The following is a 56,983-nucleotide window of genomic DNA, read 5'->3' on the forward strand; positions in this document are numbered from 1 at the left end:
ACTTTGGCGGTGACGCAGATTGCACTGGGTGGTGACCTCGCCGGCGGCGATGTTAAGCGCAGAGAACAAGGTCGCGGTGCCGTTACGAATTTTGATTGCCTAATCTAACGAATAACGGAGGCCGGATGGCCGGGAACCCACAATTCTCTGGATTCCTCTGAACGGACTAACCGTCTCCAGATTGTCGGCAAAGGCTGGTTCATCATGATTGACTATGTGACGTCGCAGGGGGGCGAACGAAAGGAACAGCAATCATGCTGGCAGGCAACCGGAAACAGCGTAGAGAGAACGAGCGAAGCGAGATCCGGACGTCCCGCCGCATGCGAAGAGCGGCCGTCGCCTTGGGTGCCGGCATCGCGATCGGTGTCGGGTCCGGTGGGGCCGCGTACGCCGAGTCGATCAACTCGTACCAGATCTCGCAGAACAGCTATAGCACTGTCGAGAATCTGATCGTCATCGCCGACAATCTCGGGCGCACCCAGATCGCACTACTGGCGCCGATCGGGTCGAGGTTGCCCGAGGGCTGGGTGCCGGTGGTCACGAGTGACTACGCGACAAACACTGAGCAGCTCAACTTCATCGAGGCGCTCACCCAGGGTGGCGCGCTACTGCTCGCCGTGCCCGACAGCAGCCATGTTCCGGGTGCCTCCACCGCACTGTCGGGAATCAGCCCGCTCGCGGCGCAGGTGGTCGCCGGGTTGCCTCTCGCCGGCACCCTCGGCAGCGGGGCAACGGTATACGCGAAGATGTTTGCAACTTGGATCGCGTTGAATGGGATCAACGTCGAAACTGTCGCACAGAACTTCGGAGCCGACCTTCTCGATACGCTTGGCCAGGACAAGGTTACGCAGCATGCGGGCGTACTCGAAGGGATCCCGTCACTCGACCAAGCGTTGGGCTTCTGGACGGGCAACCGAACCACCTCCAACTGGACCGGAAATGCCAGGTGGCTCGGGGCGACCACAACGTCGTGGATCAAGCAGGATCAGGTCACGATGAACGGGATCACGTCCGGACAACTCAAGGCGCTATTCGCTCAGAGTCTGAATACACCCGATGCTCTCGTGGTGGCGAATGGCTCGAACGAACTTGTGCAAACAGGCGTCCAGACCGTCGTCATTATTCCCGCTATCCCACCAAGCCGTGTATGCATCCCGTTCATCGGCTGTGTTAATTACCCAGGAAGCCCGGCCGTAACTGAGGAGCTCCCAATCTTCTCGACTGAATGGATCGGTGAGACCGACGCTGACGGCAATCAGGTTCACACCACCATCTACGATCCGAACGACGCCATCCCGGGCGCTCTGGCTCAGCTCGACGACATCAACGTCGGCGGGTTCTCCATCACCCAGCGCGAGGCCGGTGGTACGTACACAGGACCGCTCGGCGGCAAGGCCGGCTGGCTCGGGGCCGCAACTCAGGTTGTTGTGCCCGGAACGGACGGCAAGCCGGACTACGTCGCGACCGTGCCCATATTCGCTGCTGGCGTGAGTCTCCCCGACAATCTGTTCACCACCGGCATGCAGCTTTCGCCGGGGCTGGTGACCACGACCGGTCAGTCGGTGAACACGACGCTCGGGAGTCGGTCGTCGACGGTGTCGATCCCCGGGCTGGGATTCGCCGCTGAGCGGACATCGCTGCTGGAGTCCAGCCACCTTGGACCGGACGGGTTCTCCTACAACTCCGGATGGACGATCGCGACCATCAAGGTCGGCGATGCGATCGTGCCGCTCGTGTACTCGCTCGGATCCGTGAACTTCGGACCCAACGGAATTGGGCTGAGTGGACCGTCGTTCATGGGCGTGGGGTTGGAAGGCTTCCAATTGGGTACCGCCCCTTCGACCACCGGATCATCCATCCCCGGCGATATCTCGGGGATTCTCAATGGGTTGCCCACCACGGTCATTACCCTCACCCCAAAGCTGCTGTTCCAGCTGGCGCAGATCGAAGACCCGACGAACGGTGTGCTGAGCGACCCGATCGGCACGCTCGAGAAGGTACTCAACCCGCTGTTCACCAAGTACGTAACACCCACTGCGACACAGATTTCGCAGGCCCTCGCCGACGCGGCGACTGAGGCGGTGAACAACGGTTCCGATCGGCTCGCTGCCGCTTCGCGCAAGGCCGCTGAGGTCACCGGAGAGATTGCTCAGAAGGTCGAAGCACAACCCGCCAACACAACCGCTGCGACCCCGCAATTGGCGATGGAACGGACCGCGGATGACACGACGGTGACACCGCCGCCCAGTGGTCGGCACGCTCGGACACAAGGGCAGAACGAGCAGAACGACGGAGCCAACGCGAAGCCGTACGTCGGTCAGCACCGAGCGGAAGACAAGCCGCAGAGGGACAATCCCCAGAAGGAGCCGTCGAGCCAAGAGGGCTCGCAGGACGGCGCCGGTGACAACGGGAACAACGAGACCAGCGATGACGCCAACGGTGGCAACAACGAGTCCGGCAACAACGAGTCCGGCAACACCACCAACAACAACAGCGGCAATCATGACGGTGGCAATCATGACGGTGGCAATGATGACAGTGGCAATGACAGCGGCGGCGACGGGGAATAGTTGTCTGATCGTTAACGGCGCAGTATAGAGCTGTACAGATAGCGGGCGAGTGGTCTCGACGTGCGTCGGTTCGCACGCTCGTACGTCGCGGCTCGACCAGCGTGGGTGCGTGGACCGTCCCACTGCGTAGAGTCGGTCGATCACCAGACGCGGGAAACCGCCGCCGCCGGGTAAGGTCTGCTGCTCAAGGGGGCCACACCGAGCAGAGGCGAAGGCGATGGCGAAAAGACTGGTCGTGTGCTGTGACGGCACTTGGAACACCTTCGGTCAGAAGCACCCGACCAACGTCAGGAAGGTCGTCGACGCGGTCAAGGTCGGCACGTGTGCGAACGGTGTCGAACAGATCGAGCCACTGTATGTGGCCGGCGTCGGGACCCACTGGTGGAACAAGATCACCGGTGGTGCAGTGGGATTCGGGCTGTCAAAGAACGTCAAAGAGGGCTATCGGGACATCGTCGATGCCTTCGACCCGGGTGACGAGATCTTCCTGTTCGGGTTCAGCCGCGGCGCTTACACGGCGCGGAGCATCGCCGGGTTCATCCGCAACTGCGGAATACTCAAGCGGGAGAACAGAGATCGGGTCGACGAAGCGTTTGCGCTCTATCGCGGCGAGGTGAAGCCGAGCGACCCGGAGGCGGTCGCCTTTCGCGAAAGGTATTCGCACGAGAGCCGGATCCGGTTCATCGGAGTGTGGGACACCGTCGGCTCGCTGGGAATGCCTGATCTCGGCGAATCGAAGCTTGCCAACAAGATCAACAAGCGCTGGGAATTCCACGACACCCAGCTGAGCAACTATGTCGACTCCGCCTACCAGGCGCTGGCCATCGACGAGAAACGGAAACCGTTCGAACCGACACTGTGGGTGGCGAAGCCGGACCGGCCGGCCGATCAGGAACTCGAGCAGGTGTGGTTCTCCGGCGTGCACTGCAACGTCGGTGGCGGTTATGCGTCGAGTGAGCTCAGCAACATCCCGCTCGTCTGGATGCTGAAACACGCGAAGGAACACGACCTCGAGCTGAACCAGGAGATCGGCGATGCCGAGCGCGTGGGCTCATCGTCGGTGCCCACGATGACGGCGCTTGACCTGATCACCCGATACCTCACCCGGACGAACGCCTTCGCCAAGCTCGACGAGTCCAGGAAGGGATTTTACAAACTCATCGAGCGGGTGGATCGAACGATCGGAAAGGGTTATCCGGAAAGCGAATTCGTGGCGTCGAGCGCCGAGCAGCGAAAAGACGACGATGAGTCTTATCGTCCACGAGGACTTGTCGAATACCTCGACAATGGTGGCCAGGTGAAGGGCGTGGACTACCGCCCCGGCGGCGAGGAGGACGAACACGCGACTTGCGCTCCCAAGTGGTGACGGTCACCAGGCCTTCGAGGCTCGTCGCTTGCGCTCCTCGCACCTCAGGCGGCGGAATTTCGGGAGCGTGAAGTGCCTTTCGCGGATCCAGGCTTAGCGTGTGAGTTCCTCGGCGTCGATGGCGAATCCGGCATCGCGCAGGCGATCGATCAGCGCGTCACCCATGGCGACCGCCGGGGTCAGCACTCCGGCGTGGGCGGGGAGCTTGTCGCGGTCAAGGGCGAGGGCCAGCGCGCTCTCGCCGAGCATCACCGCAGTGGCTTTGTAGCCGGGGTCGCCCTGGGCGCGCATCGTCGAACGGAAGCGGCGCCCGGTAGTGGTGCGGGTATACACATCGGAGACGAAAAAGCCTGCATCCCTGGACTTCTCGGACGGGCCGTTGCCGGGTTTGGGGAGGACGCGGTCGAGGAGTCGGCGGGTGGGTCCGAAGCTCATCGCACCGAAGAACGCGCCGGTGCCGACGCCTACCGCGCCTGCGGCGAGGGTCGACACCCCCGGTATGCTGCCCACGTTCATCGTCTCCGCGTAGTGGAAGTCCTTGCCGTAGGCATTGTGCAGCAACGCATTTGAGCGTCGAACGATGCGGGTGTTGTGGGAGGCCATGAAGAACGGGGCCAGCGTGCCGCGCAGCGACGGATCGACCTTCTTGGCGCTGACGACGCCGATGTCGCTCGGCTCCGACGACAGGCTCGCCTTCGGCACGTCACCAGGGCCGCCGGACAGGGCTTGCGGATTCATGATGAGGCGTCGGACCTGAGCATCTCGGGCCTGCTCGGTGATCACGCGCATCGAGTCGACGGTACCGCCGGAGACACCGCCCTTGAACGAGCGAAGCACGAAGGTGGTGTCGGTCATCTCGCCCGCGTCGTCGTCGGCGACCTTGCGGTACAGCGCGTAGACGCCGAGATCGGAAGGCACCGAATCGAATCCGCAAGAATGGACGATGCGGGCGCCGGAGGCAACGGCGGTGTCGTGCGCCTTGTCGATGGAGTAGCGGACGAAGGGGACCTCGCCGGTGAGGTCGACGTAGTCGGTGCCGGCGGTGGCGGCGGCGACCACCAGCGCCTCGCCGTACTTGAGGTACGGGCCGACGGTGGTGCAGACGACGCGGGTGCGGGCGCACAGGGCGTCGAGCGCGGCAGGCGACGACGAATCGGCGACGATGAGCGGCCACGACTGGGCGCGTTCGGGCAGGCGCTTGCGCACCGTCGCGAGTTTGGTCTCGTTGCGTCCGGCGAGGGCGATCTTGGTGCCGATCGGTGCATGGTCGGCCAGATAGCGGGCGGTGAGTTCACCGACGAAGCCGGTGGCGCCGTAGACGACGACGTCGAACTCGCGGGCGGACTGTGGTTGCGATGCTTCCCCGGTCATGGTCGCGAGCCTACCTGTCGGCTGTGGCGACGGTCACTCCTGTCCGCGTCGTAGGTAGCGGGCGGCGGCACGGGCTGCGAATGGTGCCACGAACAGCATCAACAGGACCCGCAGGATCTGCGCGGCGACCACGAAGGCGACGTTGCCGCCGGCCGCCGTCGCGGCGGCGAGGACGGCGTAGATGCCACCCGGGGTGGTCGCGAGATAGCAGTCGTACATGGACTCGCCGGTCCACCACGACAGCAGCACACCCAGCAGCGCGCAGCCCACGCCGATCGCGAGGATCAGTACCAACGCGAACGGCAGGACGCGTCCGATCGCGCGAAGCCGGGGCAGCGTGAAACCAAGGCCGGCCTGCCAACCGATCACCGCGTAGGCGATGGTCAGCAGCATCGGCGACACCGCGGCGTCGCCCGCGATCCCGGTGAGTTCGGCGATGGTGGCCAACGCCATCGGAGTGAGGAGCGCGCCGGCGGGTACATGCAGCAGACGGCCCAGCGGGATGCCGACACCCATGCACACGGCGAGCAGCAGCAGACCCCAGGCTTGGTCGGTCCAGCTCGGTGTTTCCGTGGTGACCGCCGATGAGGACTGGCCGAACACGAGCGACGCGACCAGCGGGATCGACACGGTGACCAGGGCGACGCGCAGGTACTGGATGACCGCGACCATCCGCTCGTCGCCGCCGAGTTCACGCGTCACCACAACCAGGCCCGACGCCCCTCCCGCGACGAGTGCGAGCGAACCGGTCAGCGGGTCCACCTGCTTGTGCAGACCCAGGAGCGCACCCCCGGCCACCGACAACGCCAGGGTGCCGACGCCGATGATCAGAACCGGGAACCATGCGGAGCCGAGGCCGGAGAGGGTGTCGGTGTCGGCGATGGTGCCGATATACACGCCGAGCACGCCCTGCGCGGCCAGAACGTATCGGCGGGGGATGACGGGGGCGTCGGGGTCGTCGGGAGTCTCGGGGCTGGTGGCGCGGGGTCGGGGTGCGAGTCCCGCGATGGCCAGGACACCGGCGATCACCAAGCCGGCGAAGAGAGCCGCTGCGTCGACGTCGAAGAGTTCCAGAAGGTAGGTGGCGGCTGCGGTGAGGAGAGCGAGAAGCAGCCAGCGACGCATTGGTGCCAGGGTAGTTGGGTTGCGTGTGATCTCGACACGGTGCCTCGCTGCGCTCGGTACCGGCTCGATCCGGCGGATCTCGACACGGTGCCTCGCTGCGCTCGGTACCGGCTCGATCCGGCGGATCTCGACACGGTGCCTCGCTGCGCTCGGTACCGGCTCGATCAGCGGGTGGGCGGCTCGATCAGCGGGTGGGCGGCTCGATCAGCGGGTGGGTGGCTCGATCAGCGTGGGGTGGCGACCCCGCGGCTCATCGCGTTCGACGACTTGGCGGCGTGCGGTTGGTAGAAGGTGTCGAGGCGTTCGACGACGAAGCCGGCGTCGGTGAGGATCTGCGGGATGTCGCGATTGAGGTGGCAACCGCCGGCGAGACGCTGCTGGAGGGGGTCGAGGCGGTGCTGCCAGCGTCGGACCTTCTCGTCGGGTGCGAGTCCGTGTTCGAGAAAGTGAAGTGTGCCACCGGGTTTCAGGACTCGTCGGACCTCGGCGAGGGCGAGCGGCAGGTCGGGGATGGTGCACAGCGTGTACGTCGAGAGCGCGCAGTCGAAGGTGTCGTCGTCGAAGGGGAGATGCTCGCCGTCGAGCCCGGAGCGTTCGATGTGGATCGGCGACGCGGACACGCGGTCGTGGGCGAGTTTCCACCCCAGATCCGACGGTTCGACGGCGTCGACCCGGGTCACCGCGTCGGGGTAGGACTCGACGTTGTGACCACTACCGAAACCGAGTTCGACGACCCGCCCGTGTAACCCCTCGCACGCACGATCGCGGGAGGGTCGGATCGCGCCGATGCCGCAGACCAGGTTGATCAGTCGCGGCAGGACATGCGTGTCGTAGAAGCCCATCGATCTCAGCCTAGGGTGAAGGGATGAATCCCTCGACATTGCAGGCCCGGGTCATCGTCGACGAGATGATCCGTGGCGGCGTTCGGGATGCGGTGCTGTGCCCTGGGTCGAGGAATGCGCCGCTGGCGTTCGCGCTGCATGCCGCCGACACCGCGGGACGGCTGCGTCTGCATGTGCGGATCGACGAGCGGTCGGCGGGGTTCCTCGCCTTGGGTTTGGCGGTGGCGTCGGGCCAGCCGGTGCCGATCGTGATGACCAGCGGAACCGCGGTCGCCAACATGAGTCCTGCAGTCTTCGAGGCGAATTATGCGCGGGTGCCGCTGGTGGTGGTCAGTGCGAATCGGCCGTATGAGCTGCTGGGGTCGGGCGCCAATCAGACCGTCGAACAGTTCGGTATTTTCGGCACGCAGGTGCGCGCGGCGATCAGCCTGGGCCTGGCCGAACAGGACCTCGACACCAACAGTCAGTGGCGCTCGGCGGTGGGGCGTGTCCTGGCCGCCGCCCGCGGCGCCCGGACCGGCAACGCGGGACCCGTCCAGTTCGACATCCCACTCCGCGAACCCCTCGTCCCCGACACCGCCTTCGACGACGATCTGGGGTCCTTCGCCGGCCGCGAGAACGGGCTGCCGTGGACCCAGGCGCCCGTCGGGAAACTCGACGTCCCGCTGCCCATCGACCTCTCGCTGGACACCGTGGTCGTGTCGGGCCACGGGTCGGGCGTGCATCCGCAGCTCGCGGGCGTGCCGACCGTCGCCGAGCCCACGGCGCCGCATCCGCAGACGCCGCTGCATCCGCTCGCCCTCGACGCGATCCGCCCGCAGCAGGCCATCATCTGCGGTCGTCCGACGCTGCACCGCGGTGTCGCACGATTGCTCGCCGACCCGTCGGTGCGCGTCTACGCCCTCACCACCGGCCCGCGCTGGCCCGACGTCTCGGGCAACGTCTACGCCACCGGCACCCGCGCCGAGGCCGCCGGCGAACCGCGCGAGGAATGGCTCAAGGAATGTGCGGCGATCCAGCAGCGGGTGCTCGGGGCGGTCGACGCCGAGCTCGATGCGCCCGGTCCGGTCACCGGGCTGCACGTCGCGCGTGCGGTGAGTGCGGCGATGTTGCCGGGCGAACAACTCGTCGTCGGGGCCAGTAACCCCATCCGCGATGTTGCACTCGCGGGTCGTCTCGGTGACGGTGTGCGCGTCCTGTCGAATCGGGGTGTCGCCGGCATCGACGGCACCAACTCGACGGCGATCGGCGTTGCGCTCGCGGGTGGTCGGACGGTCGCGCTGATGGGCGACCTGACCTTCATCCACGACGCCACCGGACTCGTCATCGGACCGGGGGAGCCGCGGCCGGACTCGCTGCGGATCGTCGTCGCCAACGACGACGGCGGCGGCATCTTCGGGCTGCTCGAACAGGGCGATCCGCGGTTCAACACCGGGCCTTACGCCGGTAGTTACGAGCGGGTGTTCGGGACTCCGCATCGCACCGATCTGGCGTCGTTGTGTGCGGGTTTCCACATTCCGCATCGTCGGGTCGAGGTGTCGGAGTTGTCGTCGGTGTTGGCCGAGGAGCCGGTCGTGGGCGGCATCGAGGTGGTCGAGGTGACGACGGACCGGGAGAGGTTACGAGCGGTGCATGCGCGGATCGGGGAGCGTCTGCGCGGGGGGTGATCTCTGGGGTTGTCTCGACACGGTGCCTCGCCCAGGGGCTCGGTACCGGCTCGATCAGCGTGGGGGTGGCTCGATCAGCGTGGGGGTGGCTCGATCAGCGTGTGTTGGCTCGATCAGCGTGTGGGGGCTCGATCGGCGGGTGGATTATCCTGACAGCCATGAATCCGACGATCGTGCGACGAGTCCAGATCGGACTGCTCGTCGTCGGCACCACCATCACGGTCATGGCGTTCTGCCTGGTGGCGGGCTGCTACAAGAACGACTCCACCATCGAGGCCAGCAAGGCCACGGTGATGGCCGACGTGGTGTCCGCTGATCCGTTGCACGCCGAGGTGTATTTCCAGACACCCGACGGTCGGTTCCACAGCCCTCGACTCGGTCTGCTGTACCCGACCGAACTGAGTGAAGGTCAGCGCATCCGCGTCGAATATGCCGCGTACAACCCCGACATCGCGCGGCCGATGGGGCGCAGCGCGTCGCTGTCGATCATTCCGGGGTTGTCGATCGCGGTTGTGGGTTGGCTGATCGTCGGCCTGCTGATGGTGTTTGTCGCCGAATTCTCGCGTCGATGGGGCAAGTGGCGGGCCGAGCGCGCGGAACTCGCCTCAGCCGGGAACGACGACGCTGGTGTCGCCGGAGACGAGGAGAGCCTGGTCGTCGCGGAGAAGGAGCAGTCGGTGGGTGGCGCCGAAGGCGCGCTCGACGGCGTTCACACGCCCGATGCCGCCGACGAGCCCGTCCGCGTGGGGCACCACGACGCCGTCGACGAACCCGAGGCCGACCGTCGAGTCCAGCGGTAACGCTTCTGCCGGGTCGTCGAGCAGACCGAGCGGTTGGATGTCGGAGCCGACGATCGCCGCTCCCGCGCTGGCTCCCAGATAGGGGAGTCCTCTGGTGATGGCGTCGGCGAGTGGGTGGTCGGTGCCGGTGCGTCGAAGCACACCGAGCAGATGGAAGACGTTGCCGCCGGAGACGAACACGGCGTCGACGCTGTGTAGGGCTTGCTCGAGTTGCGGTGGCGTCAGGGATTCGAGGTCCAGGTCGACTGTGGAGAATCCCTGGTCGTGCAGGGTGGTGCGGTCGAGGTCGACCCAGGCGGGGTCGGGGTAGATCGACGACGCGGTGGGGATGAAGCCGATCGTCGCGTTCGCGGGTGCCCTGGTCGCGAGGAAATCGGGGACCGCGTTCAGCCAGCGGCTGAGTAGGAGAAGTTCGGGCACGGTGGTCAGTTCAGCACATGGGTCACGGCAGGTGGTCTCGACACGGCGCCTCGCCCAGGGGCTCGGTGCCGGCTCCGCCGGATCGAGCCGGTTCCGAGCGAAGCGAGGCACCGTGTCGAGATCGACCAGCGGGAGGGAGTTCATCATGAGTTCGTGGACTCGTCACGTTGTGACATCTGTGTCGTCGGACAGGACGGTGACGATGGCGGCATGCGCGTCGCGATCGTCGCCGAGAGTTTCCTGCCGAACGTGAACGGGGTCGTCAACTCCGTCCTGCGGGTGGTCGACCATCTCGAGACCACCGGCCACACGGCTGTCGTCATCGCTCCGGACACCCCGCGCGGGCAGCTGGGCGGGCCCCGCATGGTGGGGCGTCGGACGCCGGTGCATCTGGTGCCGTCCGTGCGGGTGCCGCGGGTGACGTCGTTGCCGGTCGGGGTTCCGGCGCCGGTGCTCTACCGCGCGCTGCGTGATTTCGAGCCCGACGTCGTGCATCTGGCGTCGCCGTTCGTGGTCGGGGCGGCGGGGGCTCTTGCCGCGCGGAAGTTGCGCGTGCCGGCGGTCGCGGTGTTCCAGACCGACGTGGCGGGGTTTGCCGCGGAGTATCGGCTCGGCGCCGTGGAACAGCTGGCCTGGCAGTACACCCGACGCCTCCACGAACTCTGCGACCTCACCCTGGCGCCGTCGTCGGCTGCGTTGGAAGAACTTGCCGCGCATGGTATTCCGCGTCTGCGCAAGTGGGGTCGGGGCGTCGACAACGAGTTGTACTCGCCCGGTCGGCGGGATCTTGAGCTGCGTGCCTCGTGGATGGGCGACAGCGCCGAGCTCGTCGTCGGATTCGTGGGTCGGCTCGCGCCGGAGAAGCACGTGGAACGGTTGGCGTCGTTGGCTGCCGACCCGACGGTGCAGCTGGTGATCGTCGGCGACGGGCCGGAGCGGGCACGGCTGGAACGGCTGATGCCGGGTGCGGTGTTCACCGGCGAGCTGCGGGGCGTCGACCTCGCTCGCGCGTACGCGAGCCTCGACATCTTCGTGCACGCCGGCGAACACGAGACGTTCTGCCAGGCCATTCAAGAGGCGATGGCCAGCGGGCTGCCCGTCATCGGGCCCGACGCGGGGGGTCCGCGCGACCTGGTCGCGCCGTTCCGGACCGGATACCTGCTCGGGGTCGACGAGTTCTCGACGCGGCTGCCGGAGGTCGTCGACACCTTGCGCGACGATGCGCTGCGGGCCGCGTTTGGTCGTGCGGCGGTGCAGGCGGTGCGGAGTCGGTCGTGGTCGGCGATCTGCGCGCAGCTGGTCGGGCACTACGACTCGGTGCTCGACGGTTCCGCATCGGGCCGGTCGCGGCGCGGGCGGGTCGCCTGAGCCGTCGTGGCTGCAGGTAGCCTGAGGCGCATGGCAGCTGCTTCGGACTCAACGAGTGGCGAGCGCGCGACGCTCGACAAGGATCCGGCCGAGGTTGCGGCCATGTTCGATGGCGTCGCCAAGCGGTACGACATCACCAACACCGTGCTGTCGTTCGGGCGGGATCGGAGTTGGCGCAAGACCACTCGCAAGGCATTGGATCTGAAACCGGGCGACGTGGTGCTCGATCTTGCCGCCGGTACTGCGGTGTCGACGGTCGAGCTGGCGCGGTCCGGCGCGGTGTGTATCGCCGCGGATTTCTCGCTCGGCATGCTCAAGGCCGGCGCTGCGCGCGACGTGCCGAAGGTCGCCGCCGACGCGTTGCACCTGCCGTTCGCCGACGCGTCGTTCGACGCCGCAACCATCTCGTTCGGGCTGCGCAACGTCTACGACGTGTCGCAAGCGCTCGGCGAGCTCTACCGGGTGCTGAAACCGGGTGGGCGGATCGTCATCTGCGAATTCTCCACCCCGACGCTGCGGCCCTTCCGCACCGTGTACATGGAGTACCTGATGAAGGCGTTGCCCGCTGTCGCGACTCGGGTGTCGAGCAATCCGTCGGCGTATGTGTATCTCGCAGAATCGATTCGGGCGTGGCCCGACCAGTTCGCGCTCGGCGACCTGATGCGCGACGCGGGCTTTTCGCAGGTGCGCTGGCAGAACCTGACCGGCGGTATCGCGGCGGTGCATTCCGCCCGGAAGTGACGCACGCTCAACGAATGCTCAGGTGTTGGCGGCGTGGGGGACCGGGCAGCCGACAGCGAGGTCGGGCGTCGGATCGGCGTGTGGCACAGGGCAACCGGGGGCGAAGGTGCCGAGGTCTTCGACCTGGTACCCGCGCGAGTATCCGCGGACCTGCGACATCTCACGTCCGTAGATCGGCTTCACCCGCGGCCGGGCAAACGTGCGGATCGCCAAACCGCGCGCCTTCAGTCCACCGCGCACCAGGACGCGTTCGACGGCGGTCGGCTTGGGGTAGCCGAAGGCCTCGAGAAGCGGATCGTCCATGAGCGCGAACGACATTCGACGCACGACGGGCCGCGGAAGGAGGCGGTAGGGCAGGAAGGTGCACAGGAGGTCGAGCGTCGCGTCGGCGACTTTGCGCGAGTCGGCGCTGTAGGCGAAGTGCTCGCGCTCGTAGTCGACGAGGAACTTCTCGAACTCTGCGTAGGTTGCGGGAAGATTCTTGATCGCCATGTGCTTACCGAGTTTGCGGTAGTGATTGGTCAGCCCGGTGATCTCGTGGTCGGTGAGCTTGCGCCACTCGTAGGCGTTCACCCACTGGACCGGACAGACCACGAAAGTGGCCAGCACGTAGAGCATGTCGTCGTTGGAGATGTCGTAGCGGGCATGCATCTGGTTGATACGCCGGATCGCCGACCGTCCCGTCGTGCTGTCGAAGCCGTGCTCGATCGGTGCGTCGAGCAGCAGCACCGTGTCGTCGTAGCGCTTCTGTGTCTCGTCGGTGAATTGGCCTGTGCGATAGAGCAAGTCGCCGATGGATGGGACGGCGTAGGTGCGGAACAGCGCGAAGCTCAAGGCCTGCGTGATGCCCCACGGGAACTCCTGGGTCCCGAGTGCGCGGGCGATGGACACCGGATCGGCGACGGCGTCCATGCGGTCGATCTCATCGCGGCGACGATAGCGTTCGGGGTTGCGGAAGCGGGCTGCGAGCATGCTTGGAACATATCACCGAAAACGTCTCATTGATTACATGTGGGTGGTCTCGATGGGGTGGGTTCGTGGTGTGGATCACTCAGGAGAACGGCGGCCGTGCGTCGATGCGCGTCGAGACCCGGCCGGCACCGCGCCAGGCGCGGGCGACGAGGTCGGCGTCGTCGGGGGTGATCAGGTTGCCCATCACCCGCACGACCATCGACATCAGCCGCTGCGACCGAATCCCGGGACGGCCGAGGGTCGGGACTGCCTGGGGCACGGTAAGCAGCCCGGCGAGGCGTCGGGCGGCGGAGAACGCGAGACCGTAGTGGTCGACGAGGATGTCGCGCCAACGGGCGGTGTGGTCGGGGTCGGCGCGGGTGTCGCCGATGAGTTCGACGGCGAGCCGGCCGGTTTCGAGGGCGTAGTCGATGCCCTCGCCGTTGAGCGGGTTCACACATGCCGCGGCGTCGCCGATGAGCATCCAGTTGCGTCCCGCGACTCCGGTCACCGCGCCGCCCATCGGCAGCAGCGCAGATGTGAGTCGGACCGGCGGTCCCTCGATGCCCCATTCGTCGCGGACCATGTTCGCGTAGAACTCGAGGATCGGTCGTAATTGCATGTGCGCGGGGCGTTTTGCGGTGGCCAGCGCCCCGACCCCGACGTTGAGCAGCCCACCGCCCGCGCTGCCGAGCGGGAAGACCCAGCCGTATCCGGGCAGCAAGTTGCCGTCGGGTCCACGGAGTTCGAGATGCGATCCCATCCAGTTCTCGTCGGCGCGGGTCGACGGGACGTAGGCGCGCGCGGCGGTCCCATAGGCGGTGTCGCGGTGCCACTCTCGGCCCAGGGACTTGCCGAGGCCGGACTTCACGCCGTCGGCGACGATCACGTCTCGCACCCGGATCGACGACGTCCCAGACGCGGTGGCCAGGGTGACCGACTCGATCCGATCGCCGGTCATCGTCACATCAACAGCCTTGGCGCCCTGAATCATTCGGGCACCCTTGGAAACCGCGAGCGCGCGGATCTCCTCGTCGAGCTCGGTGCGCGCGACCGCGCTGCCGTAGGCGGGGAAGCGGCCCGACGGCCAGGGCACACGCTTGGTCGCACCCCAGCCGTGCAGGAGCAGGCCGTCGAGGCGGGGGCGTCCGTCGAGGTAGTCGCCGAGGCCGAGAGCGTCGAGTTCGGCGATCGCGCGTGGGGTCAGACCGTCGCCGCAGGTCTTGTCGCGCGGAAAGGTTGCGGCGTCGACAAGGACCACGTCGTGCCCGGCCGCGGCGGCGTGCGCCGCGGCCGCGGACCCGCCCGGTCCGGCGCCGACCACGAGGACATCGGCGCGGTCGGGTGTTTTGGTCGCGTCGCTCACCGCACCAGTATGTCGGGCGAACGGAGCGGTCGCGCTGAGTGGTCTCCGAGGGCATATTGCCCTCGGAGGCCACTGAGGAAGACCGCTCCGGACGAGACCTCCGATGGATCCGGAACAGGCTCCGCTGCGTCTGACTGGTATGGACGAAAAAGAGGCGCACGACCAGGACTTCGGCGTCCACTCGCGCGCGGAGTTGGTCGAACGGGACTTCACCGACCTGCAGATTCGGCGGATGGCCGCCAACGGGCAGCTGTCGCATCCGGCTCGCGGCTGGTATGCCACTCCGAACGCCAATCAAGCGGCAGTGACCGCTGTATCGAAGCATGGCTGCCTGACATGCGTGTCGGCGTTGATCGCGAGGGGCTTCTGGGTGCCGCCTGGATATCGCGGGAAGACGCACATCCGCGGATCGAAGCGGCACCGAACCGATAAGGACTTCTGCCTGGGGTTCGGCCCGGCGCTCCCGGTGACCAGCGCGGTCGACGACGCCGCGACCGCGCTGGTCTACGCCGCCAAGTGCATGAGCGCCGAGGACTGGATCGCCACCTGCGACTCGGTGATGAACACCTTGAAGCTCGACAGACCTGCTCTACAGGAACTGATGCCGGTGTTGCCCAAGGCGGTCAAGCGTCTCATGGAGCGTTGTGATCATGATCGACAAGGGTCTCCCATTCCGGGTGACCTACGACGACGTGCTCTTCGGGTGGGACGAAGTGCTCGAAGACTTTCGTGCGTTCACCAAGAAGGATCGGCATCGTGTCCGAGAGGGTCGCGGTGAGTGATCTCGACCAGTGATCTCGACACGATGCCTCGCCCAGGGGCTCGGAATCGGCTCGGTCAGCGGGAGGCGGGCTCGATCGCGGAGGGAGGCGGGCTTGATTGGGGAAGGTCGCGTGCCCAACCCATCCGTTGCCGAACCGGTGGTTGCCGATAGGCTCAGCTGCATGAGCGCCGAGGGGCAGATCACGTGAAGTCCACATTCGCCGGGGTCGACCTGGTATCGGACGAGTTCGCAGAGACGGTGCGCGTGTCGTTGGCGCAGGTGGAAGACCTGCTGCTCACCGAGCTCTCCTCCGGCGACGACGTGATGACCGAGGCGGCCACCCATCTGGCCAAGGCCGGTGGGAAGCGTTTCCGGCCGATGTTCGCGATTCTGGCCGCGCAGTTCGGGCCCAACCCGGATGCCTCCGAGGTGATCACGTCGGCGACGGTGGTCGAGATGATCCACCTGGCCACGCTCTACCACGACGATGTGATGGACGAGGCGCCGATGCGTCGTGGTGCGCCGAGCGCCAATGCGCGCTGGACCAACAGCGTCGCCATCCTCTCCGGCGACTTCCTGTTCGCGCGGGCGTCGCGCCTGGTGTCGACCCTCGGACCCGAAGCTGTCCGGATCATCGCGGAGACGTTCGCCGAGTTGGTGACCGGTCAGATGCGGGAAACCGTCGGCGTCACGGCGGGTGGCGACCCCATCGAGCACTACTTGAAGGTGGTGTGGGAGAAGACGGGGTCGCTCATTGCGGCGGCGGGCCGGTTCGGTGCGATGGCGTCAGGCGCCGGGCCCGACGACATCGAACGTCTGTCGCGGATTGGCGATGTGGTGGGAACCGCCTTCCAGGTGTCCGACGACATCATCGACATCAGCTCGGCGAGCGGCGATTCCGGCAAGACGCCCGGCACGGACCTGCGTGAGGGCGTGCACACGCTGCCGGTCCTGTACGCCCTGCAGTCCGACGACGCGACTTCGAACCGGTTGCGGGAGTTGCTCGTCGGCGACGACGGCAAGACTCGGGCGCTGACCGAGGACGCCGAGGTCGACGAGGCGATCGAACTGCTGGGCAAGTCGTCGGGGATGGAGCAGGCCCGGGCCAAACTGCAGTCCTACGCCGATGCGGCCGACGCCGAACTCGCGCAACTACCCGACCGTCCTGCCCATCAGGCGCTCGCGTCGCTGGTCCGCTACACGATCGACCGAACGGGCTAACCGGTCGCGGAAACTGAATCGGACCCCGGTTCGTTTGATTGAATGATGCACCACAACGCGTGGTGTGCGAACGAACGAGGACTGATGCATTTCAACGGCCTGAAAACCGCGTTTCTGCTCGGCTTGATGTCGGCGATCATCGTCGGTATCGGAGCCCTGTTCAAGAGCCCCTTGATCCTGTGGGGTTCGGTGATCCTTGCGATCGGCATGAACGCCTACGTCTACTTCAACAGCGCGAAGCTGTCGCTCAAGGCGATGCACGCGCAGCCCGTCACCGAGGTCGAGGCTCCGGTGCTGTACCGGATCGTGCGTGAGTTGGCGACGAGCGCTCATCAGCCGATGCCGTCGCTCTACATCAGCCCGACGGAATCGCCGAACGCCTTCGCCACCGGACGCAACCCGAAGAACGCCGCCGTCTGCTGCACCACCGGCATCCTGCGGCTCCTCGACGAACGGGAACTGCGTGCGGTGCTCGGTCACGAACTGTCGCACGTGTACAACCGCGACATCCTGATCAGCTCCGTCGCGGGCGCGATGGCCGCCATCATCAGCGGCCTCGCCAATTTCGCGATGTTCTTCGGCGCGTTCGGTGGCAACCGCGAGAACGGCCCTAACCCGCTGGTGATGATCCTGGTGGCCTTCCTCGGCCCGATTGCGGCGACCCTGGTGAAGCTGGCGGTGTCGCGGTCGCGTGAGTACCAGGCCGACGAGTCGGGGGCCGAGCTCACCGGTGACCCGCTGGCGCTGGCGTCGGCGCTGGCCAAGATCTCCGGTGGTGTGCAGGCCGCGCCGCTGCCGCCGAACCCCGACATCGCGGCGCAGTCGCACATGATGATCGAGAGCCCGTTCCGGGCGACCGACCGCATGGCGAAGATGTTCTCCACGCACCCACCGACCGAGGAACGCATCGCGCGGCTGCAGGAGATGGCGCGGCGCGGGATCGGCCAGTAGTCGGCCTACCTGTAGTTGACGAACTGAAGGGCGATCCCGAAGTCCTCGCCCTTCAATAGGGCGATCACGGCCTGCAGGTCGTCGCGCTTCTTGCTGGAGACGCGCAACTCCTCACCCTGGATCTGCGCCTTGACGCCCTTGGGGCCGTCGTCGCGGATCTTCTTGGAGATCTTCTTGGCGTGCTCGGAGTCGATGCCCTGCACCAGGGTGCCGCTGATCTTGTAGGTCTTGCCCGAAGACGTCACCTCGCCGGCGTCGAACGCCTTGAGGGAGATGTCGCGGCGGATCAGCTTCTCCTTGAACACCTCCAGGCCGGCCTGGGCGCGCTCCTCGGCGTCGGAGGTGATGACGATGCCCTCCTCGCCCGACCACTCGATGCCGGTGTTGGTGCCGCGGAAGTCGTAGCGCTGCGACAGCTCCTTAGCCGCTTGGTTGAGGGCGTTGTCGACCTCTTGACGGTCGACCTTGCTCACCACGTCGAACGATGAATCAGCCATGCGGGCCAGCCTAGTCCGCCACTGGGACGCATTCGGTCGGGACCCGCGAGATCTGCCTGACCTGCCGGTTTGCGTCGAACCGGCTAATTGGTTGTATTCTTCTCGGCGGTGTTCTTACGCTGGATATCCGGCGCGAGAGCGTCACGGCAGATTGCCCGAGCGGCCAATGGGAGCGGACTGTAAATCCGTCGCGAAAGCTACGCAGGTTCGAATCCTGCATCTGCCACAAGCGTGGTCGACATCGGCGAGAGCGCTCATCAGCAGGCCTTCTGACCTGCGATTTGGTGAGCGCACGAGTCGGTGTGTAACCTCGTTAAGGCTCTCGAGCCGCCCGGAGACGAGCGGATCGGGCACGCCCCCTTAGCTCAGTCGGCAGAGCGTTTCCATGGTAAGGAAAAGGTCGACGGTTCGATTCCGTCAGGGGGCTCGCTGGACGCAAGTCCAACGGGGCGGTGTAGCTCAGCTGGTTAGAGCGCACGACTCATAATCGTGAGGTCGAGGGATCGAGCCCCTCCACCGCTACACATCGGGTCCGGTAACGGAGCCGAGCGAAAGGGTCGCCGTCCCGCTGGGAAACGTCGATCGCGACCACGTACCACCCGAAAGAAGGCAATCAAGTGGCCTCCTCCACAGATGTTCGCCCCAAGATCACCTTGGCGTGCGAGGTGTGCAAGCACCGCAACTACATCACCAAGAAGAACCGTCGCAACGATCCCGATCGTCTCGAGATCAAGAAGTTCTGCCCGAACTGCGGCAAGCATCAGGCACATAAGGAATCGCGCTGACGACTCCGTGACGCGGAGTTGCGCTGACGGCTCCTCGCAGGGAGAGCCGGAGCGATTCGGACGTCGGTGACCCCGACGCACAAGAGATGAACGGGCCGCCTCGACGAGGTGGTCCGTTTTCTTTGTCAGAGATTTGTTGAGGTGGTAGCGATGACCCAGGTGGCACAGAGAGATCTCGAGGAGCGGATGGACTCGTTGAAGACCGATGCGAAGCTGACTCCCGAGGAGATCGCCGAGCACACCAAGACGCTCGTCGGATTCAACTACACCGTCGACGACTACTACGAGATCGGTCGCGAGGAGATCCGCAAACACGCTCTTGCCGTGCAGGACGCTCACCCGACGCACTGGGACGAGGCGGCTGCCCGCGCGATGGGCCACGATTGCCTGATCGCCGCGCCGACCTATGTGTCGGTGCTCGGCATCATCGCGCAGCGCCGGCTGTTCGAGGACGTCATCACCGGATACGACCTCTGGCAGATCATGCAGACCGACCAGCGACTGATCTACCACCAGCCGATGAAGGTCGGCGACCAGTTGGTGTGCGACGTCTCGCTGGACTCGTTCCGGCATGTGACGAGCCCCGAGATGATCGACCTGATGGTCACCAAGAACGTCATCTGGAACCAGCACGACGAACCGGTGATGACCACCTACACGTCGCTGGCCGCGCGGCCCGGCATGGAGATCGCGCCGGAGCTGACCGAGTCGCTCGACCACGTGATGATGAAGGTCGACAAGACCGGTCACGCGGGCCGGACGGTGGAGCCGGAACCGGGTCGCTACGAACTGCCCGACCCGACGCAGTCGCCCGGTGCGTTCGCGTCGATCGACTTCGACACGCTGACCGTCGGCCAGGAACTCCCGGCCAAACGGTTCCTGCTCACGCGGGGCAACCTGACCAACTATGCGGGTGTCGCGGGCGACCCCAACCCCATCCACTTCTCCGATCACCTGGTGAAGGCCGCAGGCATGGAGGGTGTGGTGGCGCACGGCATGCAGACGATGGGTCTCGGTGCCACCTTCATCTCCGAGTTCATCGGCGATCCCGCGGCGTTCTGCGAGTACAACGTCCGCTTCACCAGCCCGGTGTACGTGCCGGCCGACGACAGCGCCGCGGTCGACTTCACCGGCAAGGTCAAGTCGCTGGACCCCGAGACCCGTCAGGGTGTCATCGCCATCGTCGCCAAGCAGGGTGACCGCAAGATCTTCGGCCGCGCGCAGGCCAAGATCCAGTTCAACTGACCCACACACGAAACTGGGCCTGATCTGCTTGGGGTGACAAGCGGATCAGGCCCAGATCTGTCGTGACTGGGGGTCTGTCATCGAGCGGTGCAGGTCCACCGTGCGACGTAGCCGGCAGAGCCCAGTCGGTTCAGCGCGGCGCGCTCGGCGGTGTAGCGGGACGGGTAGCCCCGCGCCCATGCCCAGCGGCTCTTGCTGTTGGTGTAGGCGATGGCGCCGCAGGAGTTCACGAACGAGAACTGCCCACAGTGCGAGCCGCACAGTGCCTTCGCCCGGTTGATGGCGGACTGCGCGGTCGGGTAGTTGTAGGCCGTGGCGGTCCGACCGTTGTTGTCGAAGGCGATGGCGCCCCAGTAGTCGCGAGCTGCGTCTGCGGGACCCGCGGCCGAGAGGGCTGTGCCTCCGGCCGCCAATGAAGCGGCAATTCCGATGGATGCGATGAATTTCTTGTTCATGCGACTAAAGGTAAGCCGCCTGGTAGGCCTGCCGGAAGATGTGGTATGTCGATCGAATTACGTGGGCGACAACTCGGTCCGACGGACCGGTTTTGGGTTCGGCTCCCTTCGTGCTCTACACTGAAGTGTCAGGTTGACTCTTGACTTACGCGCTGCCCATAGGGTGGCGCGTTGGTTGTGTTAGGAGCCGATCGACGGTGATCACCCCGGTGGTCACAAAGGGGCGTAGCTCAACTGGCAGAGCAGCGGTCTCCAAAACCGCAGGTTGCAGGTTCAAGTCCTGTCGCCCCTGCCCTGGTGAAGGGCACACGTTGACGAGAGGACCTCGAAGTTGAGCAAGCGAGACCGGGCTTCGGCCGCCAAAGACGCCGCGAAGGAATCCGCCGCGGCCGAATCGGCTGCGGAGGAGCTCGACGGTCGCGACGAAGCCGCGGACGACGTCGAAGCATCGGATGACACCACGTCGTCCGAGGAAACGACGACGAAGGATCTGCGGCCGTCCGGCAAGCGCTCGGCTCGGGGTCGTCGGTCGGCGGGTGCATCCGACACCGACGGAGACGCGGACGCCGATGGTGGTTCCGCGGTCGCCGTCAAGGAACGCAAGAAGAAGAAGGTGTCTGCCGAGGAGAGCCGGAATCCGTTCACACGGATCTGGGTGTTCCTCACGCAGGTCGTCACAGAGCTGAAGAAGGTCATCTGGCCGACTCGTCGGGAGATGATCACCTACACGATCGTCGTGTTGGTCTTCGTGATCATCATGACGGCGTTCATCGCCGGCATCGACATCCTCTTCGCCAAGGGCGTCCTCTGGTTGTTCGGCTGATCCACGCAAGTGGGTGTGCCGGTCGACCACGACGACCGCAAACGTAGGAATACAAAGGAGCGTGGGCGCAGTGAGCACCCCGGAGAACGAGAACGTTTCGGCAGCGCAGGACAGCGCGGTCGATGTCGTCGATGCCGACGTCGTTGAAGACGCCGTGGCGACCGTGGACGAGACCGACGATCCGGGTGTCGAGGCCCAGGCAGAGGCCGCTGAGGACGAGGCGGACGCCGTCGAGGGTGGCGAGGACGCTGTCGAGAAGGCCGACGAAGCCGCCGAGGCTGTCGCCGAAGAAGCTGCTGCCGAGCCCGCTGTCGAAGAGGAGCTCGACCCGGTCGAAGAACTCCGCAAGCAGCTGCGTCGCGCGCCGGGCGACTGGTATGTGATCCACAGTTACGCCGGGTACGAGAACAAGGTGAAGGCCAACCTCGAGACCCGCGTGCAGAACCTCGACGTCGGCGACTACATCTTCCAGGTCGAGGTCCCGACCGAAGAGGTCACCGAGATCAAGAACGGCCAGCCCAAGAAGGTCAACCGCAAGGTGCTGCCCGGCTACATCCTGGTGCGCATGGATCTCAACGACGAGTCGTGGGGCGCCGTGCGCAACACCCCGGGTGTCACCGGGTTCGTCGGCATGAACTCGAAGCCGTCGCCGCTGAGCCTCAACGAGGTGCTGCAGTTCCTGATGCCGCGCACCGAGGCGAAGAAGCCGGCTGCGTCGAAGGGTGCCGCAGCCGAGGGTGTGGAGGCCGCGGCCGCCGCAGCCACTGCGACCATCGAGGTCGACTTCGAGGTCGGCGAGTCGGTCACCGTCATGGACGGCCCGTTCGCGACCCTGCCCGCGTCGATCTCCGAGGTCAACGCCGAGCAGCGCAAGGTCAAGGTGCTCGTGTCGATCTTCGGTCGCGAGACCCCGGTCGAGCTGGCGTTCAACCAGGTCGAGAAGATTTAAACGGCGCCCTTCGAGGCCCGTCGCCAGCGCTCCTCGCACCTCAGGGAGCGGAAGCGGGCGCTGACATAAGAACTTCCACGCCTCCAGCGGACGTGGATTTGCAAGAAACAAACAAGGAACAAGGATGCCTCCCAAGAAGAAGAAGCTCGCCGGGATCATCAAGCTCCAGATCCAGGCAGGCGCGGCCAACCCGGCCCCGCCCGTGGGTCCGGCGCTCGGTCAGCACGGCGTGAACATCATGGAATTCTGCAAGGCGTACAACGCCGCGACCGAGTCGCAGCGTGGCAACGTCGTGCCGGTGGAGATCTTCGTGTACGAAGATCGCTCGTTCGACTTCAAGTTGAAGACCCCGCCGGCCGCGAAGCTGCTGCTGAAGGCTGCCGGTCTGCAGAAGGGCTCGGGCGAGCCCCACGTCAAGAAGGTCGGCAAGGTGTCGATGGACCAGGTCCGCGAGATCGCCAAGACCAAGGCCGAAGACCTCAATGCCAACGACATCGATCAGGCCGCGAAGATCATCGCCGGTACTGCTCGGTCGATGGGTATCACCGTCGAAGGCTGATCTACCAGCGCAACCAAGTGGGAGGGCCGGCTCGGCCCACTAACCACGAACTCGTCAAGCAACACGGAGAAAGAACAGAGCAATGAGCAAGAACAGCAAGGCCTACAAGGCCGCGGCCGAGAAGGTCGACAAGTCCAAGCTCTACAGCCCGCTGGAGGCTGCTGAGCTGGCCAAGGACACCTCGTCGACGAAGACCGATTCGACCGTTGAGGTCGCGATCCGGCTGGGCGTCGACCCCCGCAAGGCAGACCAGATGGTTCGAGGCACCGTCAACCTGCCGCACGGAACCGGTAAGACCGCCCGCGTCATCGTCTTCGCGGCCGGCGACAAGGCCGCCGAGGCCACCGCCGCCGGTGCCGACGAGGTCGGTGCCGAGGACCTGATCGAGAAGATCCAGGGCGGCTGGCTGGACTTCGACGCCGCGATCGCCACCCCGGACCAGATGGCCAAGGTCGGTCGTATCGCGCGTGTCCTGGGCCCGCGTGGTCTGATGCCGAACCCGAAGACGGGCACCGTCACCACCGACGTGACCAAGGCCGTCAACGACATCAAGGGCGGCAAGATCAACTTCCGCGTCGACAAGGCAGCCAACCTGCATTTCGTCATCGGTAAGGCGTCGTTCGACGCCACCAAGCTGGCCGAGAACTACGGCGCGGCCTTCGACGAGATCATGCGCGCCAAGCCATCGGCCGCCAAGGGTCGCTACATCAAGAAGGTGACCGTCTCCACGACGACGGGCCCGGGCATCCCGGTCGACCCGGCAGTCACCCGCAACTTCGCCGAGCCCGCACAGGCCTGAGCGAAACCCGCATCACGAACCCCCGACCGCCGATGGTGGTCGGGGGTTCGTTGTCTCTCTGCGTGAGGTCGGGATCGGCAGCAACCTCCACGCCGCGAGCGCGAACGCGGCCTGGCCGGCGGAGTTGATGCTCTGCTCGATCCACTGCGCGGTCATCGTCTGCTCACCCGACGACATCGGACCGAGAGCGTAGGTGGCGAGCAGGCTGCATGCGAGAAGTGCGACGGTCGGGGTGTCACGTGCACGGCGTGCGTCGCGCCCGAGTGCGACGAACAACGCCGTGACACCGACGATGGCGGCCACCAGGAATCCGTCGGCGATGGACGGTATTGCCACGCCGAGAGCGGCTGCGGCACAGCAAATTACAGCTACGGCTGGGTTGCGCAGACCCCACGCGGCGGCAGCCAACAAGACGAAACCGCAACCCATCAACGGGAACAGCGCGTCGGCGAGGCGGGGGAGGTCGGCGATGTCGGCCGCAGCGAGTAGTTTCCAGGTCGCCTTGCCGGCCGCGATCATGACGGCGGCGACGTACCCGGCGGGTTGGCGGAGGCGGTATGCGGTGAGTGCGGCTGCGACTGCGCCGAGGATCACCGGCACGAAGTCACCGCGGCGGTCGCCCAACTCCCCGGATCAGCGACCTACCCGCCGCCTGCGGCGGCGATCGTGGAGGCGGGAAGAGGGCCGTGGAGCGCGGCGCGGCGACGATGATCCACGAAAAATAGGGGAAGAAACTCGTCCCCTACCCCTGGAGTCCTCCCCGCGAATTTTCTCGCGGACGACTCAACAAGCAGGGGCAGAAAGTAGGGGAAGAACCTTCCCCTACGCGGTGACCTGCGGAAATCTGTACCTGGAGGCTGGCCAGGTGCATTGTGCACGTGGTCGGGTTGAGGGGTACAGGCATCCGACGGGGTCGCTGTGGGTTCGGGTGGGTCGGAATGCCTCGCGCCCGGCGACCACGCTCGCCCGGCCTCCGCGACGCCGACGACGTCAGGGGGCCGCTCAGCCCGCGGTCGGTGCGGTGACGCAGCGCGTTGCGAACGTGATGATCTCGTCGGCGACGTCGTCGCGGATCTCCGGCTCGTTGTGGACTTCGTGACGAAAACCGCTGTAGACGCGGGCGCGGACGTCGGGGTGGCCGGTCGCGATCAGGCGGTTGGCGACGTGATAGGCGCCTTCGCCGTAGTTGGTGACGGGGTCGTCGTCGCCGGCGAGGATGAGGACCGGCAGATCTGGACGCACGCCGGTGTAGAAGCCGTCGCCGTTTGCGGTGTCGTAGAGGTCGATGAAGCCACGGATGAAGCGGACCGACATGGGGGCGCCGAAGTTGTTGAACGGGTCGGTCGCGTGGTCGCGCACGACCTCGGCGTCGCGGGCCACCCAGTCGGTGGGGCCGGCACCCTCGCCGTAACGGGACACGAAACCGTCGAACAGCGCGGCGAGATACTGCTCGCCGACAATGCCTTCGGGGTCCGATTCGGACGCCAACCCGTCGCGGTCGACGAGCGTTTCGATGCCGTGCATCTGCGCGGCGATCCCGCCGAGGATGAGACCGGCGACATGGTCACTGTCGCCGGCGACCAGGCCGCGCGCGATCATCGATCCCCACGAGTGCCCGAAGACGATGTAGGGCAGGTCGGGAAAGCGTTCGCGGACGGCTGCGGCGAGGGTTCGCTCGTCGGCGAGCACCACCTGATCGGCGTCGTCGCCGGCGTCGCCCCAGATGCCCGACGTCATGGCGGTCTTGCCGTGGCCGGCGTGGTCGTCGGCGGCGACCACGAACCCGGCGTCGAGCAGCTTGGTGATGAGCGGCAAATACCGTCGCGAGTGTTCACCCAGACCGTGGATGAGATGGATGATCCCGACGGCCGGCCGGACCGGAACGTAGATCCAGCCGAAGATGGTGTCGCGTCCGTTGTGCGACGTGAATTCGACCTCGTGAAGCGACATCGTTGTCCTCCTCTGACTGGCACTGTCGAGTCACACGCTAACAAGGTCGACGGGTCGGCGGCGGCTGATCGACGTCCCGTCCAGCCGATGAGACAGTAGCCCGATCGGACGAATTCGCCCGCGCCCGGCCGGTTTTGATTGCCCGACGGCTCTGCGGTGGGTACGAAGTACGGGGGGTCCAGAAGCATTCGGCAACCGCACGGTGCGGTGCCGTTCGAAAGGAATCACATACACGAAGCGAATCGTCTCCGGCGCACTCGCAGGCACGGCAGCGGTGGCCCTCTTCGCCGCCCCGGTCGTCGCGCAGGCCGACCCACTCACCGACCTGATCAACGCGCTGAGCGCCGGCTCGTCGAGCGCCCCCGGCCCGCAGGGCGGCCAGCCCGGCAACCCGAGCGCGAACGGCGTCGCATCGATCGTGACCAAGGTGGGCGCGTGGCACGGTCGCAGTGTCGGCCCGGACCAGTTCGACATCAAGCAGTTCCGCCCGGGTGTCACCTGGTCGGCGCGCGACCGGTCGAACGCCGAGGTCAAGGGCGAGAAGTGCCAGATCGAGATCTCCTTCCCCGGGACCGACAGGGCGACGTACAAGACGGCGGTCTGCTCGGGCTGGGTCGGATTCAGTGTCAAGTACCCGGGTCCCGGCACGTACTCGATCAAGGTGAAGGACGTCGTCTCGGGCGCGTCGTCGACCACGACGTTCAAGCTCGTCAACGGGAGCTGACCGCAGCCGAAGTCTGAGGAAGGCGAGGGTGCTGCAGAAGCACCCTCGCCTTTTTCGTCATCGGGACGGCATAGTGATGGTGCACCGACACAGGAGGCGTTGTGGCCGCATCTGCACCGAGAGTCCTCGTCACCGGCGCTACCGGTTTCATCGCGGGCTACACCGTCGCCGACCTCCTCGCACACGGCTACAAGGTTCGGGGCACGGTCCGCAACACCCTGACGTCCGACGTCGCACATCTGCACGCGATCGCCGAGAAGGCGGGTGGCGACCTCGAATTCGTGTCGGCGGATCTCGGGTTCGACGCCGGCTGGGGCGAGGCCGTCGATGGATGTGACGCGGTGCTGCACATGGCTTCTCCGGTACCCGCGTCGGTGCCGAAGGACGCGGACGAGATCGTCGGTCCCGCCGTCGACGGGACGATGCGTGTTCTGCGTGCCGCGTCGGGTTCGGTGCGTCGCGTGGTGATGACATCGTCGGCCGATGCCGTCGTGCATGGTGCCGATCACGGCGACCGCCTGCACACCGAGGCGGACTGGTCCGACCCTGCCCTCTGCGCGCCGTACCCGAAGAGCAAGACCCTGGCCGAACGCGCTGCGTGGGATTTCGCGTCGACCAACGGCGTCGAACTCGTGGTGGTGAACCCCGGAACCGTCGTCGGCCCGTTGCAACATCCCGGCCGGCCGACGTCCATGGAGCCCATCAGAATGATGCTGTCCCATGAGATCCCGGCGGTACCGCGGCTCGGGTTTGCCCTGGTCGACGTCCGCGACGTCGCCACTGCGCATCGGCTTGCGCTGGAAACTCCTGCGGCAGCGGGCAATCGGTACCTCGTCGCCGACGACTGGATGTGGATGGGTGAGATGGCACAGGTGTTGCGCGGCGAGTTCGGTCCGCTCGGATACCGTGTGCCGACGCGACCGCTTCCGTACGCGTTGATGTGGTTGGTCGCGCGATTCGACAAGACCGTGCGCCTCGGCCTCACCTACTACGGCATGTCGATGCGTCTCGACGCCGCGAAAGCGCAGCGGGAACTCGGATGGACGGCCCGTCCGGTCGGCGCGAGTCTCGTCGAGGCCGGTCACAGCCTGATCGATCTGGGGGTCGTGACGCGCTGATTCGGTGAAGGTTGAGTGTCCACCTGGGAGTTCGGCCGACAGCGACCGCACAAATCGGCTATGACAGAAGGGGAGCACTACCCAACCGACAATCCGACTCAGGCGGTGAATGGATGGAAGCCCGACCAACCAAGCTGGCAATCATCGGTGCGGGAGCAGTGGGAACCGCAGTCGCGTACGCGTCGCTCATCAGGGGCGTGGCGCGGACCATCGCGCTGATGGACATCAACACCCCGAAGGTGACGGCCGAGGTGCTCGACATGTCGCACGGCCTCGAGTTCGTGCCGCGTGCCGACATCATCGGCGACGACGACGTGTCCGTCTGCGCCGACGCCGACGTGGTGGTGTTCACTGCAGGCGCCAAGCAGAAGCCCGGCCAGTCGCGACTTGAATTGGCCGAGGCCACAATCGGTTTGACGAAGGCGATCATGCCGGGCGTTCTCGATGTGGCGCCCAATGCGGTCTACATCATGGTCACCAATCCCGTCGACATCGTGACCTATGCGGCGCTCAAGATCAGTGGACTGCCGAACAATCAGGTGTTCGGGTCGGGCACAGTGCTCGACTCGTCGCGCCTGCGGTTCCTGATCGCGCAACACTGCGACGTCGCGGTGCAGAATGTGCACGCCTACATCGTCGGTGAACATGGTGACAGCGAGATCCCGCTCTGGAGTTCGGCGAGTATCGGTGGTGTGCCGCTGCTCGACTGGAAGCCGCTGCCTGGCGGGCAGGCGATCGACGTCGCGGCGCGCGAACGCATCCACCACGAGGTGGTGCACTCGGCCTACAAGATCATCGAGGGCAAGGGCGCCACCAACTACGCGATCGGCTTGGCCGCCACCCGCATCGTCGAAGCCGTGCTCAACAACGAGCATCGTGTGCTCCCGGTGTCGACCGTCGCCAAGGGCTATGAGGGACTCGACGACGTGTGTCTGTCGCTGCCGACCATCGTCGACCGTGCCGGTGCGGAAACCCGCCTCGAGATGCCGATGTCGGACGAGGAACGTGGTGGCCTCATGAAGTCGGCGGCAACATTGCGCGAGATGCAGGACAAGTTCGGGTTGTAGCGTCATCTGAACGAATGGTCGCCCCGGGGTTCGTGTGTCTCGGGACACCGGTCACGGACTTCACCGTCGACAACGACCTGTACAACGCGAACTCGGACAGCGACCGAGACGGCGACGGGATCGCCTGCGAAAAGCACTGATCCGGTGGCGCCTTGACGACACGCGTCGGGTGGGAGTCGGGGGATCTTGGGGGGATACCCCTATTCCATGTCGGCTCGTGACGCGGCACGATCGTAGGCATGTTCACTTCCCTGGCGCGTTGGGCAGTACGGAATCGTTGGTCGGTGGTGGGTGCGTGGGTGATTGCGCTCTTCGCCTGTATCGCCCTGGCGGGTGCGTTCGGAGGAGAGTCGATCACCGACTTCGCCGACGACAATCGCACCGAGTCGGGACGCGCGCTGGAGACGCTCAACGCTGCGGGTGGTGGGTCGGCCGCGGACGAGTCGAAGGTGGTGTTCGCGACCGACGCGTCGGTGCAGGGTGGTGTCAACAACCCGGCGGTCCGCGCCGAGGTGAACGCCCTGCGTGATCGGATCACCGCAATCGACCCGAATTCCCGTATGGCCGACCTGTATTCGCCGGTGCCGTCGCGCGATGTGGCCTTCTCGCCCGACGGGACGGTCGCATATACGACGCTGACCCTGCCCGCCGACAACGACAGCGTGCGGCAGAAGGTTGTCGACGAGATCAAGGCGTCCGCCGAGGAGTTCGACGCTCCCGGTACCCGGGTGTCGTTCGCGAGTGACTGGTTCGCCGACCAGGCGCCCGCCGGTCTCGGTGAGGCGATAGGTATCGGACTGGCGATGATCATCCTGCTCATCGCATTCGGCACACTCGTCGCGGCCGGTCTGCCGTTGCTGACCGCGTTGTTCGGCGTGGGCGTCGGGGCGTCGGTGCTGCTGTTGCTCCAGAACGTCGTCGACACCCCGAATTTCGCGGTGTCGTTGACCGCGATGCTCGGGATCGGCGTCGGCATCGACTACGCGCTGCTGATCCTGACGCGGTTCCGTGCCTCGCTGGCCGACGGCGTCGACGTGCCCGATGCCGTCGAGGCCGCGATGATCACCGCCGGGCGCTCGGTGGCGTTCGCCGGCGCGACGGTGACGATCGCGATCGCCGGTCTGTTGACGCAGGGCGGAGTGATCGGGCCGACGATGACGCTGGCCGGATGCGCGGGTGTGCTCTCGGTGATGCTGGCCGCGCTCACGCTGTTGCCGGCATTGCTCGCGATCATCGGCCGACGCGTGGATCGGCTCAAGGTGCCAGGCGTGCGGAGTCGGCCGGGCACCGATGGCGCGATCGCCACGCGGTGGAGCCGGATCGTGCAGTTGCACCCGTGGGCCGGGGTCCTGGTGGCCTTGGCGATCCTGATCGTGTTGTCGATCCCGGTGCTGGATCTGCGTCTCGGCTTCGGCGACGCGGGCAACCGTCCGACGTCGGACACCACGCGCGTGGCCTACGACGACCTGGCCCGCGGGTTCGGCGACGGCACCAACGGTCCGATCTTCGTGGTGACCGAGCTGCCCGACGGGCAGGCCGATGCGGCGCGGTTGGGTGCGCTCGGAACGTCGCTGCGCGGCACCGACGGTGTGGCGTCGGTGAGCCCGCCGATCGAGTTGGGACGGGTGGATGGTCAGCCCGTCGCGATGCTGATCGTGACGCCGACGACCGGGCCGCAAGAGCAAGAGACGCTCGACCTGGTGCATCACATACGCGACACCGTGGCGCCCGCGTCGGGGCTACCGGTGGAGCTGACCGGGGTGTCGGTGGGTGGCAGTGACTTCTCCGAGCTGACGCTGAGTCGTCTGCCGCTGATGATCGCGGTGGTCTTGGCGTGCTCGTTCATCTTGCTGGCGTTGGCATTCCGGTCGATCGTCATCCCGGTGAAGGCGATCATCATGAATCTGTTGTCGCTGGGAGCGGCGTTCGGCGTGATCGTGGCGGTGTTCCAGTGGGGCTGGGGGATGGAGCTCATCGGTGTCGGCAAGGTCGGGCCGACGGAGGCCTGGGTGCCGATCGTCCTGTTCGCCGTGGCCTTTGGGCTTGCGATGGACTACGAGGTGTTCCTGGTATCCCGTATCCGAGAGCGCTATCTGGCATCCGGCGACGCGACGACGTCGGTGACGGAGGGTCTCGCGTCCACGGCCCGCGTGATCACCGCGGCCGCAGCGATCATGGTGTGTGTCTTCGCGAGCTTCGTCTTCTTCGACGACCGCGGACTCAAAGCCATGGGCCTGGGCCTGGCCACCGCGGTGTTCATCGACGCGACCGTGGTGCGCATGCTGCTCGTGCCCGCGACGATGGAGATCCTCGGACGCAACAACTGGTACTGGCCGAGCTGGTTGCGCTGGGTGCCGTCGTTGGACGGGGTGCATGGGACCGAGGGTGCGGCTGCGGAGGCGCGTCAGCCGGTAAATGTGGCGCGTCGCTGATCTCCGCCCCGGACTTCGGCCCCTCCTGAAATCCGCCCCAGATTCCCACCCTCGGCAGAGCATTCATCGACATATCGTCGACGGGCCATTAGCCGAGGGTGGAAATCGGGGACAGGTGTGTGGGGCGGATTTCCGGAGAACTGGGCGGACGCGGGGTCTCGTCGTCGGGAGGGAACCGAATCGGGCTGCGCATAGTCTGACTTATATGCGCGACGACAAGCTGCTGACCCGAATCTCCGCCCTGTTGCGTCAGGCCGAGAACACCGACAACGAGCATGAGGCGGAGACGTTCATGCAGGCGGCCCAGCGTCTGGCCACCGCGTCGTCGATCGATCTGGCGGTTGCCCGTGCGCACGACCCGGCGGCGCGGACCAAGACGATCCCGATCTCCCGGCAGGTGGTGCTCGGTGAACCCGGCAAGCGTGGGCTGCGCACGTACGTGCAGCTGTTCGTGGCGATCGCGCGGGCCAACGACGTGACGGTCGACGTCGCACACAACTCGACCTACGTGCTGGCCTATGGATACGAACTCGACATCGATGCGTGCGAGACGCTGTACACGTCGCTGATCGTGCAGATGGTCGCGGCCAGCGACGCCTACCTGCGGTCGGGTGCCTACAAGGGCGAGACCTTCGCCCGCGTCGTGACCAAGGGCAATGGCTGGCGGGCGCGACGGGTCGTCGAGGAGAAGCCGTTGTCGCCGATCACCGCTCGGCTGAACTTCCAGTCGGCGTTCGCCGAGCGGATCGGCCGTCGGCTGTCGGAGGCGCGGGACGCGGCACGCGCGGAGGCGATCGAGGCCGAGCGCGACTCGGCTCAGCCCACACGGTCGACGGCGGTCGCGTTGCGCAACAAGGAGATCGAGGTCAGCGACTTCTACCGGACCGAATCGAAGGCGCGCGGGACGTGGCGACCGTCGAGTGCGTCGGCCGGATACTCGGAGGCTGCACGTCGTGCCGGAGACAAGGCGGGTCGTCGGGCCAAACTCGGACCCGACCGCGAATTCGGGGCGCCGCGAGGGGCATTGGAGGCGTGACGACCGCCATCGCCGACGATCAGATCTTCGGCTGGTACCAGCGCGCCGACTCGGTACGGGCCATCGGCTTCGGTGCGCCGACGTACTTACGGGTCCAGCGCCCGATGGTGCCCTCGTCCGTAACGAAGGCGTGCACCACCAGCGCGGTGACCACCAGGATGCAGCCGAAGAAGAACAGCCAGCTGATCGCGATGAACACGACGCCGAGGGTGCCGTAGTGCTGGGTGGTGTTCTCCACGATGCGGGGGAGCGCAATCCGACTGCCGACCAGATAGGCGGTCACCAGAGCGCCGGTGACGGCTCCGTTCACGATGAGCAACCGCATCGGAACCTGCGTCGAGACCAACAATCGCGGGATGAGCGTCCACGTGATCGTCCAGATGATGAACGTCACCGCGATGACCAGGATGATCCCGAGGACACCACTGTCGTCGATGTGCACGTTGAAGATGGTGTTGGTCTTCAGGTCGGTGGCAAAGCCCTGGAAGATGACTGCCACCGGAATGCTGAAGATGACCACCACCCAGCGCCACCAGCCGCTCAACGGCAGCTTGGTGACCTGCCAGATCGAGACGTACATGCGTCCGAGCGCGCGCGCCAGCGAGGTGGCGCCCGCGATGCACATCAGTGCGCCGATGAACCCGAAGGTGCCGACGGTGGCGTCGTTGCTCGACGACACGAAATCGACGTGCTCGGAATGCATGCCCAACGACTTGAGAGCCTCGTCGAGGTACGAACTGCCCGGCAGCGTGGTCATGAGAATGACGATGGGCAGGATGCCGGTGAAGGCCTGCGCGGCGAGCGTCATGGCCCGGTCGGTGATGTTGCCGCGGATGATGTCGGTGATGATGCGCATCAGCAACGTCCCGCCGGGCATCACCTGAACAAACTCGTACACCTTGATCGCGAAGGCCTGACCACGGGCGATCCACGTTTGCAACAGTGCGCGGAGTGCGGCGAAGCGGCGCTCGTCCAAAGGCGATCGGGTGTCGTCGGAGGACGTCTCCTCGGTCTTCGACGCATCCCGGTCGTCGGTCGACGGGTTGGCCTCAGCGGGCATCGTGACTCCAATCGCGCGATGGCAGGAAACTATCATCGCCGACGAACCCGACGGTCTGAGGCAGGGTAGGTCTGGTGGCGCCCAGAGATTCGTTGCGTAGCCGGTTCTATACCGCGGAGCGGCTGGTGCTCAACATGTTCGATCGCGCCGGACCGACGCGGACCGTGCAGATCGCCGGCACCGAGCTCACGCTCCCCGTCGAGGCGCGTTTCGCGTCGATCGATTCGGTGCGGGATCACGTCCGGGAGGTATTGGCGATGCCTGCCGTGCAGGACCGGTTCCCGCGCGCGGCGGTGCAGGTGTCGGTTCGCGCCCGACGCGGCTTTCGCCTAGCGCACTACGAGCCCGAGAGTGCCACGATCGCCATCCCGGAATCACGTGAAGGACGTTGGGCGATGCGCGAACTCGTTGCGCTGCACGAGATCGCGCATCATCTCGACGACTCCGGTGGGCCCGCGCATGGTCCGGGGTTCGCGAACACGCTCATCGACCTCGCGGGTATCGTGCTGGGCCCGGAGGTGGCATTCGTGTATCGGGTGGTGCTCGCGGATTCGGGTTTGTGAGCATTCGATCTGCTGGCTAGGTGGGGCCTCCGAGCCAACCCGCTGCCTGAGGTGCGAGCTTGCGAGCGTCGAAGGCCTGGCGACCGTTTCTATCTGGTCACCCAATTGTCTTGTGTCACCAGGCCCTTCGAGGCTCGTCGCTAGCGCTCCTCGCACCTCAGGGAGCGGCAAGGACCGGGGAGCGGTGGAGGGCTCAGTCGATGCCGTCGCCGCCAAGCAGCGGAAGGCGAGTGGCGGCTCGCTGTCAGTCGATGCCGTCGCCGCCCAAGAACGTCAGGTAGCTCGGGTGTTCGGGGTCGAGCACGAGGCGCTGACGCCGACCGCGCGCTTTGATGAGGTCGGGGACGACGGTGAGGTAGCGGGGGAAGCTGGCCGCGTAGACGTCGACGCGGAGTCGGTGTCCGGGTTCGAGGACGGCGTCGGTCGGGACGAGGTCGACGTCGATGCGCACCGGTTCGTCGGCGGGAACGGGCAGCTTGCGCTTGCGGGACAGGAAGTGGTGGGCGCGCAGCAGGTGTCCGTCGTCGGAGTAGGTGGACATGCTCTTGTCGAGCGCCCGGTTGGACGCCGACAACGCGCCGTTGGTGAGGACTGTCGAAGTGCCGTCCGGCGCAACATCATTGACGGTGACCGCCCAGATCGCCTCGTGTCCGGTGGTGGCGACGTTGAGCCGCAGGTTCATCGCGCCGCTGATCGGGGTGGCCTCGGCGACGGGTGCGCTCGTGAACGAGAGGGCGCCGCGTTCCTGGGATCGCGCGTCATGGGTGAACGAGCGGCCCAGTGCCATGGTGGCACCAGCGGTCACCTGCGTCATGTCGCGCGACCGCATGCCGCGGATGTCGGGATGGATGTGCAGCGACGAGATCCCCACGCCAGGAACGCTACTCAGTGATCCGTCGTGTACGGCATGTCCGGCCGACTCCGATGGTTCGTCGACGAGATACAGCCGATGCGACCGGACGCCGGTACGCGGGAAACTCGGTCCCGACGTCCAGGCCCCGCCCTGCTGCAGCATGGTCACCGGACCGTAGTAGTCGATGCCATTGCGGTGGTTCTTGAGCCAGCGGTCGAACCAGGCGCGTTCGAGGACGTCGAGTCGCGGCGGGGCGAACTTGCCGCCATACCCGGATCCGACGTCGAAGTGATAGCCGTCGCCGACGACCATCTGCTTGCGGCCGGGTTCCATGTTCAGCCGCTCGTAGACGCCGGTCGCGCTGCGGCCGAACAGATCATGCCAGGCGCCGACGGTGAACGTGGGCGCCTCGATGCGATCCACCTTGGGATCGCGCTCGTCGAAGTAGGGATCGTCGAAGATGCGATCGTCGCGGGCGGTGAGGAATCCCCACAGCAGCGACGGGATCTCGGTGGCCGGCGACTTCACCCGGTCGGCGGCCCAGCGCAGGGCGTCACCGCGGACGATGTCACGAATCACGTTGGCCGGGTTGGGAACCCACTTGAGTACGTTCACCACCGACAGCCAGGCCGGGATGAACGCCGACGGCATGCCGCCGGTGATGTAGATGTCGCGGACGATGTCGTCGCAGCCCTCGACGGCGAACACCGCCTTGAGCTGGGGCGGGCACTTGTCGGCGGCCTGCAGCGAGTTGATCGCCGAGTACGACCAGCCGGCGAGGCCGACCGCACCGTCGCACCATTCCTGTGTGGCCGCCCAGTCGATGATCTCCACCGAATCCTGCTGCTCACGCGGGCCGAGGATCTCCCACTTGCCGTGGCTGGCGCCGGTGCCGCGCACATCGACGATCACCTGCACGTAGCCGCTGCGCACAAGTCTGCGGTTGATGCCGAAGACGTCGAAGACGCCACCGGCGACCGTCTGGGTGAGCGTGGTCAGTCCCTCGAGTGCGGTGCCGGTCGCGTCGATCGAGCGCGACGCCGAATGCAGCGCCTTGCCGAGGACCGGGGCGTGCAGCGTCTGATCGAGGACGTCGATCGCGGCCCGGTTGTAGGGGTTGATGTTGACGATGGCGGGGTAGGGGGTCAGCACGGTCTGGCCGAAGCGGTTCGCCGGGCGGATCACGGTGGCGCGCAGGGTGACCCCGTCGCTCATCGTGATGGAAACGTCCCGGTCGATGTGCACCCGCGGATACAGTTGTGCGCCGTCGACCTGTTCACGCCAGCGGATGCCGTCGGCGCCGCCGGTCGGATCACCGAGGGGCAGGGCACCGAAATGCGGTACCCCAGCGGTGCGCGACCGTTGCGATGGCTCGAGGGAGCGGCGCGGCTTGGCGCGCGCGCCGTCGGTGTCCAATTGGTACGTCATGGTGCATCGCCCTGCCTGGGGAGCCGCCGTGACACCAGGTTCGCTTCACCGTCGACCGGTTCGTCGTCGGCGATCATCCGAGTGCACACCGACACCCCCTCGTGTCGGTGGCAGGAGCGCCGTCAGACGCGAAGTGCACTGTGGTCTGGGTCACCCCCACCGTTGCTGAAGAATAACTCAGGGCAGATCTCGGATCGCTAACTAGGGGGCCACTTTTTGGCCATGTTCGCGTAACCCGAGGTCACGGTGGGTGGGTAGGCGGCAAAACCATCCAATCGGATAGGCCTGGACCGGTACGCAGGCGGCGATTTGGAGTCGCTGATGGTCCTGGCGTAACCTTTCCTGCGATGTGATGCACACCCGTGCGTCGTATCGGTTCAACCAGAGACCGTCGGTCACCGGGACGCCAGTTCCGGACGAAGGTGCGATGTCGCCGGCCCACGCAGGATGAACGAGGAACATTGCCGCACGCCTTGCGTGCGAACTGTGCGCCCCGTGCCTTCTTGCGCCGGGGCGCTTCGTCATTTCGGCACACGTGTGCCGTCCGCCTTCGCATGACCCCCGCCTCGGGTTGGGCCCGACCAACTCTAGTGATGAGGAGAGGAGGCGAAGTATGGCCAAGTCCGACAAGGTCGCCGCAGTCGCGGAGATCGCTGAGCAGTTCAAGGGCTCCACGGCGACGGTCGTCACGGAATACCGTGGCCTGTCCGTCACCCAGATCACCGAACTGCGACGGTCCCTCGGTGAGGGTGCAACCTACTCCGTCGCCAAGAACACCCTGGTGAAGCGTGCCGCCGCAGAGGCGGGCGTGGAAGGGCTCGACGAGCTGTTCAGCGGTCCCACCGCAATCGCCTTCATCGAAGGTGAGCCGGTGGTGGCCGCCAAGGCGATCAAGACGTTCGCCAAGGACAACAAAGCACTGGTCATCAAGGGCGGATACATGGACGGCCGCTCGCTGTCCGTGGCGGAGATCGAGCAGATCGCCGACCTGGAGACCCGTGAGGTGCTGTTGGCCAAGCTCGCCGGTGCCATGAAGGGCAACTTGGCAAAGGCTGCCGGACTGTTCAATCAGCCGGCTTCGCAGGTGGCGCGCCTGGCCGCGGCCCTGCAGGAGAAGAAGAACGAAGCCGGCGAATAGTTCGCCGCACCACAAACATCCCCACGGGGATAACCACAACCCCGTGTGGGGCTTGAATAGGAAGGACGCCACCCATGGCGAAGCTCACCGCTGACGAGCTCATCGATCAGTTCAAGGAACTGACCCTGCTGGAGCTCAGCGAGTTCGTGAAGAAGTTCGAAGAGGTCTTCGAGGTCACCGCTGCCGCTCCGGTTGCCGTTGCCGCTGCCGGTGCTCCGGCTGCCGGTGGCGCTGCCGAGGCCGCCGCTGAGCAGGACGAGTTCGACGTCGTGCTCGAGGCTGCCGGCGACAAGAAGATCCAGGTCATCAAGGTCGTCCGCGAGGTCGTCTCCGGTCTGGGCCTGAAGGAGGCCAAGGACCTCGTCGAGGGTGCTCCCAAGGCGCTCCTGGAGAAGGTCGACAAGGACGCCGCCGAGGCTGCGAAGGCCAAGCTCGAAGAGGCCGGCGCCAAGGTTTCCGTCAAGTGATCTGAGCGGTTCAACCGCATATTTGCCAGGACCCCGGGCCGTCACGACCCGGGGTCCTTTGCGACATGGTGCGCTGAGAAGTGGCAACTTCGAAGGCGGTCGGGACGGATGGTGCTATTGTGGCACGTGTTCCGACTTGCATCGCCGTTGAGTGGTTGGTCGCGTATCGTGCTGGAGCAGTAACCTGGAGTCCTCCCGACTGGATGGATATCGATGGAACACTCACTTGCTCGCATCCTGGGGCACAGTCTTTCCCACTCGCCTCCGCGAGACATCGAGAAGGAGATCGGCGAGGTTCAGCAGCCCACTGGGGACTTTGTTCGCGATAACCCAGAGCTGTACCAGGTTGCTTTCGACGAATCAGTCCGAGCGCTCGACCAACAATCAAATGAATTGTCGGCAATCCGGCAGCGAGTAGTTACCTACCTGGCTTTGGTTGTATCGGGAACTGCCTTTCTGGTCGGTTCGTCCATTTCGCGTTCAGCGGAGGTCGCAGGCAGTAGGGACGCGGCCTTCTTCGGCTTGACAACGCTTGGAACTGTACTCGCGGTATTAACGGTTCTGTTCGTCGCAGTTACACTTTCGCCGTCTTCAACGGTTGTGGGAACTCGATCAAGTGCGCTCAAGATCATCAAGTGGAATATCGAGGCAGAGGTTCCGGCACCGTCTAGAGGTGCTTTGCTGAGAACACTGGCGATCCAGTACGACTACGCCCGTTTGGATAACGAAGAGGTGTTGGGTGACATTCGCCGCACATACGTGCGTGCGATAGTTTGTGGTGCCGCCCAACTCGCTGTTTGGGCTGTGTTGGCTTGGGTCGTTACTTAGTGGCCAATAGCCGATTCCCCTGTTGTGATGTGCGAGGACCTTGAGAAGTTGACTGTTGCGCGGAAATGTAGGAGCTTTCATTGTCGCCCGGGGATAGTGGTGGAGGCGGAGAAGAACTGAGTCCGAAGGTAGAGCCGGACATTCACCCGAGTGAGCCGATACCGGAGACACCAGCACGGATTTCCGATCCACCCAGACGTGGTGGCAAAACACCGGTCGAAGAAGGACCGCAAGGCAGTACCAAGCTCACCGCTGACGAGCTCATCGATCAGTTCAAGGAACTGACCCTGCTGGAGCTCAGCGATTTCGTGAAGAAGTTCGAAGAGGTCTTCGAGGTCACCGCGGCCGCTCCGGTCGCCGTCGCCGCTGCCGGTGCCCCGGCCGCCGCCGGTGCCGAGGCCGCTGCCGAGCAGGACGAGTTCGACGTCATCCTCGAGGCTGCCGGAGACAAGAAGATCCAGGTCATCAAGGTCGTCCGCGAGGTCGTCTCCGGCCTGGGCCTGAAGGAAGCCAAGGACCTCGTCGAGGGCGCCCCGAAGGCTCTCCTGGAGAAGGTCGACAAGGACGCCGCCGAGGCTGCCAAGGCCAAGCTCGAAGAGGCCGGCGCCAAGGTCTCCGTCAAGTAAGCGAACTTGCGCATCGATGACCGTCAAGTGATCTGACGCAACCGACGAGCCCGGGACAGTGTCACTGTCCCGGGCTCGTCGGTTGTTCGGGCGAGTGCTGCGTCGCTCAGCTGCCGAATGTCTCGAGGAGTTGTTCGAGAGGTGTCTTGGGCTTTGGTTTGGGCAGCGGAGCTTTGGGGTTGAACTTCGGTTTGGGGCCGCCCGGCTTCAGTTTTGGTTTGGGTTTCGGCGTCGGCGCGAGAGGAACCACGGTCTTGTCGACGGTGACCGGACCTTCCCCTCGGAAGCGATACTTCGGGGGAAGAATTCCCCCCGAATCGGAGTGGCACGCGTAGGTGACAAAGTGGTTGCCCGCGGTCTTCGCCTGGGCGACATGCTCTTGGCGTGTGCCGCGAAGGATCACGAAGTCCGGCTGTCGGACGCCGGCTACGGTCCACCCGCACGTGACGCCGCGGTCGGCGTTGTTCCAGAATTTGAACACCACCGTCTGCTTCGGACCGCCCTCGATGCGGACGTCGAATCCGTCTCGCTGATACACAAGCGCGGTGCCGGCGCTCGCGGCACCACCGCCCGCCGCGATTGCGACCGTCGCGATCGCCGCGGTCGTCACTGCTGCTGCGGTGCGTGAGATCTTCCCCATCGACCAACCTCCCTGACATTGGACATAACGCGTCAATGGTCAGGGCGATGACGTTGTTCTCATGGCGTAGCGGACTACCTCATATACTCTGTCGAGCTACTCCACCGCGTGGGTGTCACCTGTCGGTGGTGGGTGCGGGAGGCCGATCCAGGTCGCGAAAATGCGTTCCGGTGCGCTGAGACGCGCGATAGAGGTGACCCTCGATGGTGCGCACGGACACGTTCATCCGCTGCGCTATCTCCCTGTTGGTCAGTCCACGGCGGACCATCGACACGATTTCGCGCTGCCGTTCGGTCAGCCGGTCGGCACTGGCCGCGGCGACACTGGCGGGGGTGTACAGCCCACGCGGGACGGCCGTCGCGTTCATTCGTTCGAGCGCGGTGAGGCGCGACCCCGCCCGACCCTGGGTGCCGAAGAGTCCGGCTGCCTGCGCGAGCGTGTCGACGGCGGAGTCGTGCAGCCCGATGGCGTGGTAGACGTCGGCCGCGCACAGCAACCCTGCTGCGTCGCGAGCCGCGAGTGCGCCGGAGTGTTCGGCCGCCGCTGCGGCCCGGGGAAGCGCAGGGTACTTCTTGCTCAATCGAACGATTCGATCATGCTGGGTGCTGTCGCCGAACCGCAGCGCGGTCTGAAGTGCGTACACCTCGTGCCCCGACTGGCCCCGTGCGCAGGCGAGATCCGCGGCGTCGTGGGTGAGTGCGACGGCCGTGGAGATCTCGCCGCCGAGCGCCGCACCCCACGCGCGCAGCGACACGATCCGCGGATCCAGGAACCCGAATGCGGGGTGCGGATGTTGCTGCAGGCGTTCGAGACAGCTCTGCAAGGTGGCGACGTCCCCGGATAGCGCTGCCGCGTACCCCTGTTCGACGACGAACTGGTACCACATGAACGTCCCCGCGCCGACGGCGTCGAGGGTGGTGACGGCGTTGCGCAGGTCAAGTATTGCCGCGCGTGCGTCACCCGACCCGGCCTCGATCATCCCTTTGATGCCGCCGAGCCAGCCTGCCGTGAAATCGGGGGCCGTGGCCAAGGATTGGGCCAGCGTTTCCCGGTAGTCATCCAGCAGGTGGCAGTTTCCGGCGAGAATCGAGGAATAGGTATCGAAGTAGGCGAGCGGCGTGCGCTGGTGTGCGGCGGACTCGAAGCTCGCCGCAATGTGGTAGCCACTCGCCGAGGCGGTGTGCGCGGCCGACACCTCACCGCGCTCGGTGGCGGCGAGGACGACCGCCCAGCTGTGCAGGACCTGCCCGATGTCAGGTAACCGATCGCGGTCGACCGAGTTCAGGACCGGTAGTGCCGCGCCGGTGTCGCCGGCGAACGCTGCGCACAGGCCGCGAACGGTGTCGCGAATCGCGACGGATGCGCCCGCGTGCTCGACGAGAGCCTTGGCCGCCGTGTCGTCGCCGAGCGTCCACAGCAGGTTTGCGGCCCGAATCATGATGATGGTGTCGGCCTTCGTGCCGGTGGTGTGGGGACCGAGTGCGGCGAAGCCTTGGATCAGTGCCCGTTCCGCGGCGGCGCCTTGGCCGACGAGCGACAACGCGTAGCCGTACGTCGTATACGCGTCGACCTGAGCGGGTGAGTTCAGGGCGCGACCGCTGATGTCGAGCGCCAGCGGAAGATCCATGATCGACAGAGCGGCCTGTGCGCCGTCGACCAGTATCGCTCCCCGGTCGGGGGCGCCGTCGGCTGCGTCGGACACCAGCATTGCCTTCATGATGCGCAGCCGATGGGTGGTGGCGGGCAGGCTGTTGAGTTCGGATGCGAGGCGCGAGCGCAGGTTCCGCAGGCGGGCCGCCCCCGCGATCTCGCGGCTCACCTCACCGAAGAGCGGATGGGCCAACCGGGTCGGATGGGTGTCGCCGTCGGGGGTGACGACGATGAACTGGTGTGCTTCGGCGACTTCGAGTGCCGCGGAAGTGGTGAGTCGTCGCAGCAGTTCGAGGGGTAGCGGCTCGGCGAGCGCGAGGAGGTCGATGATGTCGACGATGTCCTCGGATGCGCGTCGAATGCGGCCTCGTACAGCTTCGGCCAGCGTGCGGGGTGGTCGCAGGTTCTCTGCGGTCCAGCTCTCGTCCTCGAGCACGATGAGTCCGTTGCGCCGAACGTCGTCGATGATGGAGATCACGAACAACGGATTGCCCTCGGTGATGGACCACAACTTGTGGCTGAAGTCTTCACGCATCGGCGCGCCGAGCATGATGCGAGCCAGCTCGTCGGTTTCGGTGCGGCTCAGGGGATCGAGATCGAGGATCGTGGCGCCCCGGCGGTTCACGATCTCGATGAGCGCGGGTGGCACGGCGGATTCGCGTCGCAGCGTCATCACCACGGCCACGCCGGCGGTGACCATGAGTCGTTCGAGGACGAACAGCGATTGTGCGTCGAGATGATTGGCGTCGTCGATCACGACGACCTGTTGCTCGGCGCCGCTGAGCGATTCGGTCAGCGCGATGAGCCGGTCGAGCGCGTCGGTGATGTCTGAGTCGATCCAGGGTGCGAAGGCGCCGAGCGGGATCGGCTCCGCTGCTTCGCTGGCCCCCACCCAGTGCACGGGCACGCTCAGCGAGGCGGTGGTCTCCTCGACAAGGCGGCTCTTGCCGACGCCACCCGGGCCCCGGACGACGACGACCGCGTCGGGTTCTTCGTTGAGCAATCGGCGTAGTTCGGCGCGCTCCTTGATCCTCCCGGCCAGGGGCACCTTGCTTGCCATCTTCGTAGGATAGGGCGCGCCGATCCTTCGGGCGATCGATCGTTTGGTCGACCGACCACGATGCACAACCGGTCGTGCGAGTAGCGCGCCGTCGGATTCGAGTAGCCCGCCACTCCATCGAGTCTCCTCACTCACCGGGATGATCGACGTTCCGGGAGGCCGGCCAGGCATTCCGACATCAGCGAGAGGACGAGCATGTCTGTGTGCGGAAGTATTCGCGACCAAGTGGCAGCGCGGGGTCGAACTGTCCTGCTGGGGGGCGCCGCGGCGGCGGTCGCAACCGCGGCTCTCCTGGCGGGAGCCGGTCCGGCATCGGCATACACCGTCTGGATGCAGACCGATGGCAGCGCGAACGGGAAGTATGGGACAGGTTGTACCTACACGATCAAGGCCCACGGGAGTGACGTCACACCGATCACCGTCAGCGACGATGCCAAGGTGATCGACGTCAAGACCCCGAACGCGGCGGGTGACGTGGAGGTCGAATGGAAACCGGCCACGAAGGGGCCGCACGTGCTGAGGGCCCAACAGCCAGGGCGGCCGGCGGCGACGCTGGCCCGGACCGTCGGCACCGGTCTGAATCTGGGAAGCTCGTGCCCGGTCGTCGACTGACCCCTAGCACGACCTAGGGGACCTGCCCGGCGATCCCCGCCCAGCGGCGCCTAGGCTGGCCGCGTGATCGCCCGGCCCCGCCCATTTCGACGAATCGACGTGGTCGGTGCCGTACTTCTGGCGATCGGGGTGGCTCGGGTGTTCGCGCAGCCGTGGCTGCTGCACGTCGGGCCGGCCAAGTATTGGGGTCCGCCCGTCGACTTCCAGGTCTACCGATTCGGCGGGCAGTTCCTGTCGCACGGCACACCGCTCTACGACGGCAACGTGCCGACCATCAACGACGGACAGATCCTCGCCTTCACCTACCCGCCGTTCTCGGCGCTCGTGTTCACGCCCCTGAGCTGGCTGCCGGTGCGCCTCGGTGCCGTGCTGATGGCCGTCGTGGGCTGTGTGCTGGTGTGGTGGATGATCCGGTTGCTGCTGCGCCGGGTGGGCTGTGGCGATCTGCCGGTCGGCTGGTCGCTGATCCTGACGGCCGTGGCCCTGCAACTCGAGCCGGTGCGGATCACCCTCGACCTCGGGCAGGTCAACATCGTGCTGGTGGCGCTGATGGTCGCCGACACCATCGCGAAGCGACCGACGAGACTCGAGCCGTACCGCGGCCTGCTCGTCGGCGTCGCCGCGGCGATCAAACTGACCCCCGCGGTGGTCATCATCTACTACCTCGCACGACGACAGTGGCGTGCCGCCGCGAACGTGGTGCTCGGCTTCGTCGCCTGCACCGGACTCGCCTGGGCCGTCACGCCGTCGGACTCCTACCAGTACTGGACGTCGACGCTCTTCGACGCCGACCGCATCGGCGGGCTGGCCTTCATCTACAACGAGGGCATCGCCGGTGTGCTGGCCAGAATGGGCCTCGACGAGTCCGACCGCTCGCACTGGTGGATGCTGGCCACCGCCATCGCGACCATCTACTGTCTCGTCCTGGCCCGCGTGCTCGCCGACCGTGGCGAGGTCGAACTCTGCCTGCTGGCAGCCTCGGCGGTGGCCCTGCTGGGCGCCCCGACGGCCTGGATTCACCACTGGGTGCTGACGTCGGTGTTCATCGTCGTCTTCCTCGCCGTCGGTATCCGGGCACGCGATCGGGTCTACCTCGGACTGGGTGTGCTGGGGCTGCTGGCCCAGTTGCCCGGGCCCTATCTCTTCCTTCCCAAACGAGATCTGCGCGAGCTCGACTGGTCGTGGTGGCAGAACATCTACGGCAATCTGTCCCTGATCTGGCTGGTGCTCGTCCTCGTCGCTGCGTGGTGGCTTCGGCTCTCGCGGGTCCGGGACAAGTGGTCGCCGACGCCGTCCGACGACCCCGATGCTGCGGTGTTGGACAAGTGACCAGCAGTGATGCGTCGGCGGTCACAGCATCGTAGTTGCCGGGACTTCCCTCACGGGCTGCTCTTGGGCTACCCTCATGCGGCATACAGGGTTACCGGCTGGTAGCTTTCTCGGCGAACCAACGATGAGAAAACTCTTCCGGTGGAGGTGACGGTGCTGGGTGTCGGCTAGAGTGACCCCAACCACAAATGTCACCGGTTCGTGTGTGGCCGCATCATGGGGCCGCCGCAGGGGGCAGCGATCGTCTGGAGGATGTAGTGGGTGTTGAGGTCAGTGTCGAGAATCTGACGAAGTCTTTTGGTTCGCAGAACATCTGGCGTGATGTCACGTTGACCCTGCCGTCGGGGGAGGTGTCGGCTCTGCTGGGGCCGTCCGGTACGGGTAAGTCGGTGTTTCTGAAGACGCTGATCGGTTTGCTGCATCCGGAGCAGGGTTCGGTGATCATCGATGGCACCGATATCACCAAGTGTTCGGCCAAGGAGCTCTACGAGATCCGCAAGTTGTTCGGTGTGCTGTTCCAGGATGGCGCCCTGTTCGGGTCGATGAGTTTGTATGACAACATCGCGTTCCCGCTTCGTGAGCACACGAAGAAGAAGGAGAACGAGGTCCGCGACATCGTGATGGAGAAGATCGATCTCGTCGGTCTGGCCGGTGCCGAGGACAAGCTGCCCGGTGAGATCTCCGGTGGTATGCGTAAGCGTGCCGGGTTGGCGCGGGCGTTGGTGCTCGATCCGCAGATCATTCTGTGTGATGAGCCGGACTCGGGTCTGGATCCGGTGCGTACGGCCTACATCAGTCAGCTGTTGATCGACATCAATGCGCAGATCGATGCGACGATCCTGATCGTGACGCACAACATCAACATCGCGCGCACGATTCCGGACAACATCGGCATGTTGTTCCGGAAGGAGTTGGTGATGTTCGGTCCGCGGGAGCAGTTGCTCACCTCGGATCAGCCGGTGGTCAAGCAGTTCCTCTCCGGTGATCGGTTCGGTCCGATCGGTATGTCCGAGGAGAAGGACGAGGCCGTCCAGAAGCAGGAAGAGGCCATGCAGGCCGCCGGTATCGGTGGCGGCGGTACCAAGGACGATTTCTCGGAGATCATCCCGCAGGTGCAGCCCAACCCGGGGATGCCCGAACGCAAGGCCGTCGCGCGGCACCGCGAGCGGGTTCTGGAACTGCTGCCGACACTGCCGGAGAACGCCCAGCGCGCCATCCGCGAGTCCATGGACGAAGAGGATCGCATGCGCGAGGAGACCCGCGCGCACGAGCAGGACACTGGGCAGCAGCCCGGTGGCCAGCACGCCGCGGGTGAGTGGACCCAGGTACAGCAGGGCGGTGGCGTCGCCGTCGCCGACCAGAAGACCGACGTGATCAACTACCAGGGCAATCAGTATCAGGGCGGGGACTACCAGGGCAGCGACGCACCCACTCAGCAGTGGGTCAAGCCAGACAACTCTCCGACCACCTCCATCAACACCGATCGTGGTGACGTTCCGGGTCACGAAGGGCGGGCCACCTAGGAATGAGTAGTGCCACCACGCGTGGCGTCGACAGGATCGCAAAAGCCGGTACGGGGGCTCTTGAGCAGACCGGCAATATCGTCCAGCTCTTCGTCGATGTTGCACGCCAGACCTTTGTGCGCCCGTTCCAGTGGCGGGAGTTCATCCAGCAGGCGTGGTTCATCGCCAGTGTGACGATCCTGCCGACGGCGCTGATCGCGATCCCCTTCGGCGCGATCGTCTCGCTACAGACGGGTTCGCTGATCAAGCAGCTCGGCGCCGAGTCCTACACCGGTGCGGCCAGCGTGCTGGTGGTGATCCAGCAGGGATCACCGCTGGTGACCTCGCTGCTCATCGCCGGCGCGGCCGGGTCGGCGGTCGCCGCCGATCTCGGGTCGCGCACCATCCGCGAGGAGATCGACGCGATGGAGGTGCTCGGCATCAACCCGATCCAGCGTCTCGTCGTCCCGCGCGTGCTGGCGATGGTTCTGGTGGCGATGCTGCTCAACGGTCTGGTCGCGGTCATCGGTATCGGTGGTGGCTACTTCTTCAACGTCGTCGTGCAGGGTGGCACGCCCGGTGCCTATCTGGCCTCCTTCGGTGCACTGGCACAACTGCCCGATCTGTACGTCTCGACCCTCAAGGCGGCGATCTTCGGTGTGCTCGCCGGCGTCGTCGCCGCCTACAAGGGACTGCATCCCAAGGGCGGACCGAAGGGCGTGGGTGACGCGGTCAACCAGAGCGTCGTCATCACGTTCCTGCTGCTGTTCCTGGCCAACCTGATCATCACTGCGGTCTACCTGCAGATCGTCCCGCCGAAGGGGAGCTGACATGGCCAACGGTGGGGTGACGATCGCCAAGAGCCGCCCCGAGTACTACATGTACGAGGCGCGTAAGCAGCTGTCGAAGCCGCTGAAGGTGCTCGACGGTGCCGGCGAACAGATGTCCTTCTACGGGCGCACGCTCGCCTGGATGCCCAAGACCCTGGTGCATTACACCCGCGAGGTGTTGCGTCTGCTCGCCGAGGTCGCGTTCGGGTCCGGTGGTCTCGCGGTCATCGGCGGCACCATCGGCGTGATGGTGCTGATGTCGGGATTCACCGGCGTCGTCGTCGGACTGCAGGGCTACGCGGCCCTCGACCAGATCGGCTCGCAAGCCCTGACCGGCTTCCTCTCGGCCTACGTCAACACCCGCGAGGTGGCGCCCCTGGTCGCGGGTCTCGCGTTGTCGGCGACGGTCGGTTGTGGTTTCACCGCGCAGCTCGGTGCGATGCGTATCTCCGAGGAGATCGACGCACTCGAGACCATGGCGGTGCCGTCGATCCCGTTCCTCGTCAGCACCCGCGTGATCGCCGGCTTCGTGGCCGTCATCCCGCTCTACGTCCTCGGTCTGCTCTCCGCGTACCTCGCCTCCCGCGTGATCACCACGGTGTTCAACGGTCAGTCGGGTGGCTCTTATGACCACTACTTCAATCTCTTCTTGCCACCCGGCGACGTGTTGTGGTCGTTCGGCAAGGTCTTGGTCTTCGCGTTCGTGATCATCCTGGTGCACTGCTACTACGGCTACTACGCGAGTGGCGGCCCGGCCGGCGTCGGCGTGGCCGTGGGACACGCTGTCCGTGCCGCGTTGGTGCTGATCGCGATCCTCGACTTCTTCCTGGGTCTGGCCATCTGGGGCACGACGACGACCGTGCGAGTGGGGGGTTAGCCGCGTGACCGTTCTGCGCCGACGTCTGCTCGGTCTGGTGTTCTTCATCATCGTCGCCCTGTTCTTCGCGGTGACCGTCATGAAGTTCAACAACACGTTCACCGACTACACCGAGGTGACTCTCAAGACGGATTCGACCGGTAATGCACTGCCGACGAACGCCGACGTGAAGGCGCGCGGCATGGTCGTCGGTGTGGTGCGCAACGTCGAGCCTGCTCCCGACGGAACCGTCGACGTGATCCTGGGTCTGTACCCGGACAAGGCCGACGCGCTGCCCGCGTCCACCACCGCCCGCATCCTGCCCAAGACCCTGTTCGGTGAGCGCTACATCGCCCTGCAGGTGCCCGACACCACCGGCGGCCCGACGCTGAGCAACGGTGCGGTGATCCAGACCGACAGCAGCGGCAACGCCAAAGAGGTCCAAGAGCTCTTCGACAAGTTGCTCCCCGTGCTCGAGGCGATCCCGCCGCAGGACCTGAACGTCACGCTGACCTCGTTGTCGACGGCGCTGGCGGGGCGCGGCGAACAGATCGGGACGACGCTGGAAGAGCTGAACACGATCTTCACCCGGATCAATCGCAGCCTGCCCGACCTGCAGGGCACGTTGCGCGGGCTGGCGTCGTTCTCCCAGACGTACTCCGACGCCCTCCCGGACGTGGTCGACGCGCTCGACAATTTCCGGACGACGAGCAACACGATCGTGGAGCGGCAGGGTGATCTGCGGACCCTGATCGCGACGCTCGGTGTCGCCGCGACCGACACCACCGTGTGGCTGCAGCAGAACCGGGCAAACCTGATCGACCTGTTCGTAGGGTCGGAGCCGTTCCTGGTGGGTCTCGCCAAGCAGTCACCGACCTTTGTGTGCACGTTCCGCAACTTCGCCGGCCTGATCCCCGAGTCACGACGCATCGTCGGGCAGGGCACCAAGAACCCGGGCGTGCACGTGAACCTGCAGTTCGTGAATCCTCGCGGCCGCTACCTGCCCAACCAGGACGAACCGCGCTTATTCGATCTGGACCCACCCGCGGTGTGCTACGAGAAGGCCACCAACGGCCGTCCCTTCCCGCAGTACCCGGGCGGCGGTCTCGCCGACGGCAGCTACCAGCCACCGTCCCGTAACCCCGGCCCGCGCACGATGCCGCAGCTGCCGCAACCGCAGTTCGCTGCGATGCCGGCCGGCACGATCCGGGCCAACCCGTACGACGACCCCGACTACGTCAACCAGCTCAAGGTGATCTACGGGGCCACCAGCGGGGTGGATCCCAAGGACGTGCCCACCTGGGTGACGCTGATCGGTGGCGCCGCATTGCAGGGAGCGAAGGTCGACATCAAATGAAATCGATTGTCGGACCTCTCACCAAGCTCATCATCTTCGCGGTGGTGACTGTCGTCGCGACGAGTCTGCTCGCGCTGACGATCGCCAACGCCGGCGGCGACGGTGACGCCGAGTACTCGGCGCAGTTCACCGATGCGACGCTGCTCAACCCCGGTGACGACGTACGTATCGCCGGTGTGCGCGTCGGGCAGGTCACCGGCGTCGAGGTCGTCCGGGTGACCGAACGCAACGAGGAGGTGTCGCGGGCGCTGGTCAAGTTCAACCTCGACCGCGACTCCCTGCCCGCGGGCACCCAGCTCTACATCCGCTACCGGAACCTGACTGGACTGCGCTACCTCGCCCTCGAACGCGGCGCGGGTGATCCCACCCAGACGGTCTCGCAAGGACACACGTTCGGCACCAATCCCGCGGTGCGTGACACCCACCCGCCGGTGAACCTGACCGAACTGTTCAACGGTTTCCGGCCGCTGTTCCAGCAGTTGTCCGCCGACGACGTGAACAAGCTGTCCGAGGAAATCATCGCGGTCTTCGACGGGCAGAGCTCATCGATCGCGTCGCTGGTGAGCAGTACAGCCGACCTGACCAATGCGATCGCCGACAAGGATGCCGTGATCGGTGAACTGATCACCAACCTGACGAAGGTGCTCGAGACGGTCAACCGCAACGACGCGCAGTTCACCAGCCTCCTCGACAACACCGAGCGACTGGTGACCGGTCTTGCGGCGCAACGCGGTTCGGTGGGGTCGGCGATCACGTCGGTGTCGAATCTGACCACCGTGACCGCCAACATCCTCGGACAGACGCGGCCGTCGATCCAGGGCGACATTGCCGGATTGAAGGCCCTGGCCGACCAGATCAACGCCCGCGATGACGACGTCAACGAGACGTTGAACAATCTGCCGGTGAAGCTGATGAAGATCGGCCGCGCGGCCAGCTTCGGTTCTTGGTTCCAGTTCTATCTGTGTGGCATCGACGTCGTCGCCGGCAACGGCAAGTCGGTGTTGCTGACCAAGCCGCTGATCCCGCTGCCCAACATCAATCACGTGCTCTACACCAACGCGGCAACCCGCTGTTGGGCCAACGAACAGCCAGGGGGGTGAGAATGATGACCGACCAGTCCAACGCATCCGATTCCGAAGATCAGGAACCGCAGCAGACCCATCCGCATCGCCGCTTCGGCGGACGGCGCAGCCCGGTCAGCATCGGCGCGATCGGCATCCTCATCCTGTTGATGCTCGCCATTTCGTCGTTCTATCTGACGTCGCTTCCGCTCGTCGGTGCCGGTGCGCGCTACACCGCGAAGTTCACCGAGGCCGCCGGACTCAAGCCGGGCAACGAGGTCCGTGTCGCCGGTGTGAAGGTGGGCGAGGTCGACGGCGTGGAGCTCGACGGCGACCGCGTCAACGTCACGTTCCGGGTGAACAACACCTGGATCGGGAACCAGACCCAGGCGTCGATCCAGATCAAGACCATCCTCGGGCAGAAGTTCCTGGCACTGGTCCCGCGCGGCAGCGAGCCGGCCGATCCCGACGAGCCCCTCACCGACACCGTCGCTCCCTACGACGTGGTCGAGGCCTTCTCCGACGCCGCCAAGCAGCTGACCGGCGACCCCAACGGCGGTGATCCCGGGATCAACACCACGCAGGTCGCGACGTCGCTGCGGACGTTGTCGGATGCGTTCTCGGGTACCGCCGGCGACATGGGACCGGCGCTCGACGGTATCGCCCGTCTGTCGTCGACCATCGCGAGCCGCGACCAGGAAGTGCAGCGGCTGCTGGTGGCCACCAAGGACACATCGAAGATCCTGGCCGATCGCAACGAGGAGTTCGTGCGCCTCATCGCGGGTGCCGGACAGCTGCTCGACGAACTGAACAATCGCCAGCGTTCCATCTCGGCGCTGCTCGCGAGCACCACCAGTCTGAGCACCTCGCTGACCGGCATCGTGCGCGACAACGAGAAGCAGATCGGTCCGGCGCTCGACGCGATCAACGGCGTCAACCAGCTGCTCATCGCGCAGAACCAGAACCTGCGCAAGACCATCACCTACATGGCGCCGTTCTATCGGCTCTACGCCAACGTGCTCGGCAACGGTCGCTGGTTCGACCAGGTGGTCGTCAACCTGCTGCCGCCGGGTCTGCCGCAGCAGAACACCACGCGTCCGCCCAACAAGAAGGCGGATCAGAACAACGGTGGAACGGAGGCCGGCTGATGACCGCACCCGACCTCACCCGGACGTCAGGTCCGGGCCGCTGGTTCACGCCGCGGCACATCGTCTACATCATCATCGGGCTGATTCTCGCGTTGATCCTCGCGGGTGCCCTGTCGTGGGTCTTCTCGTCGCTGGGCACCACCAAGATCACCGCGACCTTCAAGCGGACGGTCGGCATCTACGAGGGTTCCGACGTGCGGGTGCTCGGTGTCGCGGTCGGCAAGGTCGACTCGGTGGAGCCGCAGGGGGAGACCGTCAAGGTGACCATGACGGTCGATCGTGGTGTGGACCTGCCCGCCGATGTCCGTGCGGTACAGATCATTCCGTCGGTGGTCGCCGACCGCTACGTCCAGCTGGCCCCGGCATACACGGGTGGTCCCAAGGCTTCCGACGACATCACCTTGGGCCTGGACAAGACGCTGGTTCCGGTCGAGGTCGACCAGATCTATCGGAGTGTCAAGGAGCTGTCCGACGCGCTCGGACCGCAGGGCGCCAACAAGAACGGCGCGGTGAGCGACGTGATCGCCACCGGTGCCGACAACCTGTCGGGCAACGGCGAAGCGCTGGGCAAGGCGATCGAGAACCTGTCGAAGGCCTCGACCACCCTCAGCGATTCGCGCGGCAACCTCGTCGACACCATCAAGAACCTGAACGTGTTCGTCGGCGCGCTGCGGCAGAACGACGCGCAGGTGCGTCAGTTCAACACGCAGATGGCGTCGTTCAACACGTTCCTCGCGGGTGAGCGCAACCAGCTCGCGACGTCGTTGAACCGGCTGTCGTTCGCGCTCGGCGATGTCGCGACGTTCATCGCGGACAATCGGGAACAGATCGGTGAGACCGTCAAGGATCTGCAGCCGACGACGCAGGCATTGCTGGACACCCGGAACTCCTTGAAGGAGATCCTGACGGTGCTGCCGGTGACGCTGAACAACCTGATCAACGCCTACGACGCCGAGTCCGGCACGCTGGCGCTGCGTCTGACCATCCCGGATCTGCAGGATCTGATCGGCGCCCAGTGCCGTCTGCTCGACCTCGGCAAGCTGATGCCCGGCAACCCGGCCTTCGTGCAGTTCAGCACGAGGCTCGCGCCGCTGATCAGCCAGTGCGAGAACATCGGTAGGCAGATCAAGAACCGGGTGCTCGAACCGCTTCTGCCGGTGCTGCCGTTCGGCATCATGAGCAACGACAAGCTGCAGCGCTACCCGGTGCCGGGAACCGTGCCGGGCAACCCGGATCCGAACCTCACGACCCCGACGTCGACCCGGGCACCTGCGACACCGTCCCGACCGTCGCGCACCCCGGCGTCGAGCACACCGCGGGGAGGCAACTGATGACCCGTCCCGTCCCGATCGTGCGAGCGGTTCCGCGTCGCGTCACGCGAGCTGCCGCCGTGGCCGTGCTGTTGTCGATGGTGTTCGCGATCGCCGGCTGCGGGAGCAACGGCATCCAGTCGATCCCGCTGCCCGGCGGTGTCGACACCGGCGACAACCCGCGCACCTACAAGATCCAGTTCGACAACATCCTCGACCTGGTGCCGCAGTCGATGGTGAAGCAAAATGGCATCCCGGTCGGCCGTGTCACCAAGATCGAGGTGCCGGGTCAGGAGTGGTTCGCTCAGGTCACCGTCGAGGTGAAGAACGAGGTCGATCTGTCGGACAAGGCGCTGGCCAGCGTTCAGCAGACGTCGCTGCTCGGCGAGAAGTTCGTGGCGCTGGCCGAACCGCCGAACACGGCCGACGCGCCGCGGCAGAACCCGGATCAGCCGATCCCGCTCACCCGGACGCGCACCGCGACCGATATCGAGCAGGTTCTCGGTGCGCTGGCGATGCTGCTCAACGGAGGTGGGCTCAATCAGCTGCAGCCGATCGTCACCGAACTGAACAAGGTGCTCGGTGGCCGTACCACTGAGGTGCGGAGCCTGCTGAGGCAGACGAACGTCCTCATCACCGGCCTCAACCGTCAGCGCGACGACATCATCCGGGCCATCGACGGCCTGGCTGCGTTGTCGACTCGCACGGCTGCTCAGACTGCTCAGATCGACCGCATCCTCAAGCAGTTGCCTGCGGGTATCGAGGTGCTCGAGCAGCAGCGGCCGCAGTTCGTCGACCTGCTGACCAAGCTCGACAAGCTCGGCCAGGTGGGTACCGATGTCCTCGGCAAGTCACGTGAAGCGCTGATCACCGATCTGAAGGCGCTGCGTCCGATTCTCACGCAGCTGGCCAAGTCGGCGCCCGATCTGATCACCGCCGCGCCGCTGATGCTGACCATTCCGTTCCCGGACTGGATTCTGCCGGGTGTGCACGGCGACTCGGCCAACCTGTTCATGACGCTCGACTTCCGGCTGCTCAACCAGCTCGAAGCGCTCGGCGTCGGGCAGGGAAGGCCGAAGTACTCGCCCAACGCGCGAGTGAACGTTCCGGTCAACCCGGCCAACCCGTACTACGGCGGCAACGGCCCGCGGTACGGCTGGCCGACCATCACCCTGCTGCCGCCTGCGCCCAACTCGCGGCCGGGGCCCAACACACCACCGTCGGGCGGCACGTATCCGGCGTCGTTGCCGAAACCGGTGCAGCCGGGCCAGCGATTCTTCGACGGTCCGCTCGCGATGCTGGGGGTGCAGCCGTGATCAGCAGATTCGTCAAGATCCAGTTGATCGTGTTCGTGATCGTCGGGCTGGTGGCGATGGTATACGTCGGTGCCAGGTACGCGCGGCTGGACAAGCTCGCAGGATTCGGGACCTACAAGGTGACGGCGCAGATGGCCGATTCCGGCGGCATCTTCACCAACGCCGAGGTGACCTACTTGGGTGTGCCCGTCGGACGCGTCGGTGAGCTGAAACTGACGCAGACGGGAGTCGACGTCACCCTCGACCTCGATTCGGGCGGCCCGGAGATCCCGGCATCGGCGGTGGCCGTGGTGGCCTCCCGGTCGGCGATCGGTGAGCAGTTCGTCGACCTGCAGCCGCGCTCGAGCGGTGCGCCCTACCTCGAAGACGGTTCGACGATCACACGCGAACACACGCAACTCCCGCCGCCGCTCGAGGACGTGGTGGCCTCCGCGATCGACTTCACGTCGTCGATCCCGGTGGACGACCTGCACACGGTGATCACTGAGCTCGGCAAGGCGTTCAACGGGCAGAGCGAGAACCTCACCCGACTCGTCGATTCGCTTTCTCGGCTGAGCCGGGCCGGGGTGGAGAACCTCGGCGCGACCGTCGCACTGATCGAGGACTCCAACGTCGTGCTGGCCACCCAGGCCGAGCAGTCCGACGAGATCCTCGCGTGGTCGCGCAACATCAACCTGATCACCGCGACGCTGCAGTCCGCCGATCCGGATCTGCGCCGACTGCTGACCACCGGAACGCTGGCCGCGACGCAGGTCTCCAACCTGATCCAGAAGAACGGCGGCGACATCGCCAAGGTCGTGAGCGACCTGTCGCAGGTGGTGCGCACCATCGAACCGACGTCGTTCGCGGTGTCGCCGACCTTTGCGATGCTCTCGGCGTTGTCGGCGGGCAGCTACAGTCCCGCGCCCGGCGACGGTCAGATCCACTTCGGTGTGGTGCTCGAGACCAACAACCCGGCGTCGTGTACCCGCGGTTACGAGGGCACCCAGGCGATGATCGACCGGATGAAGGCCCAGAACCCGGCCTTCAACGTCCACTACGACGAGTTCCCGTTCAACACGAACGCGAAATGTACTGTGCCATTCGGCAATCCGACAGGGGTGCGCGGCGCGGAGCGTGCCAAGTACTCCAATCCGGCCTACCCGCAGCCGTGGGACAAGACGCCGAAGAAAGATCCCGACAAGCTCAACCTGAATCCGCTCGCGACCCAGCTGGCGATCCTGTTGGGTGTCCACCAGAAGTAGGTCGGCCTGCAGGCCTGTCGATTCCATCGCGGATTGGCAAGTTCTCAGGTGCGATCGTTACAGTGACGGCCGATGAAGACTGACAAGAACCCGCGCAACGACGCGCAGCAGCCGACGGCGAACGACGCCGATCGCCGGCCCCGCAACATCGTGGGGGTGCTGGCGATCGTTGCGGTCGCTGTGGCCGTGGCGTGTGCGGGATTCTTCGGATACCAGGCCTACGAGGCTTACTTTGTCCAGAAGCCGATCCAGCAGGCCCGCGACGAGGCGACCGCCGCCGCCGAACAGGCCATGGTCAACGTCACCACCATCGATCCTGCGCGCCTCGACGAGTGGCAGAGGAATCTGAACGCATCGTTCACCGGTGGGGCGCTCACCCAGGTCAACAACCAGATCCAGGCGTCGTTGATCGACCCCCTGCGCAAGGCCGCCAACCAGAAGCGGATCACAACCGGTGCGGTGAAGAGCTCGGCTCCGACCGAGGTCAACGCCGACGACGGAACCGCGAAGGTCCAGGTGTACGTGAACGTGGTCGGCAGCGCCGACGGGAAGCAGTCGGACCCGGTGACGATGGGATTTCTTCTGCACATGAACAAGGGGTCCGACGGCACGTGGAAGGCCGACACGGTCTTCCCGCTTGACGGTATGGCCGTGCAGGAACAACCCGGTCAGCGCACCACGCCGAGCACGCCGGTGACCCCGCCCCAAGGTGGTGGGAACTGATGGCACCACGTAGTCCACGACCACGAAGTATCGGACCGCGCACACCACGCACTCCCGGATACCGGCCACGCGTCGCCGGGTCGCGGTCGAACGTCGACGACTCCAACTGGTCGTCGGGTCCCGCGCAGCCGGACCCGGCCGATCAGTCCGGCGCTAACGTCGCGGCGGACGTCGCTGCTCCCGCCACCGGCACCGATCCGGAACCGGACACGACGCATATCGAACGTGCCGACGACCCTGCGATCTCAGACGACGCCGACACCGCGGAGACTGTACCCGCGGACGAGGCCGAGACCGTAGAGACCGAGACGGACGCGGCACCCAGTGCCGAGCCGGACACCGACGCCGGCGCTGCGAAGGCCGACGCCACCGAGGCTGTGCCCCTGGACAAGCCGACGGGCAAGACGCGCACGGTGTCGCGGGTCTCGACCCTGCGTTCCGGCGCGGACGCCCCGCCGACGAAGAGTGGTCCTGCGTCGGACGCCAAGCGCCCGGCGAGCGCACGTGCAAAGTCGGGGTCGGCGGCCGTGACCGGGTTCGGACGCCAACTGGCAACCGGGCGGGGCTGGTTCAGCCGGCGCACGGTCGCCATTCTCGCGGCCGTGGCCGCCGTGCTCGCGGTGCTTGCCGCCATCGCAGCGGCCCATCCGGGTGCCGACATCGGACCGAACCGCGCGTACATCGACACATCGGCGACGGCCGAACTGTCCGGGCAGGTCGGCGCCAAGATCTGCACGGCCATCGCCTACCAGGGCCCGAACGTCGACGAATGGGTGCGCCAAGCCCACGCCGTCCTGTCCGGAGAGGCCCGCAAGAACTTCGACTCCGTGGTGCCGACCCAGCGCGACCTGATCACCAAGACCAACATGGTCGCCGAATGTCGCGTGGATTCGATCGGCGTCAAGAATCTGACCGAGGACGGCCAGGGCACCGTGCTGGCCAGCCTCATCGTCAGCCAGTCGATCAACGGGATGGCCGTCAACAGCGGTGTCCCGGCCCTGGAGATCAGTGCCGAACGCTCGGGCGACAACTGGATCATCAACAAGATCCTGACGCTCAGCACCGGCGGCTGAGTCGTCGAGTTTGGTGGCCATCCTCTGAACTGGGGAAATGCCCTTGGGTCGTACCCACAAAATCTAGGGGAGGAGTTTCTTCCCCGAGGTTCACAGTCGTCCGCCAGAAATTTCCGGGGAGGACTCAAAGAGTAGGGGAAGAGTTTCTTCCCCTACTTTTTTGTGGCGGCGGGCTTCGAGGCCCGCACCTCGGTCGGCGGGAGAGGCCCCGCCGAGCTGCGGGCAACAAAGTTTCCACAAAAATGCGCGTAGCGCTTGACGTGGGGACGAAGTCGGTCCACGCTGTGACCAGCGATTGACGTGCAAGGCAGCCACCGGCGCGCAGTTGCTTCGAGACGCGCTTGACAA

The 56,983-nt window shown here is 65.7% G+C and carries 52 protein-coding genes, 4 tRNA genes and 1 pseudogene; 42 read left to right on the plus strand and 15 right to left on the minus strand.

Going from position 1 to position 56,983, the window contains the following annotated elements; genetic code table 11:
* The first annotated feature begins 320 nt into the window (after positions 1-320).
* Positions 321-2,570, plus strand: coding sequence for a hypothetical protein (locus MKW15_RS16180; RefSeq protein WP_240860061.1), 2,250 nt, complete (start codon positions 321-323; stop codon positions 2,568-2,570).
* 217 nt (positions 2,571-2,787) lie between these two features.
* Positions 2,788-3,936 carry a DUF2235 domain-containing protein gene (locus tag MKW15_RS16185; protein ID WP_240860062.1) on the plus strand — a complete coding sequence of 383 codons (1,149 nt, stop codon included), beginning with the start codon at positions 2,788-2,790 and terminating at the stop codon, positions 3,934-3,936.
* A 93-nt stretch (positions 3,937-4,029) separates the two neighbouring features.
* Here the strand turns inward: MKW15_RS16185 and MKW15_RS16190 are convergent, their stop codons facing one another.
* The 3 genes from MKW15_RS16190 to MKW15_RS16200 all read right to left on the minus strand — a co-directional run bounded on the left by MKW15_RS16190 (position 4,030) and on the right by MKW15_RS16200 (position 7,274).
* Positions 4,030-5,307 (minus strand): saccharopine dehydrogenase family protein, encoded by a 1,278-nt coding sequence (locus tag MKW15_RS16190; protein WP_240860063.1) that lies wholly within the window; start codon positions 5,305-5,307, stop codon positions 4,030-4,032.
* Between the two features lie 33 nt (positions 5,308-5,340).
* Positions 5,341-6,432 carry an AbrB family transcriptional regulator gene (locus MKW15_RS16195; protein ID WP_240860064.1) on the minus strand — a complete coding sequence of 364 codons (1,092 nt, stop codon included), beginning with the start codon at positions 6,430-6,432 and terminating at the stop codon, positions 5,341-5,343.
* A 224-nt stretch (positions 6,433-6,656) separates the two neighbouring features.
* The gene (locus tag MKW15_RS16200) at positions 6,657-7,274 is read right to left on the minus strand and encodes a class I SAM-dependent methyltransferase (protein ID WP_240860065.1); all 618 of its coding nucleotides are present in this window, start codon (positions 7,272-7,274) and stop codon (positions 6,657-6,659) included.
* A gap of 23 nt (positions 7,275-7,297) precedes the next feature.
* Between MKW15_RS16200 and menD the strand changes: the two genes are divergently transcribed.
* Complete coding sequence (gene menD / locus MKW15_RS16205) at positions 7,298-8,941, plus strand: 2-succinyl-5-enolpyruvyl-6-hydroxy-3-cyclohexene-1-carboxylic-acid synthase (RefSeq protein ID WP_240860066.1); 1,644 nt, start codon at positions 7,298-7,300, stop codon at positions 8,939-8,941.
* Between the two features lie 605 nt (positions 8,942-9,546).
* Here the strand turns inward: menD and MKW15_RS16215 are convergent.
* On the minus strand, positions 9,547-10,308 hold the full coding sequence (locus MKW15_RS16215) for a Type 1 glutamine amidotransferase-like domain-containing protein (protein WP_276615074.1): 762 nt from the start codon (positions 10,306-10,308) through the stop codon (positions 9,547-9,549).
* 63 nt (positions 10,309-10,371) lie between these two features.
* On the opposite strand from MKW15_RS16215, the gene MKW15_RS16220 reads away from it, so the two are divergent.
* Together MKW15_RS16220 and MKW15_RS16225 are read left to right on the plus strand one after the other, a co-directional pair.
* Complete coding sequence (locus MKW15_RS16220) at positions 10,372-11,529, plus strand: glycosyltransferase family 4 protein (RefSeq protein ID WP_240860174.1); 1,158 nt, start codon at positions 10,372-10,374, stop codon at positions 11,527-11,529.
* A gap of 30 nt (positions 11,530-11,559) precedes the next feature.
* Entirely contained in the window at positions 11,560-12,270 is a 711-nt protein-coding gene (locus tag MKW15_RS16225) for a demethylmenaquinone methyltransferase (RefSeq protein ID WP_240860068.1), read from the plus strand.
* Between the two features lie 18 nt (positions 12,271-12,288).
* Here MKW15_RS16225 and MKW15_RS16230 read toward each other — a convergent pair whose 3' ends face one another.
* The 3 genes from MKW15_RS16230 to MKW15_RS24465 all read right to left on the minus strand — a co-directional run bounded on the left by MKW15_RS16230 (position 12,289) and on the right by MKW15_RS24465 (position 15,223).
* Entirely contained in the window at positions 12,289-13,242 is a 954-nt protein-coding gene (locus MKW15_RS16230; protein WP_240860070.1) for an oxygenase MpaB family protein, read from the minus strand.
* A gap of 79 nt (positions 13,243-13,321) precedes the next feature.
* On the minus strand, positions 13,322-14,587 hold the full coding sequence (locus MKW15_RS16235; protein WP_240860072.1) for a geranylgeranyl reductase family protein: 1,266 nt from the start codon (positions 14,585-14,587) through the stop codon (positions 13,322-13,324).
* Positions 14,588-15,091: 504 nt separating this feature from the next.
* Positions 15,092-15,223: a hypothetical protein gene (locus MKW15_RS24465; RefSeq protein WP_276615075.1), complete on the minus strand. Its 132-nt coding sequence runs from the start codon at positions 15,221-15,223 to the stop codon at positions 15,092-15,094.
* Between the two features lie 14 nt (positions 15,224-15,237).
* Between MKW15_RS24465 and MKW15_RS24470 the strand changes: the two genes are divergently transcribed.
* The 3 genes from MKW15_RS24470 (at position 15,238) to htpX (ending at position 17,522) form a co-directional block, all read left to right on the plus strand.
* A complete protein-coding gene (locus tag MKW15_RS24470) occupies positions 15,238-15,369 on the plus strand; it encodes a hypothetical protein (RefSeq protein ID WP_276615076.1) in 132 nt (43 codons plus the stop codon).
* A 185-nt stretch (positions 15,370-15,554) separates the two neighbouring features.
* Positions 15,555-16,571 (plus strand): polyprenyl synthetase family protein, encoded by a 1,017-nt coding sequence (locus tag MKW15_RS16240; protein ID WP_240860074.1) that lies wholly within the window; start codon positions 15,555-15,557, stop codon positions 16,569-16,571.
* Between the two features lie 84 nt (positions 16,572-16,655).
* Positions 16,656-17,522 (plus strand): zinc metalloprotease HtpX, encoded by an 867-nt coding sequence (gene htpX / locus MKW15_RS16245; protein ID WP_240860076.1) that lies wholly within the window; start codon positions 16,656-16,658, stop codon positions 17,520-17,522.
* 5 nt (positions 17,523-17,527) lie between these two features.
* Here htpX and MKW15_RS16250 read toward each other — a convergent pair whose 3' ends face one another.
* On the minus strand, positions 17,528-18,019 hold the full coding sequence (locus MKW15_RS16250) for a YajQ family cyclic di-GMP-binding protein (protein WP_240860078.1): 492 nt from the start codon (positions 18,017-18,019) through the stop codon (positions 17,528-17,530).
* A 145-nt stretch (positions 18,020-18,164) separates the two neighbouring features.
* Here MKW15_RS16250 and MKW15_RS16255 point away from each other — a divergent pair.
* The 5 genes from MKW15_RS16255 to MKW15_RS16275 all read left to right on the plus strand — a co-directional run bounded on the left by MKW15_RS16255 (position 18,165) and on the right by MKW15_RS16275 (position 20,049).
* A tRNA-Tyr gene (locus tag MKW15_RS16255) sits at positions 18,165-18,245 on the plus strand.
* Positions 18,246-18,373: 128 nt separating this feature from the next.
* Positions 18,374-18,446 (plus strand) — tRNA-Thr (locus MKW15_RS16260).
* A gap of 21 nt (positions 18,447-18,467) precedes the next feature.
* Positions 18,468-18,541, plus strand: a tRNA-Met gene (locus tag MKW15_RS16265).
* Between the two features lie 95 nt (positions 18,542-18,636).
* The gene (gene rpmG / locus MKW15_RS16270; protein ID WP_003929651.1) at positions 18,637-18,804 is read left to right on the plus strand and encodes a 50S ribosomal protein L33; all 168 of its coding nucleotides are present in this window, start codon (positions 18,637-18,639) and stop codon (positions 18,802-18,804) included.
* Between the two features lie 150 nt (positions 18,805-18,954).
* Entirely contained in the window at positions 18,955-20,049 is a 1,095-nt protein-coding gene (locus MKW15_RS16275; protein ID WP_240860080.1) for a fused (3R)-hydroxyacyl-ACP dehydratase subunits HadA/HadB, read from the plus strand.
* A 77-nt stretch (positions 20,050-20,126) separates the two neighbouring features.
* On the opposite strand, the gene MKW15_RS16280 is transcribed toward MKW15_RS16275, so the two are convergent.
* Complete coding sequence (locus MKW15_RS16280) at positions 20,127-20,504, minus strand: DUF4189 domain-containing protein (RefSeq protein WP_240860083.1); 378 nt, start codon at positions 20,502-20,504, stop codon at positions 20,127-20,129.
* Between the two features lie 219 nt (positions 20,505-20,723).
* Here MKW15_RS16280 and MKW15_RS16285 point away from each other — a divergent pair.
* From MKW15_RS16285 to rplA, 5 genes are all read left to right on the plus strand, one after another.
* Positions 20,724-20,796, plus strand: a tRNA-Trp gene (locus tag MKW15_RS16285).
* 39 nt (positions 20,797-20,835) lie between these two features.
* The gene (secE, locus tag MKW15_RS16290) at positions 20,836-21,327 is read left to right on the plus strand and encodes a preprotein translocase subunit SecE (protein ID WP_240860085.1); all 492 of its coding nucleotides are present in this window, start codon (positions 20,836-20,838) and stop codon (positions 21,325-21,327) included.
* A gap of 70 nt (positions 21,328-21,397) precedes the next feature.
* A complete protein-coding gene (gene nusG, locus MKW15_RS16295) occupies positions 21,398-22,276 on the plus strand; it encodes a transcription termination/antitermination protein NusG (RefSeq protein ID WP_240860086.1) in 879 nt (292 codons plus the stop codon).
* A 124-nt stretch (positions 22,277-22,400) separates the two neighbouring features.
* A complete protein-coding gene (gene rplK, locus MKW15_RS16300) occupies positions 22,401-22,835 on the plus strand; it encodes a 50S ribosomal protein L11 (RefSeq protein WP_240860087.1) in 435 nt (144 codons plus the stop codon).
* A gap of 82 nt (positions 22,836-22,917) precedes the next feature.
* Positions 22,918-23,634: a 50S ribosomal protein L1 gene (rplA, locus tag MKW15_RS16305; RefSeq protein WP_240860088.1), complete on the plus strand. Its 717-nt coding sequence runs from the start codon at positions 22,918-22,920 to the stop codon at positions 23,632-23,634.
* Between the two features lie 12 nt (positions 23,635-23,646).
* Here rplA and MKW15_RS16310 read toward each other — a convergent pair whose 3' ends face one another.
* Both MKW15_RS16310 and MKW15_RS16315 read right to left on the minus strand, forming a co-directional pair.
* Positions 23,647-24,234 carry a hypothetical protein gene (locus MKW15_RS16310; protein ID WP_240860089.1) on the minus strand — a complete coding sequence of 196 codons (588 nt, stop codon included), beginning with the start codon at positions 24,232-24,234 and terminating at the stop codon, positions 23,647-23,649.
* Positions 24,235-24,636: 402 nt separating this feature from the next.
* The gene (locus MKW15_RS16315) at positions 24,637-25,584 is read right to left on the minus strand and encodes an alpha/beta fold hydrolase (RefSeq protein WP_240860090.1); all 948 of its coding nucleotides are present in this window, start codon (positions 25,582-25,584) and stop codon (positions 24,637-24,639) included.
* A gap of 274 nt (positions 25,585-25,858) precedes the next feature.
* Here MKW15_RS16315 and MKW15_RS16320 point away from each other — a divergent pair, with 274 nt between their 5' ends.
* The 6 genes and pseudogenes from MKW15_RS16320 to MKW15_RS16345 all read left to right on the plus strand — a co-directional run bounded on the left by MKW15_RS16320 (position 25,859) and on the right by MKW15_RS16345 (position 31,961).
* The gene (locus MKW15_RS16320) at positions 25,859-26,308 is read left to right on the plus strand and encodes a hypothetical protein (RefSeq protein ID WP_240860092.1); all 450 of its coding nucleotides are present in this window, start codon (positions 25,859-25,861) and stop codon (positions 26,306-26,308) included.
* 101 nt (positions 26,309-26,409) lie between these two features.
* Entirely contained in the window at positions 26,410-27,426 is a 1,017-nt protein-coding gene (locus MKW15_RS16325) for an NAD-dependent epimerase/dehydratase family protein (RefSeq protein WP_240860094.1), read from the plus strand.
* A 113-nt stretch (positions 27,427-27,539) separates the two neighbouring features.
* Positions 27,540-28,493, plus strand: a complete 954-nt coding sequence (locus tag MKW15_RS16330; protein WP_240860096.1) for an L-lactate dehydrogenase — start codon at positions 27,540-27,542, stop codon at positions 28,491-28,493.
* A 41-nt stretch (positions 28,494-28,534) separates the two neighbouring features.
* Positions 28,535-28,633 (plus strand): annotated as a pseudogene (locus tag MKW15_RS16335) (excalibur calcium-binding domain-containing protein); the annotation flags it as partial.
* 99 nt (positions 28,634-28,732) lie between these two features.
* A complete protein-coding gene (locus tag MKW15_RS16340) occupies positions 28,733-30,925 on the plus strand; it encodes an MMPL family transporter (RefSeq protein ID WP_240860099.1) in 2,193 nt (730 codons plus the stop codon).
* A gap of 205 nt (positions 30,926-31,130) precedes the next feature.
* Positions 31,131-31,961: a DUF2786 domain-containing protein gene (locus tag MKW15_RS16345; protein WP_240860101.1), complete on the plus strand. Its 831-nt coding sequence runs from the start codon at positions 31,131-31,133 to the stop codon at positions 31,959-31,961.
* Between the two features lie 19 nt (positions 31,962-31,980).
* Here MKW15_RS16345 and MKW15_RS16350 read toward each other — a convergent pair whose 3' ends face one another.
* On the minus strand, positions 31,981-33,021 hold the full coding sequence (locus MKW15_RS16350; RefSeq protein ID WP_240860103.1) for a YihY/virulence factor BrkB family protein: 1,041 nt from the start codon (positions 33,019-33,021) through the stop codon (positions 31,981-31,983).
* Between the two features lie 74 nt (positions 33,022-33,095).
* Here MKW15_RS16350 and MKW15_RS16355 point away from each other — a divergent pair, with 74 nt between their 5' ends.
* On the plus strand, positions 33,096-33,584 hold the full coding sequence (locus MKW15_RS16355) for a TIGR04338 family metallohydrolase (protein WP_240860105.1): 489 nt from the start codon (positions 33,096-33,098) through the stop codon (positions 33,582-33,584).
* A 244-nt stretch (positions 33,585-33,828) separates the two neighbouring features.
* On the opposite strand, the gene MKW15_RS16360 is transcribed toward MKW15_RS16355, so the two are convergent.
* Positions 33,829-35,865 carry a CocE/NonD family hydrolase gene (locus MKW15_RS16360; protein WP_240860107.1) on the minus strand — a complete coding sequence of 679 codons (2,037 nt, stop codon included), beginning with the start codon at positions 35,863-35,865 and terminating at the stop codon, positions 33,829-33,831.
* 613 nt (positions 35,866-36,478) lie between these two features.
* On the opposite strand from MKW15_RS16360, the gene rplJ reads away from it, so the two are divergent.
* The 4 genes from rplJ to rplL (MKW15_RS16380) all read left to right on the plus strand — a co-directional run bounded on the left by rplJ (position 36,479) and on the right by rplL (MKW15_RS16380) (position 38,924).
* Complete coding sequence (gene rplJ, locus MKW15_RS16365; RefSeq protein ID WP_240860109.1) at positions 36,479-37,003, plus strand: 50S ribosomal protein L10; 525 nt, start codon at positions 36,479-36,481, stop codon at positions 37,001-37,003.
* 74 nt (positions 37,004-37,077) lie between these two features.
* The gene (gene rplL / locus MKW15_RS16370; RefSeq protein WP_012833010.1) at positions 37,078-37,470 is read left to right on the plus strand and encodes a 50S ribosomal protein L7/L12; all 393 of its coding nucleotides are present in this window, start codon (positions 37,078-37,080) and stop codon (positions 37,468-37,470) included.
* Positions 37,471-37,683: 213 nt separating this feature from the next.
* Positions 37,684-38,298: a hypothetical protein gene (locus tag MKW15_RS16375; protein WP_240860111.1), complete on the plus strand. Its 615-nt coding sequence runs from the start codon at positions 37,684-37,686 to the stop codon at positions 38,296-38,298.
* Positions 38,299-38,477: 179 nt separating this feature from the next.
* Complete coding sequence (gene rplL / locus MKW15_RS16380) at positions 38,478-38,924, plus strand: 50S ribosomal protein L7/L12 (protein ID WP_374247442.1); 447 nt, start codon at positions 38,478-38,480, stop codon at positions 38,922-38,924.
* A 106-nt stretch (positions 38,925-39,030) separates the two neighbouring features.
* Here the strand turns inward: rplL (MKW15_RS16380) and MKW15_RS16385 are convergent, their stop codons facing one another.
* Both MKW15_RS16385 and MKW15_RS16390 read right to left on the minus strand, forming a co-directional pair.
* On the minus strand, positions 39,031-39,564 hold the full coding sequence (locus MKW15_RS16385; RefSeq protein WP_240860112.1) for a hypothetical protein: 534 nt from the start codon (positions 39,562-39,564) through the stop codon (positions 39,031-39,033).
* A gap of 115 nt (positions 39,565-39,679) precedes the next feature.
* Positions 39,680-42,274: a helix-turn-helix transcriptional regulator gene (locus MKW15_RS16390; RefSeq protein WP_240860113.1), complete on the minus strand. Its 2,595-nt coding sequence runs from the start codon at positions 42,272-42,274 to the stop codon at positions 39,680-39,682.
* A gap of 225 nt (positions 42,275-42,499) precedes the next feature.
* Here MKW15_RS16390 and MKW15_RS16395 point away from each other — a divergent pair, with 225 nt between their 5' ends.
* The 13 genes from MKW15_RS16395 (at position 42,500) to MKW15_RS16455 (ending at position 56,635) form a co-directional block, all read left to right on the plus strand.
* Positions 42,500-42,886 (plus strand): hypothetical protein, encoded by a 387-nt coding sequence (locus MKW15_RS16395; RefSeq protein ID WP_240860114.1) that lies wholly within the window; start codon positions 42,500-42,502, stop codon positions 42,884-42,886.
* Between the two features lie 63 nt (positions 42,887-42,949).
* Complete coding sequence (locus tag MKW15_RS16400; RefSeq protein WP_240860115.1) at positions 42,950-44,215, plus strand: glycosyltransferase 87 family protein; 1,266 nt, start codon at positions 42,950-42,952, stop codon at positions 44,213-44,215.
* A 257-nt stretch (positions 44,216-44,472) separates the two neighbouring features.
* Positions 44,473-45,738 carry an ABC transporter ATP-binding protein gene (locus tag MKW15_RS16405; RefSeq protein ID WP_240860116.1) on the plus strand — a complete coding sequence of 422 codons (1,266 nt, stop codon included), beginning with the start codon at positions 44,473-44,475 and terminating at the stop codon, positions 45,736-45,738.
* A 2-nt stretch (positions 45,739-45,740) separates the two neighbouring features.
* The gene (locus MKW15_RS16410) at positions 45,741-46,547 is read left to right on the plus strand and encodes an MlaE family ABC transporter permease (protein ID WP_012833013.1); all 807 of its coding nucleotides are present in this window, start codon (positions 45,741-45,743) and stop codon (positions 46,545-46,547) included.
* A 1-nt stretch (position 46,548) separates the two neighbouring features.
* The gene (locus MKW15_RS16415; RefSeq protein ID WP_240860118.1) at positions 46,549-47,424 is read left to right on the plus strand and encodes an MlaE family ABC transporter permease; all 876 of its coding nucleotides are present in this window, start codon (positions 46,549-46,551) and stop codon (positions 47,422-47,424) included.
* Positions 47,425-47,428: 4 nt separating this feature from the next.
* Positions 47,429-48,760 (plus strand): MCE family protein, encoded by a 1,332-nt coding sequence (locus tag MKW15_RS16420; RefSeq protein ID WP_240860119.1) that lies wholly within the window; start codon positions 47,429-47,431, stop codon positions 48,758-48,760.
* Positions 48,757-49,860 carry an MCE family protein gene (locus MKW15_RS16425; RefSeq protein WP_240860121.1) on the plus strand — a complete coding sequence of 368 codons (1,104 nt, stop codon included), beginning with the start codon at positions 48,757-48,759 and terminating at the stop codon, positions 49,858-49,860. The genes MKW15_RS16420 and MKW15_RS16425 overlap by 4 nt, the downstream gene beginning before the upstream one ends.
* A 5-nt stretch (positions 49,861-49,865) precedes the next feature.
* Positions 49,866-50,969 carry an MlaD family protein gene (locus tag MKW15_RS16430; protein WP_240860123.1) on the plus strand — a complete coding sequence of 368 codons (1,104 nt, stop codon included), beginning with the start codon at positions 49,866-49,868 and terminating at the stop codon, positions 50,967-50,969.
* A complete protein-coding gene (locus MKW15_RS16435; RefSeq protein WP_240860125.1) occupies positions 50,969-52,300 on the plus strand; it encodes an MCE family protein in 1,332 nt (443 codons plus the stop codon). The genes MKW15_RS16430 and MKW15_RS16435 overlap by 1 nt, the downstream gene beginning before the upstream one ends.
* Positions 52,301-52,377: 77 nt before the next feature.
* Complete coding sequence (locus tag MKW15_RS16440) at positions 52,378-53,595, plus strand: MCE family protein (RefSeq protein ID WP_240860176.1); 1,218 nt, start codon at positions 52,378-52,380, stop codon at positions 53,593-53,595.
* Positions 53,592-54,839: an MCE family protein gene (locus MKW15_RS16445; protein WP_240860126.1), complete on the plus strand. Its 1,248-nt coding sequence runs from the start codon at positions 53,592-53,594 to the stop codon at positions 54,837-54,839. Before MKW15_RS16440 ends, MKW15_RS16445 begins: the two co-directional genes overlap by 4 nt.
* 72 nt (positions 54,840-54,911) lie before the next feature.
* Positions 54,912-55,562, plus strand: coding sequence for a hypothetical protein (locus MKW15_RS16450; RefSeq protein ID WP_240860128.1), 651 nt, complete (start codon positions 54,912-54,914; stop codon positions 55,560-55,562).
* Complete coding sequence (locus tag MKW15_RS16455) at positions 55,562-56,635, plus strand: prolipoprotein diacylglyceryl transferase (RefSeq protein WP_240860129.1); 1,074 nt, start codon at positions 55,562-55,564, stop codon at positions 56,633-56,635. Before MKW15_RS16450 ends, MKW15_RS16455 begins: the two co-directional genes overlap by 1 nt.
* Positions 56,636-56,983 lie beyond the last annotated feature (348 nt).

The organism is Gordonia gummivorans (genome assembly GCF_022513585.1).
Taxonomy (GTDB): domain Bacteria; phylum Actinomycetota; class Actinomycetes; order Mycobacteriales; family Mycobacteriaceae; genus Gordonia.

Excerpts from the sequence above, each read along its gene's own strand:
- MKW15_RS16180 (WP_240860061.1), top strand. The coding sequence starts at position 321 with ATGCGAAGAGCGGCCGTCGCCTTGGGTGCCGGCATCGCGATCGGTGTC.
- MKW15_RS16185 (WP_240860062.1), top strand. The coding sequence starts at position 2,788 with ATGGCGAAAAGACTGGTCGTGTGCTGTGACGGCACTTGGAACACCTTC.
- MKW15_RS16190 (WP_240860063.1), bottom strand. The coding sequence starts at position 5,307 with ATGACCGGGGAAGCATCGCAACCACAGTCCGCCCGCGAGTTCGACGTC.
- MKW15_RS16195 (WP_240860064.1), bottom strand. The coding sequence starts at position 6,432 with ATGCGTCGCTGGCTGCTTCTCGCTCTCCTCACCGCAGCCGCCACCTAC.
- MKW15_RS16200 (WP_240860065.1), bottom strand. The coding sequence starts at position 7,274 with ATGGGCTTCTACGACACGCATGTCCTGCCGCGACTGATCAACCTGGTC.
- menD (WP_240860066.1), top strand. The coding sequence starts at position 7,298 with ATGAATCCCTCGACATTGCAGGCCCGGGTCATCGTCGACGAGATGATC.
- MKW15_RS16215 (WP_276615074.1), bottom strand. The coding sequence starts at position 10,308 with ATGATGAACTCCCTCCCGCTGGTCGATCTCGACACGGTGCCTCGCTTC.
- MKW15_RS16220 (WP_240860174.1), top strand. The coding sequence starts at position 10,372 with ATGCGCGTCGCGATCGTCGCCGAGAGTTTCCTGCCGAACGTGAACGGG.
- MKW15_RS16225 (WP_240860068.1), top strand. The coding sequence starts at position 11,560 with ATGGCAGCTGCTTCGGACTCAACGAGTGGCGAGCGCGCGACGCTCGAC.
- MKW15_RS16230 (WP_240860070.1), bottom strand. The coding sequence starts at position 13,242 with ATGCTCGCAGCCCGCTTCCGCAACCCCGAACGCTATCGTCGCCGCGAT.
- MKW15_RS24465 (WP_276615075.1), bottom strand. The coding sequence starts at position 15,223 with ATGAGACGCTTGACCGCCTTGGGCAACACCGGCATCAGTTCCTGTAGA.
- MKW15_RS24470 (WP_276615076.1), top strand. The coding sequence starts at position 15,238 with ATGATCGACAAGGGTCTCCCATTCCGGGTGACCTACGACGACGTGCTC.
- htpX (WP_240860076.1), top strand. The coding sequence starts at position 16,656 with ATGCATTTCAACGGCCTGAAAACCGCGTTTCTGCTCGGCTTGATGTCG.
- MKW15_RS16250 (WP_240860078.1), bottom strand. The coding sequence starts at position 18,019 with ATGGCTGATTCATCGTTCGACGTGGTGAGCAAGGTCGACCGTCAAGAG.
- MKW15_RS16275 (WP_240860080.1), top strand. The coding sequence starts at position 18,955 with ATGACCCAGGTGGCACAGAGAGATCTCGAGGAGCGGATGGACTCGTTG.
- MKW15_RS16280 (WP_240860083.1), bottom strand. The coding sequence starts at position 20,504 with ATGAACAAGAAATTCATCGCATCCATCGGAATTGCCGCTTCATTGGCG.
- rplK (WP_240860087.1), top strand. The coding sequence starts at position 22,401 with ATGCCTCCCAAGAAGAAGAAGCTCGCCGGGATCATCAAGCTCCAGATC.
- rplA (WP_240860088.1), top strand. The coding sequence starts at position 22,918 with ATGAGCAAGAACAGCAAGGCCTACAAGGCCGCGGCCGAGAAGGTCGAC.
- MKW15_RS16315 (WP_240860090.1), bottom strand. The coding sequence starts at position 25,584 with ATGTCGCTTCACGAGGTCGAATTCACGTCGCACAACGGACGCGACACC.
- MKW15_RS16330 (WP_240860096.1), top strand. The coding sequence starts at position 27,540 with ATGGAAGCCCGACCAACCAAGCTGGCAATCATCGGTGCGGGAGCAGTG.
- MKW15_RS16340 (WP_240860099.1), top strand. The coding sequence starts at position 28,733 with ATGTTCACTTCCCTGGCGCGTTGGGCAGTACGGAATCGTTGGTCGGTG.
- MKW15_RS16345 (WP_240860101.1), top strand. The coding sequence starts at position 31,131 with ATGCGCGACGACAAGCTGCTGACCCGAATCTCCGCCCTGTTGCGTCAG.
- MKW15_RS16350 (WP_240860103.1), bottom strand. The coding sequence starts at position 33,021 with ATGCCCGCTGAGGCCAACCCGTCGACCGACGACCGGGATGCGTCGAAG.
- MKW15_RS16360 (WP_240860107.1), bottom strand. The coding sequence starts at position 35,865 with ATGACGTACCAATTGGACACCGACGGCGCGCGCGCCAAGCCGCGCCGC.
- rplJ (WP_240860109.1), top strand. The coding sequence starts at position 36,479 with ATGGCCAAGTCCGACAAGGTCGCCGCAGTCGCGGAGATCGCTGAGCAG.
- rplL (WP_012833010.1), top strand. The coding sequence starts at position 37,078 with ATGGCGAAGCTCACCGCTGACGAGCTCATCGATCAGTTCAAGGAACTG.
- MKW15_RS16375 (WP_240860111.1), top strand. The coding sequence starts at position 37,684 with ATGGAACACTCACTTGCTCGCATCCTGGGGCACAGTCTTTCCCACTCG.
- MKW15_RS16385 (WP_240860112.1), bottom strand. The coding sequence starts at position 39,564 with ATGGGGAAGATCTCACGCACCGCAGCAGCAGTGACGACCGCGGCGATC.
- MKW15_RS16390 (WP_240860113.1), bottom strand. The coding sequence starts at position 42,274 with ATGGCAAGCAAGGTGCCCCTGGCCGGGAGGATCAAGGAGCGCGCCGAA.
- MKW15_RS16410 (WP_012833013.1), top strand. The coding sequence starts at position 45,741 with ATGAGTAGTGCCACCACGCGTGGCGTCGACAGGATCGCAAAAGCCGGT.
- MKW15_RS16415 (WP_240860118.1), top strand. The coding sequence starts at position 46,549 with ATGGCCAACGGTGGGGTGACGATCGCCAAGAGCCGCCCCGAGTACTAC.
- MKW15_RS16425 (WP_240860121.1), top strand. The coding sequence starts at position 48,757 with ATGAAATCGATTGTCGGACCTCTCACCAAGCTCATCATCTTCGCGGTG.
- MKW15_RS16430 (WP_240860123.1), top strand. The coding sequence starts at position 49,866 with ATGACCGACCAGTCCAACGCATCCGATTCCGAAGATCAGGAACCGCAG.
- MKW15_RS16435 (WP_240860125.1), top strand. The coding sequence starts at position 50,969 with ATGACCGCACCCGACCTCACCCGGACGTCAGGTCCGGGCCGCTGGTTC.
- MKW15_RS16440 (WP_240860176.1), top strand. The coding sequence starts at position 52,378 with ATGGTGTTCGCGATCGCCGGCTGCGGGAGCAACGGCATCCAGTCGATC.
- MKW15_RS16450 (WP_240860128.1), top strand. The coding sequence starts at position 54,912 with ATGAAGACTGACAAGAACCCGCGCAACGACGCGCAGCAGCCGACGGCG.
- MKW15_RS16455 (WP_240860129.1), top strand. The coding sequence starts at position 55,562 with ATGGCACCACGTAGTCCACGACCACGAAGTATCGGACCGCGCACACCA.